At 73.2% G+C, this 47578-nt stretch carries 41 protein-coding genes and 3 tRNA genes; 19 read left to right on the forward strand and 25 right to left on the reverse strand.

All coding sequences use genetic code 11. The features are described from left to right. Window positions 1-2031: thiol reductant ABC exporter subunit CydC (gene cydC, locus ODJ79_RS42620; protein ID WP_263029430.1), on the forward strand; the 2031-nt coding region annotated here is incomplete at its 5' end. Between the two features lie 257 nt (window positions 2032-2288). On the opposite strand, the gene ODJ79_RS42625 is transcribed toward cydC, so the two are convergent. The 5 genes from ODJ79_RS42625 to ODJ79_RS42645 all read right to left on the reverse strand — a co-directional run bounded on the left by ODJ79_RS42625 (window position 2289) and on the right by ODJ79_RS42645 (window position 8103). Beyond that, window positions 2289-3749 carry a purine-cytosine permease family protein gene (locus tag ODJ79_RS42625; protein WP_263029431.1) on the reverse strand — a complete coding sequence of 487 codons (1461 nt, stop codon included), beginning with the start codon at window positions 3747-3749 and terminating at the stop codon, window positions 2289-2291. A 69-nt stretch (window positions 3750-3818) separates the two neighbouring features. Next, window positions 3819-4370: a hypothetical protein gene (locus ODJ79_RS42630; protein ID WP_263029432.1), complete on the reverse strand. Its 552-nt coding sequence runs from the start codon at window positions 4368-4370 to the stop codon at window positions 3819-3821. Beyond that, the gene (locus ODJ79_RS42635; protein WP_263029433.1) at window positions 4370-4762 is read right to left on the reverse strand and encodes a hypothetical protein; all 393 of its coding nucleotides are present in this window, start codon (window positions 4760-4762) and stop codon (window positions 4370-4372) included. Before ODJ79_RS42635 ends, ODJ79_RS42630 begins: the two co-directional genes overlap by 1 nt. A gap of 68 nt (window positions 4763-4830) precedes the next feature. Then, complete coding sequence (locus ODJ79_RS42640; RefSeq protein WP_263029434.1) at window positions 4831-6900, reverse strand: S9 family peptidase; 2070 nt, start codon at window positions 6898-6900, stop codon at window positions 4831-4833. A gap of 15 nt (window positions 6901-6915) precedes the next feature. Next, window positions 6916-8103: a thiolase family protein gene (locus ODJ79_RS42645; protein WP_263029435.1), complete on the reverse strand. Its 1188-nt coding sequence runs from the start codon at window positions 8101-8103 to the stop codon at window positions 6916-6918. 85 nt (window positions 8104-8188) lie between these two features. Between ODJ79_RS42645 and ODJ79_RS42650 the strand changes: the two genes are divergently transcribed. Then, window positions 8189-8746 (forward strand): TetR/AcrR family transcriptional regulator, encoded by a 558-nt coding sequence (locus ODJ79_RS42650; RefSeq protein ID WP_263029436.1) that lies wholly within the window; start codon window positions 8189-8191, stop codon window positions 8744-8746. Between the two features lie 14 nt (window positions 8747-8760). Here the strand turns inward: ODJ79_RS42650 and ODJ79_RS42655 are convergent, their stop codons facing one another. From ODJ79_RS42655 to ODJ79_RS42665, 3 genes are all read right to left on the reverse strand, one after another. After that, window positions 8761-10965: an ATP-binding protein gene (locus tag ODJ79_RS42655; protein ID WP_263029437.1), complete on the reverse strand. Its 2205-nt coding sequence runs from the start codon at window positions 10963-10965 to the stop codon at window positions 8761-8763. A gap of 169 nt (window positions 10966-11134) precedes the next feature. Beyond that, entirely contained in the window at window positions 11135-11908 is a 774-nt protein-coding gene (gene surE, locus ODJ79_RS42660; RefSeq protein WP_263029438.1) for a 5'/3'-nucleotidase SurE, read from the reverse strand. Beyond that, a complete protein-coding gene (locus ODJ79_RS42665) occupies window positions 11908-13581 on the reverse strand; it encodes a putative bifunctional diguanylate cyclase/phosphodiesterase (protein ID WP_263029439.1) in 1674 nt (557 codons plus the stop codon). The genes surE and ODJ79_RS42665 overlap by 1 nt, the downstream gene beginning before the upstream one ends. A 254-nt stretch (window positions 13582-13835) precedes the next feature. On the opposite strand from ODJ79_RS42665, the gene ODJ79_RS42670 reads away from it, so the two are divergent. Further along, window positions 13836-14459 carry a CG0192-related protein gene (locus ODJ79_RS42670; protein ID WP_263029440.1) on the forward strand — a complete coding sequence of 208 codons (624 nt, stop codon included), beginning with the start codon at window positions 13836-13838 and terminating at the stop codon, window positions 14457-14459. A gap of 71 nt (window positions 14460-14530) precedes the next feature. Here ODJ79_RS42670 and ODJ79_RS42675 read toward each other — a convergent pair whose 3' ends face one another. Then, complete coding sequence (locus ODJ79_RS42675) at window positions 14531-15196, reverse strand: NAD(P)-dependent oxidoreductase (RefSeq protein WP_263029441.1); 666 nt, start codon at window positions 15194-15196, stop codon at window positions 14531-14533. Between the two features lie 70 nt (window positions 15197-15266). On the opposite strand from ODJ79_RS42675, the gene ODJ79_RS42680 reads away from it, so the two are divergent. After that, on the forward strand, window positions 15267-15734 hold the full coding sequence (locus tag ODJ79_RS42680) for a MarR family transcriptional regulator (protein ID WP_263029442.1): 468 nt from the start codon (window positions 15267-15269) through the stop codon (window positions 15732-15734). Here ODJ79_RS42680 and ODJ79_RS42685 read toward each other — a convergent pair. Continuing rightward, window positions 15711-16664 carry a TIGR03557 family F420-dependent LLM class oxidoreductase gene (locus ODJ79_RS42685; protein WP_263029443.1) on the reverse strand — a complete coding sequence of 318 codons (954 nt, stop codon included), beginning with the start codon at window positions 16662-16664 and terminating at the stop codon, window positions 15711-15713. The genes ODJ79_RS42680 and ODJ79_RS42685 overlap by 24 nt on opposite strands. Before the next feature lie 67 nt (window positions 16665-16731). On the opposite strand from ODJ79_RS42685, the gene folP reads away from it, so the two are divergent. Then, window positions 16732-17598, forward strand: a complete 867-nt coding sequence (gene folP, locus ODJ79_RS42690) for a dihydropteroate synthase (RefSeq protein ID WP_263029444.1) — start codon at window positions 16732-16734, stop codon at window positions 17596-17598. On the opposite strand, the gene ODJ79_RS42695 is transcribed toward folP, so the two are convergent. Next, a complete protein-coding gene (locus tag ODJ79_RS42695; protein WP_263029445.1) occupies window positions 17595-17789 on the reverse strand; it encodes a hypothetical protein in 195 nt (64 codons plus the stop codon). The genes folP and ODJ79_RS42695 overlap by 4 nt on opposite strands. Before the next feature lie 23 nt (window positions 17790-17812). Beyond that, a complete protein-coding gene (locus tag ODJ79_RS42700; protein ID WP_263029446.1) occupies window positions 17813-18370 on the reverse strand; it encodes a TetR/AcrR family transcriptional regulator in 558 nt (185 codons plus the stop codon). 78 nt (window positions 18371-18448) lie between these two features. On the opposite strand from ODJ79_RS42700, the gene ODJ79_RS42705 reads away from it, so the two are divergent. The 3 genes from ODJ79_RS42705 (at window position 18449) to ODJ79_RS42715 (ending at window position 21632) form a co-directional block, all read left to right on the forward strand. Continuing rightward, complete coding sequence (locus ODJ79_RS42705) at window positions 18449-19858, forward strand: DHA2 family efflux MFS transporter permease subunit (protein ID WP_263029447.1); 1410 nt, start codon at window positions 18449-18451, stop codon at window positions 19856-19858. Between the two features lie 244 nt (window positions 19859-20102). Further along, the gene (locus ODJ79_RS42710) at window positions 20103-20738 is read left to right on the forward strand and encodes a DUF4360 domain-containing protein (RefSeq protein ID WP_263029448.1); all 636 of its coding nucleotides are present in this window, start codon (window positions 20103-20105) and stop codon (window positions 20736-20738) included. A 66-nt stretch (window positions 20739-20804) separates the two neighbouring features. Continuing rightward, window positions 20805-21632 (forward strand): alpha/beta fold hydrolase, encoded by an 828-nt coding sequence (locus ODJ79_RS42715; RefSeq protein WP_263029449.1) that lies wholly within the window; start codon window positions 20805-20807, stop codon window positions 21630-21632. Between the two features lie 209 nt (window positions 21633-21841). Here the strand turns inward: ODJ79_RS42715 and ODJ79_RS42720 are convergent, their stop codons facing one another. After that, the gene (locus ODJ79_RS42720) at window positions 21842-23530 is read right to left on the reverse strand and encodes a PQQ-like beta-propeller repeat protein (RefSeq protein WP_263029450.1); all 1689 of its coding nucleotides are present in this window, start codon (window positions 23528-23530) and stop codon (window positions 21842-21844) included. Between the two features lie 89 nt (window positions 23531-23619). On the opposite strand from ODJ79_RS42720, the gene ODJ79_RS42725 reads away from it, so the two are divergent. Further along, window positions 23620-26964 (forward strand): BTAD domain-containing putative transcriptional regulator, encoded by a 3345-nt coding sequence (locus ODJ79_RS42725; protein ID WP_263029451.1) that lies wholly within the window; start codon window positions 23620-23622, stop codon window positions 26962-26964. On the opposite strand, the gene ODJ79_RS42730 is transcribed toward ODJ79_RS42725, so the two are convergent. From ODJ79_RS42730 to ODJ79_RS42750, 5 genes are all read right to left on the reverse strand, one after another. Then, window positions 26917-28008 carry a hypothetical protein gene (locus ODJ79_RS42730; RefSeq protein WP_263029452.1) on the reverse strand — a complete coding sequence of 364 codons (1092 nt, stop codon included), beginning with the start codon at window positions 28006-28008 and terminating at the stop codon, window positions 26917-26919. The genes ODJ79_RS42725 and ODJ79_RS42730 overlap by 48 nt on opposite strands. Before the next feature lie 34 nt (window positions 28009-28042). Next, window positions 28043-28792, reverse strand: a complete 750-nt coding sequence (locus ODJ79_RS42735) for a sulfite exporter TauE/SafE family protein (RefSeq protein WP_263029453.1) — start codon at window positions 28790-28792, stop codon at window positions 28043-28045. A 35-nt stretch (window positions 28793-28827) separates the two neighbouring features. After that, window positions 28828-28901: transfer RNA gene (locus tag ODJ79_RS42740), tRNA-Leu, on the reverse strand. A gap of 6 nt (window positions 28902-28907) precedes the next feature. Then, window positions 28908-28981 (reverse strand) — tRNA-Thr (locus ODJ79_RS42745). A 4-nt stretch (window positions 28982-28985) separates the two neighbouring features. Beyond that, window positions 28986-29058 (reverse strand) — tRNA-Leu (locus ODJ79_RS42750). Window positions 29059-29307: 249 nt separating this feature from the next. Between ODJ79_RS42750 and ODJ79_RS42755 the strand changes: the two genes are divergently transcribed. From ODJ79_RS42755 to ODJ79_RS42770, 4 genes are read left to right on the forward strand one after another with little or no spacing between them, the layout of a single operon-like run. Continuing rightward, entirely contained in the window at window positions 29308-30012 is a 705-nt protein-coding gene (locus ODJ79_RS42755; RefSeq protein WP_263029454.1) for a maleylpyruvate isomerase family mycothiol-dependent enzyme, read from the forward strand. 10 nt (window positions 30013-30022) lie between these two features. Then, window positions 30023-30322, forward strand: coding sequence for a hypothetical protein (locus tag ODJ79_RS42760; RefSeq protein ID WP_263029455.1), 300 nt, complete (start codon window positions 30023-30025; stop codon window positions 30320-30322). Then, the gene (locus ODJ79_RS42765; protein WP_263029456.1) at window positions 30319-32394 is read left to right on the forward strand and encodes a bifunctional polysaccharide deacetylase/glycosyltransferase family 2 protein; all 2076 of its coding nucleotides are present in this window, start codon (window positions 30319-30321) and stop codon (window positions 32392-32394) included. Before ODJ79_RS42760 ends, ODJ79_RS42765 begins: the two co-directional genes overlap by 4 nt. 9 nt (window positions 32395-32403) lie before the next feature. Next, a complete protein-coding gene (locus ODJ79_RS42770; protein ID WP_263029457.1) occupies window positions 32404-33849 on the forward strand; it encodes a serine/threonine-protein kinase in 1446 nt (481 codons plus the stop codon). A 1-nt stretch (window position 33850) separates the two neighbouring features. Here ODJ79_RS42770 and ODJ79_RS42775 read toward each other — a convergent pair whose 3' ends face one another. After that, entirely contained in the window at window positions 33851-35647 is a 1797-nt protein-coding gene (locus ODJ79_RS42775; protein WP_263029458.1) for a LamG-like jellyroll fold domain-containing protein, read from the reverse strand. A gap of 199 nt (window positions 35648-35846) precedes the next feature. Between ODJ79_RS42775 and ODJ79_RS42780 the strand changes: the two genes are divergently transcribed. The 3 genes from ODJ79_RS42780 to ODJ79_RS42790 all read left to right on the forward strand — a co-directional run bounded on the left by ODJ79_RS42780 (window position 35847) and on the right by ODJ79_RS42790 (window position 37806). Further along, window positions 35847-36293 carry a hypothetical protein gene (locus tag ODJ79_RS42780; protein WP_263029459.1) on the forward strand — a complete coding sequence of 149 codons (447 nt, stop codon included), beginning with the start codon at window positions 35847-35849 and terminating at the stop codon, window positions 36291-36293. A 78-nt stretch (window positions 36294-36371) separates the two neighbouring features. Beyond that, complete coding sequence (locus ODJ79_RS42785) at window positions 36372-36935, forward strand: helix-turn-helix domain-containing protein (RefSeq protein ID WP_263029460.1); 564 nt, start codon at window positions 36372-36374, stop codon at window positions 36933-36935. Further along, on the forward strand, window positions 36922-37806 hold the full coding sequence (locus ODJ79_RS42790) for an SRPBCC domain-containing protein (RefSeq protein ID WP_263029461.1): 885 nt from the start codon (window positions 36922-36924) through the stop codon (window positions 37804-37806). Before ODJ79_RS42785 ends, ODJ79_RS42790 begins: the two co-directional genes overlap by 14 nt. Here the strand turns inward: ODJ79_RS42790 and ODJ79_RS42795 are convergent. Further along, the gene (locus tag ODJ79_RS42795; protein ID WP_263029462.1) at window positions 37758-39206 is read right to left on the reverse strand and encodes a PLP-dependent aminotransferase family protein; all 1449 of its coding nucleotides are present in this window, start codon (window positions 39204-39206) and stop codon (window positions 37758-37760) included. The two genes, ODJ79_RS42790 and ODJ79_RS42795, sit on opposite strands and share 49 nt — an antisense overlap. Here ODJ79_RS42795 and ODJ79_RS42800 point away from each other — a divergent pair. Then, complete coding sequence (locus ODJ79_RS42800) at window positions 39205-40110, forward strand: DMT family transporter (RefSeq protein ID WP_263029463.1); 906 nt, start codon at window positions 39205-39207, stop codon at window positions 40108-40110. The genes ODJ79_RS42795 and ODJ79_RS42800 overlap by 2 nt on opposite strands. Here ODJ79_RS42800 and ODJ79_RS42805 read toward each other — a convergent pair. Genes ODJ79_RS42805 through ODJ79_RS42815 form a run of 3 tightly spaced genes read right to left on the reverse strand, consistent with a single transcriptional unit; the run spans window position 40094 to window position 43743 of the window. Next, window positions 40094-41599 carry a GntP family permease gene (locus ODJ79_RS42805; protein ID WP_263029464.1) on the reverse strand — a complete coding sequence of 502 codons (1506 nt, stop codon included), beginning with the start codon at window positions 41597-41599 and terminating at the stop codon, window positions 40094-40096. The genes ODJ79_RS42800 and ODJ79_RS42805 overlap by 17 nt on opposite strands. 39 nt (window positions 41600-41638) lie before the next feature. Next, window positions 41639-42241, reverse strand: coding sequence for a TetR family transcriptional regulator (locus ODJ79_RS42810; RefSeq protein WP_263029465.1), 603 nt, complete (start codon window positions 42239-42241; stop codon window positions 41639-41641). Beyond that, window positions 42238-43743 (reverse strand): MFS transporter, encoded by a 1506-nt coding sequence (locus ODJ79_RS42815; RefSeq protein WP_263029466.1) that lies wholly within the window; start codon window positions 43741-43743, stop codon window positions 42238-42240. The genes ODJ79_RS42810 and ODJ79_RS42815 overlap by 4 nt, the downstream gene beginning before the upstream one ends. Window positions 43744-43929: 186 nt before the next feature. Here ODJ79_RS42815 and ODJ79_RS42820 point away from each other — a divergent pair, with 186 nt between their 5' ends. Further along, on the forward strand, window positions 43930-44085 hold the full coding sequence (locus ODJ79_RS42820; RefSeq protein WP_263029467.1) for a hypothetical protein: 156 nt from the start codon (window positions 43930-43932) through the stop codon (window positions 44083-44085). Continuing rightward, on the forward strand, window positions 44082-44918 hold the full coding sequence (locus ODJ79_RS42825) for a PfkB family carbohydrate kinase (protein WP_263029468.1): 837 nt from the start codon (window positions 44082-44084) through the stop codon (window positions 44916-44918). Before ODJ79_RS42820 ends, ODJ79_RS42825 begins: the two co-directional genes overlap by 4 nt. Window positions 44919-44920: 2 nt before the next feature. On the opposite strand, the gene htpG is transcribed toward ODJ79_RS42825, so the two are convergent. Together htpG and ODJ79_RS42835 are read right to left on the reverse strand one after the other, a co-directional pair. Beyond that, the gene (htpG, locus tag ODJ79_RS42830) at window positions 44921-46750 is read right to left on the reverse strand and encodes a molecular chaperone HtpG (protein WP_263029469.1); all 1830 of its coding nucleotides are present in this window, start codon (window positions 46748-46750) and stop codon (window positions 44921-44923) included. Window positions 46751-47050: 300 nt separating this feature from the next. Then, window positions 47051-47356 carry a hypothetical protein gene (locus ODJ79_RS42835; protein ID WP_263029470.1) on the reverse strand — a complete coding sequence of 102 codons (306 nt, stop codon included), beginning with the start codon at window positions 47354-47356 and terminating at the stop codon, window positions 47051-47053. Window positions 47357-47578: the final 222 nt, after the last annotated feature.

The following is a 47578-nucleotide window of genomic DNA, read 5'->3' on the forward strand; positions in this document are numbered from 1 at the left end:
GCGGGCGGCGAGCTCTCCAAGGCTGGCCACGCGGGCGGCGAGCTCTCCAAGGCTGGTCGGGCGGGTGGCGAGCCGTCGCGGACTGAGGAGTCGTCCGCGGCAACGACCGTGGGCCTCGATCCCTCCGCTCCGGCCCAGGGCGTGCGGCCCGAGGCTGAGCCTTCGCCCGCTCGGTCCGTGCGGCGCCGCGCCCTGTCGTGGCCGGTCGCGGTGGCGCTCGGGAGCGGGTCGTCGCTCGCCGGCCTGCTGCTGACCGGGGCGGCGGCGTGGCTGCTGGTGCGGGCCGCGACCCTGCCGCCGGTGCTCACCCTCTCGGCGGCCGTGGTCCTGGTACGCGGGAGTGCCGTGGCCCGCCCGCTCCTTCGCTACGCGGAACGCCTGGTCGCACACGACGTCGCCTTCGCACGCCTCGGCGCTCGGCGGGCCCGCGTCTACGCCGCCTTGATCCCCCGGGTGCCCGGTCCTCGACTCCGTCGCCGGGGCGACCTGCTCACCCGCGTGGTGGACGACGTCGACGCCCGGGTCGACGGGCTCCTGCGGGGACGCCTGCCCGCCCTTGCCGCCGCCACCACGCTGGCGATCGCGGCCGTGGCCGCCGTGGCGATGACCCGGTCGGTCGCGGTGCCGCTGGCGATCGGCCTGCTCGTGACCGTCGTCATCGCGCCCGCCGTGGCCGCCCGGCAGGCCGCCCGCGAGGACGCCGCCACCGCCGCCGCCCGAGCCCGCCTGCACGACGCGATGGTGGAAACCGTGGACGGCATCGAGGAGCTACCGGGCGGCGGCCGCGTTCCGCACGAGCGCAGCCGCGCCCTGGCCCGCCTGGAGTCCCGTGCCGCGCAGGGCGCCGGCCAGGCGACCGCGCTGGCGCACCTAGGCTGGGGAATCGCCGTGACCGGAGTCGCCTGGGCCCTGACCCACGCCGCCTCCCTGACCCACGCCGCTTCCCTGGCCCACGCCGCCTCCCTGACCCACGCCGCCACCCTCACCCACGCCGCCACCTTGATCCACGCCGCCACCCTCTCGCCCGAGTGGACGGCGGTCCTTCTCCTGACTGTCGTGGCCCTGGGTGAAACAGCGCTCACCTTCCCCGACGCCGCCATAGCCCGCGGTCGCGATGCCGGTGCGGCCGCTCGCCTGGCCGACCTGACCTCGTCACCGATCCCCGCCACTTTCCCGGCACCCATGCCGACGGCCGCGTCCCCACTTGCGGATGCCGGTGCGGCCGCTCGCCTGGCCGACCTGACCTCCTCACCGATCCCCGCCACTTTCCCCCCACCCATGCCGACGGCCGCGTCCCCACTTGCGGTCGCTGCGTGCCCCGTCGCCGACATTTCCGGATTTAGCACCCGCCGGGCGATCGGCGACATCGTGGTGCGCGGGCTGTGTGCCGGGTGGGACGCTGCTCAGGCGCCGGTGTTGCACCACCTCGACCTGGATCTCCCCGCCGGGGCGCGGGTCGCGGTGGTCGGCCGTTCCGGGTCGGGCAAGTCCACGCTCGGGGCCGTCGTCGCCCGTCTGCTCGACCCGCGAGCGGGCACGATCACCGCCGGCGGGCGGGATCTCCGCGCGCTGCCCGAAGACCAGGTCCGCGGCCGGATCGTGCTGGTCGGCGACGAGACCGGGCATGTCTTCGCCTCGACCGTGCGGGAGAACCTCCGGCTGGCCCGGCCCGGCGCCACCGACGCCGACCTGGTCGCCGTTCTGCGCCGGGTACGGCTGGACGGGTGGCTGGCCACGCTCCCCGACGGGCTCGGCACCTGGCTGGGCACCGGCGGCGCCACGATGTCCGGCGGTCAGGCGCGCCGGCTGGCGACGGCCCGGGCGCTGCTCGCCGACCCGGAGGTGCTGATTCTCGACGAGCCCACCGAGGGTCTCGACAGCGGGCTGGCCGAGTCGCTGATGGCTGACCTGCTGGACGCGGCCTCCGGACGTACCGTGCTGCTGCTGACCCACCGCCCCGAAGGCCTGGACCGGGTCGACCACGTGATCGACCTCGACAAGCGACGGTCGCCAGCCGAAGCGATCGGATGACATCCCGCCGTCGACCCGACACGACCGGACCCCTGCCCGCCAGCGCACGACACCCGCCCGCCGACCCGACACGACCCCGCCCCTGCCCACCGAGCGCACGACACCCGGCCGCCGACCCGACACGACCCCGCCCCTGCCCACCGAGCGAACGACACCCGGCCGCCGACCCGACACGATCCCGCCCTGCCCACCGAGCGAACGACGCCGGGCCACCGACCCCGACGGGACTCGGGTCGACGGGTGGCGATGGGCGGGCGCTAGTCGGCTTCCTGACGGCGGACCGCGCTCGCGCTGCCGATCAGCGTCCCGAGCAGGCCGATCACCAGGGCCGCCAGGATGCCCAGTCCCGAGTAGGCCCAGGCGCCCTCCTTGCCGCCCAGGCCGAGCGGGCCGAGCAGGTAGCCCTGCCAGGACAGCCAGTCCGCGAAGGTGTTGGTGACCAGGCCCCAGCCGATCGCCGTGCCCGCGACGACCAGCGTCAGCGGCAGCACGCGGACGTTGCCGTAGCGGCCGCGCGGATCGAACAGCTCGGCCTCGGCGTAGTCGCGGCGGCGGAGCGCCACGTCGGCCAGCATCACGCCGCACCAGGCGGCGATCGGGACGCCCAGGGTGATCAGGAAGCCCTGGAACGTGCCGATGAAGCTGGTGCCGAAGAAGACCACGTAGATGGTGCCGGCGATCATGAGGACGCCGTCGACGGCGGCGGCCACCGGGCGTGGGATGCGGATGCCGGCGGTGAGCAGGGCCAGGCCGGACGAGTAGATGTCCAGCACCGCGCCGCCGATCAGGCCGAGCACCGCGGCGATCGCGAACGGCACCAGGAACCAGGTCGGCAGCAGCGTGGTCAGCGCCCCGATCGGGTCCGCGCCGATCGCGTCCGACAGGTCCTTGGAGGAGCCGGCCAGCAGCAGGCCGAAGGTCAGCAGGACGACCGGGCCGAGCGCGCCGCCGAACGTGGTCCAGCCGAACACGCCCCAGCCGGACGCCGTCCGGGGCAGGTACCGCGAATAGTCGGCGGCCGCATTGACCCAGCCCAGGCCGAAGCCGGTCATCAGGAAGACCAGCGCGCCGATCACCTGCTGGGTGGAGCCGGCGGGCAGCGCGGTCACGGTCGACCAGTGGATGTGGTCGGCGGCCAGCACCATGTAGACGACCGTGAGTACGGCGGTGACCAGGGTGATCACCGTTTGCAGGTGCATCACCACGGCGAAGCCGGCCACCCCGGCCAGCACGGTGACGGCCGAGACGACGATCAGCGCGACCACCTTGGTGCCGGTGCCGCCGCCCCAGCCGAGCCGGGTGAAGACGGTCGCGGTGGCCAGCGTGGCCAGAATGACCAGCACCGTTTCCCAGCCCACGGTGAGCAGCCAGGACAGCGCGGCGGTGAGGCGGTTGCCGTTGACCCCGAAGGCGGCCCGGGACAGCACCATGGTCGGCGCCGAGCCCCGCTTGCCGGCCAGCGCGATCACGCCGCACAGCGCGAAGGAGACCACGATGCCGATCGTTCCGGCGATCACCGCCTGCCAGAAGGAGACCCCGAACGCCAGCGTGAAGGCGCCGTAGCTGATGCCGAGCACCGAGATGTTCGACGCGAACCAGGGCCAGAACAGCGACCTCGGCCGTCCGGCCCGCGCGCTCTCCGGGACGACCTCGATGCCGATCAGTTCGATGCCGGTGCCGGCCACCACGGCCGGCGTGACTTCCTCGGTACGGGCCATCGTCCACCGCCTCGTGCGGCCCCGGTCAGCAGGGCATCCACGCTCATCTTGCTCCGCGGCGGCCCGCGATCATAGATGTTCCCGGCTGTCTGTCGCGCCACGCCGCCAGGCGTGCGACCCGAACGGCCGCCCCCGGAGGCGGGCGGCGACCTCGTCCAGCTTGACGATCAGCTCGGCCGGCTCGGCGGCCGGCGGCACCTCCCGGGTCTCCAGCAGCCGGGCCGACCGGCTGCCGTGCGCGGCCACCGCGGCGGGCAGCGACGCCACGTCCCAGACCGCCTGGACCCGGCCGGTCCGCTCCTCGAGCCGCAGGTAGTGCTCCTGCTCGGCGGAGTCGGTCTCGCCGAGCGACCGCAGCCGGGCCACCACGATCGGCACCCGGCCCAGCCGCTGCACCAGGCGAACGGTGGCGCCGGCGTGGGTGATGACGATGTCGGCCTCGGACAGTCGCTGCCGCATCTCCGCGAGCGAGACGTATCGCTCGTGCGGGCACGGCGGGACCACCGTCGACGCGCCGGTCTGCACGAACACGTCGTGATAGGCGCAGAGCGGCGCCACCGCGGTGATCAGGCGGTCGAACGGGCGGGACCCCATGCCGACGGTGACCAGCAGGGCGGCCATCAGTAGAGCTCGCCGACGAAGATGCCGGGGCGGGACGGGCGCTGGGTGAGCACCTCGCCGGCCAGCCGGGCCGCCCGGGGCCGCGGCCCGGTCCGGGTGAGCGGCTCCACCCAGAGCGTGGGGATCCGCAGCAGGCGCGCCGCCCGGAAGAACGGGGTCGCCATCCGGCCGGCCGACACCAGCAGTTCCGGGCGCTCCCGGCGCAGCAGGCGAAGCGCCCGCCACATCCCGATCGACGCCGGCGCCCAGGTCACCGGCAATCCGTCCAGGGCGACGACCGTGTCCGCCGCGGGCATCGCGACCCACGACGTCTCGTGCCGCTCCCACCAGGGGCGCAGCGCGACCAGGTCCAGCAGCACCCCGCCGCTCCCGGTCACCAGAAGCAACCGCATGGGCCCAGACGGTAGACCGCCACCGGCTCCCTGTGGATCCACTGTGGAGACGGGCGGATGCCGACCGATCAGGCGATGGCCAACGCCTCCCGGATGAAGATCAGCTCCTGGGTCAGCAGGTCGACGCCGGGCGGCAGGTGGCTCCCGCCGGGCAGCGGCAGCACGGTGTGCGGGCGGCCGGCCGCCAGCAGGGCCGCGGACAGCCGCAGCGTGTGCGCCGGATAGACGTTGTCGTCGCGCAGACCGTGGATCAGCATCAGCGGCCGGGTCAGCCGCGGCGCGTCCGCGATCAGCGAGCAGTTCTCGTAGGGCCCGGCATCCGTCCGCGGGTCGCCGAAGAACCGCTCCTGCCAGTGCGTGTCGTAGAGCCGCATGTCGGTGAGCGGCGCGCCGGCGACCCCCGCGTGGAAGACGTCCGGCCGGCGCAGCACCGCCAGCGCCGCGAGGTAGCCGCCCGCCGACCAACCCCGGATCGCCACCCGGCCCAGATCCAGCGACGGGTACTGCCCGGCGACGCCGTGCAGCGCGGCGATCTGGTCCTCGAGCAGCAGCGCCGAGCGGTCACCGCGGATGGTCCGCTCCCAGCGCGGCCCTCGGCCGGGGGTGCCGCGCCCGTCCGAGACGATCACCGCGAACCCCTGGTCGGCGAACCACTGCGACGCGTAGTAGAGGTCCCGGTCGGCCACCGCCCGCTGCATGGCCGGGCCGCCGTAGGGATCCATCAGCACCGGCAGGCTTTCGCCCTGCCATCCGGACGGGAAGAGCACGGCCGTCCGCAACTCGCGCTCACCGATCCGGAGCAAATTCACCAGGGGTACGACCGGGGACGTCGCCGACAGGTCCTTGACCGTACGCGCTGCCGCCCGGCCGGCGTGCCCGCCCGCGGTCGTCACCGTCACCGCGTGCCCGTCCAGGGTGGCACTGCTGAGCACGGTGGTCCCGGCCGTACGGATGCCGGAATGCCGGCCCGCCGCGGCGGTGACCCGGGCCGGGCCGGCGCCGGGCGACCAGGTCCACAGGTGCCGCTCGGTCGGCTCGTCGGCGGCCGAGAACAGCACGGTCTCGTCGTCCGCCCCGTGCACCTCGAAGACCTGCAGACCGGCCGGGGTGACCGGCTTGCCGTCCACGGTCAGGTGGCGGGTGTCGCCGATGTCGGCGGTCGCGACCAGGGCGCCGGCGGCGGTGCGCACCGGCACGCCCGGGACGATCTGGGTCCAGGCCGGATCGCGGGACTCGGCGAGGGTGGTGACCCGGCCGGTGCCGGGGTCGACCGCCACCGTCCGCAGCACCGTCTGCGGGCGGTTCTGCAGGACGGCGAGCAGGCCGTGCCGGTCCCAGACGACGTCGACCAGGTATTCGTAGTCGTCCCAGCCGAAGTCGACCGCGACCCGGTCGCCGCCGACGCCGTAGACCCAGAGTGTGACCAGCGCGTTGTCGGTGCCCGCGGCCGGGTAGCGGTGCGCGGCCGGCGGGGTCTGCGGGCTGGTCGGGTCGCTCAGGTACCAGACGCCGACCGGACCGTTGTCGACCCGGGCCACGGCGAGCCGGTCGCCGGCCGGGGACCACCAGTACCCGCGGTGCCGCTCCATCGACTCGGCCGCCACGTGCTCGGCCAGCCCGTAGGTCACGGCCGGCGACTCGGGCGTGGCGAGGGCCCGGTCGTCCGCGCCGTCCGTCCCGATCAGGCGCAGTTCGCCGTCGTGGACGTAGGCGACCCGCACGCCGTCCGGGCTCATCGTGGCGTCGGTGAGCGGGGTGCGCGCCGGCACCCGGGTGACCGTGCCGGTGCGCATCCCGACCAGGTGGAGCTCCTCCCCGACCGTGCACGCTATGCCGCGTACCTCCTGATCGAAGCTGTAGGCCACGACGCCGGAACCCTGGTCGCGTGCCCGCTCCCGCCGGGCCTGTTCCTGCGCCGACGGCGCGGTCTCGGTCGTGCCGAGCGCGCGCGGATCGGCGAGCAGGCGCTCCGCCCCGGTCTCCAGATCGAGTTGCCAGAGGCAGCGGACCGGGTCCTCACCTCCCCGCGAGCGCAGGAAGAACACCCGCCGCCCGTCGGGGGTGAGGGTCAGCCGTTGCGGCCGGCCGAGCCTGAAACGCTGGGTGCGGGCGAGCAGCGTGGGGTACGACGCGGACATGTCCGCCAGTCTTCATCATTTCCCCAGTCTTTCGATGACCGTCGCGTTCGCCGTGCCACCCGCCTCGCACATGGTTTGCAGTCCATATCGTCCGCCGGTGCGCTCCAGCACGCCCAGCAAAGTGGTGGCCAGTCGTGCCCCGCTGGCCCCGAGCGGGTGTCCGATCGCGATCGCGCCGCCGTCGACGTTGACCTTCGCGGGGTCGGCGCCGGTCTCCGCCTGCCAGGCCAGCACTACCGAGGCAAAGGCCTCGTTCACCTCGTACGCGTCGATGTCCTGGATGGTCAGACCGGCCCGGCCGAGCACCTTCGCGGTGGCCGGGATGATCCCGGTGAGCATGAGGATCGGATCGTCGCCGACCGCCGTCGCGGTGTGGATGCGGGCGCGCGGGCGCCAGCCGTGCCGGCGCGCGTTCTCGCTGGTGGTGATGAGCAGGGCGGCGGCGCCGTCGTTGACCGGGCTGGAGTTGCCGGCGGTGACCTTCCAGTCGATCGGCCCGAACCGCGAGACCCAGCGCGGGTCCTCGAACGCGGTCCGCAGCCCCGCGAGGGTCTCCACGGTCGTGCCCGGCCGGATCGTCTCGTCGGTGGCCAGCTCGTTGATCGGGACGATCTGGGACTCGAAATATCCGCGCTTGGTGGCGTCGGCCGCCCGCTGGTGGCTGGTCGCCGAGAACTCGTCCAGCGCGGTACGGGAGAGGTTCCACCTGCGGGCGATCAGCTCGGCGGCGATGCCCTGCGGGATCAGGCCGCCCGGGTAACGCCGGGCGAGGGCCGGCCCGCCGACGTCGGCGCGGTTGCCGTCGACGACCGCGGAGGAGCCGATCGGCACCCGGGACATCGACTCCACCCCGGACGCGATGACCAGGTCGTAGGCGCCGGCCAGGACGCCCTGGGCGGCGAAGGCGAGCGCCTGCTGGCTGCTGCCGCACTGGCGGTCGACGGTCACCCCGGGCACCGACTCGGGCAGGCCGGCGGCGAGGGCGGCCAGCCGGGTGGTGTTCGTGGACTGCTCGCCGACCTGCCCCACCGCGCCGCCGATGACGTCGTCGATCTCGGCGGGATCGAGGCCGGGGACCCGCTCGACCAGGGCCCGGAGGGCGTGCGCGTGCAGGTCGACGGGGTGGATGTCGCGGTAGGCACCGGTGGGCTTGCCCTTGGCGACGGGGGTACGGACGGCGTCCACGATGACGGCGTCTCGCATGGCTGGCCTCCTCGAATCGTACGCGGACCGATCGGTCCGATAATAGGCGCCCGACGGACCGATCGGTCCGTTAAACTGGTCACTCATGACACGGACCGAAGACCCCGCGGGCCGCGAGCGGATCCTGTCGGCGGCGACCACGCTGTTCTACGTGCACGGCGTGCGCGCGGTCGGCCTGGCCGAGGTGATCGCCGCGGCCGGCTGCGGGAAGAACATGCTGTACCGGCATTTCCCCAGCAAGGCGGCGCTGGCCGCGGCCTACCTGCGACGGGTACGGGCCGAGCGGGACAGGTCCACGGCCCGGGCGCTCGCGGCGGGAACATCGACGGGCGCGGGCGAGCAGCTGGTCGCGCTGGTCGCCGAGGTCGCGGCCTGGGTGCAGCGCGCCGACTACCGGGGATGCGCGTTCCGGAACTACCTCACCGAGTTTCCCGCCGGCGACGACGAGCCCGCCGCGGTCGCCCGGGACTATCTGCGGGACACTCGGCGGCAGGTCGACGACCTGGTCGCCGCGCTCGGCAGACCGGAGGTCGTCGGCGACCGGATCTGGCTGCTGGTCGACGCGCTCTACGGCGGAACCGGCACGCCGGCCCAGGTCGCCGTCGACTGGGCCGGTGAACTCGTCACGTCACCGCCGAAATAGGGCCGGGCAAGCGGTCAGGCCGCCGGGACCAGCAGTTCGTACCGGGGTGACCGGGACGACCGGGTGCGCCGGCGGAGGGCGACAGCGGAAACCGGGGCGGTCTCCAGGACTTCCTGGTTCGCCCGGGCGTTCCGGGTGACGGCCGCGGGCAGGGTGAAGGTGAAGCGGGACCCGCCGCCGGGGTTGTCGTCGGCGGTGATGTAGCCGCCGTGGCGTGCCACGATGCGGTGGCAGATGGCCAGGCCGAGGCCGGTGCCGGCGTAGCCGGAGTCGCTGTGCGCGCGGTGGAAGTTGTCGAAGATCGCTTCGTGCTGCCCGGCCGGGATGCCGATGCCGTTGTCGGCGATGGTGACCTCGACGGTGCCGCCGCGGCGCCGGCTGGTGATCTTCAGGTGCGGGGTGACGCCCGGCGCCGTGTATTTGATCGAGTTGCCGATCAGGTTCTCCAGCAGCTGCCGGACGGCGCCGGCGTCGGCGTCGACCGGGTCGAGCGGGCTCACCTCGATGAGCGGGGTGGGCAGGTCCGCGGCGGCCGCGGCGTCGGCCCGCCCGGCCGCGATGTCCGCGACCATGTCGGTCAGCTCGACGCGGGTGGGCGCGAGCTCGGCGTCCCGGGCGGCGGTGTAGGCGAGCAGGTCGTTGATGAGCCCGCGCATCCGGGTGGCGGCGCGGCTGACCCGGGCAAGGCTGTCGCGGGCCCGGCCGATCGCCGGCTGGTCGGCGTCCAGGAAGTCGGCCGCGGTCTCGGTCCATCCCTCGACGGTGGTCAACGGGTTCTGCAGGTCGTGGGCGACGGCGCCGGCGAAGGTGGCGAGCTGGTCGCGGTGGCGGCGTTCGGCGGTGACGTCGTGGTAGAGCACGACGGCGCTGCGGATGCCGTGCCCGTCGGGCAGCGGGGTGGCGGTGACCTGGACGATCCGGCCGTCACGGTCGCCGGGCTTGCGGACGAGCAGGTCGTCGCCGACGACCTGGGCGCCGGCCAGGGCACGCCGGTGGGGCAGGGCCTCGGCGGCGATCGGTGTGCCGTCGAGCCGCTGCAGCCGCCGGTGGGTCTCACCGGAGTCGTCGGCGGGGCCGAGCAGCCGGACGCCGGCCCGGTTGCGCAGCACGACCCGGCCGGCGGCGTCGACGACGGACAGGCCGTCGTCCATCGAGTCGATGATCGCGCTCAGCAGCGCGGCCTGGCCGGCCAGCTCGTCCTTCTGGCCGTTCAGGTCGGCCACCAGCGCGGCCCGTTCGTCGCGGCTCAACGCCAGGGACAGCCCGATGAGGGCGATCACTCCGACGTACGCCTGGGCCAGCACGGCGCGGGTCGGCAGGTCGGCGATGACGGCCATCGGGCCGTGGCCGAGCATGGTCAGCCGGACCACCAGCGCACCGAAGACCGCCTGATGCAGGACCAGGTACCCGGTACGCAGCCGCAGGGCGGCCCACACGGTCAGGATGATCAGCGGGAACGCCAGCGACATGCCGCGGTCGAAGACGAAGCCGGCCAGGAAGGCCAGCACCGAGCAGACGGTCACGGCCACGTATTCGCCGACCCGCCAGGCGGGCATCGCCCACAGCGCCGCCCACGCGGTGCGCCGCCAGGCGGCGAGCGACCCGTGCCGGGCCCGGAAGCCGCTGACCGCGGGGCCGAACCAGAACCCGACGATGCCCAGGGCGAACATGCCGGTGACGTGCCGGGCCACCCAGGTCGCCACCAGCAGCCAGGTCACCTCGCCGCCGGCCAGCCACACGCCGGTGACACCGACCGCCGCGCTCGTGGCCGCGGCGACGACGGTGATGGCCAGGAGGCCGCCCAGCTCCCGGGGGGCGGACAGCCGGGCGGAGCCGCCACCGCCCCACAGGCCGGGCCGGCGGCGGCCGAGCAGCCACGCGAACACCAGGGCCTCGACGAGGTTGGCCACAGCCAGCACGACGCTCGGCCTGACGGCCAAGCCGGTGGCGCAGTTGCCCACCAACCCGATCAGCAGGAGGACGCCGGCGTCGAGCCACCGCAGGCGGGAGCGGCGCTGGGCGCAGAACCACACCGCCGAGGCGCCGACGGCCGGCCACACCAGGACCAGACCGTGCCCGTCGAGCGCGGTCCTTCGCCCGACCAGGAACGCCATCGCGAACGCCAGCGCGAACCCGGCCGTGCCCACCAGCGACGCCCGGACGGTCGACGGACCATCCGGCGCCCCGGTCGTCGCGGTTGCTGCACTGGTGTCCCGCACCCGATCCCCCGTTCACTCCGGCCCGCGCGGTAGCTGCGGAATCATCTTCGGAGTCACCGGGATCGCCTCCGGGGCGGCTCGGTTGCCGCCCGGGTGCAACCCATCCGTTCGGCCGAGCGGCGCTGCCCGGGACGGGCCGCGACGCGGGCTGAACAGCGCAGGAGAGCCGCTATCCGAGGCCCGGTGACCGGTCCTGGGCCGAGCCGCCGTCCCGCTGATGGGGGATGCCCGGCTCGGCCACCTCGGCCGGCGGGCGCACCAGGGTCAGCGTCGCGTGCCCCTCGGCCAGCAGCGCCAGGTCGGTTCCGGGCGCCGGCCGCTCCGCCGTCTGCAGGAAGTCGGTGCGCACGTACCCGTCCCCGGTCTCCAGGATCTGGATCTGCACCTGGCCGAACGCCGCCAGCGACGCCGCACGCACCGAGGCCACCGACGGCCGGTTGGGCACGTTCAGGTTGACCGCCACGCCCGGCGGGACGGCGGCCGCCCGGTCCAGCAGCGAGCCGGCCGTCGCCGCCGCGGTCGTCCAGTGCAGCGTCGGCCCGTCGACCGCGGCCAGGTAGTCCAGCGACACCGCCATGCCGTGCAGGCCGCGCGCCACGGCGGTCAGGGCCGCGCCCACCGTCCCCGAGTGCAGGACGGCCCGGCCCGCGTTGGCCCCCGGGTTGATGCCGGAGAGCACCAGGTCGGGGACCGGGCCGAAGACGCCCAGCGTCGCCAGGATCACGATGTACGCGGGGGCCGCCGGCACGGCGTACCCGAAACTGGTCTGCTCGATCGCGACCCGGCCCTGGGTCGTCACCGCGGCGAGGGCGGCGCTCATCCCGCTGTACTCGGTCGCGGGCGCCGCCACCACCACCTCGTGGCCGGCCTCGCGCGCAACGGCGGCCAGGGCGGCGAGGCCCGGCGACGCGATGCCGTCGTCGTTGGTGACCAGGACCCGCATCAGGCGGCTCGCCGGGTGGTCTCGACCGGCGGCGCGGGCCGGCCGAAGTGGTAGCCCTGCAGCACGTCGAAGCCGGCGTCGCGCAGGATGTCGGCGGTCTGCTGGTCCTCGACGCCCTCGGCGACCAGGGTCAGCCGCAGGCCGCGGGCCATCGCCGCGACCGCCTCGACGATCGCCCGCTCGCGCGGGTCGTGGATGCGGTGCACGAACGAGCGGTCCAGCTTGAGCTCGTCCAGCGGGAGGCGGGTGAGCAGCGCCAGCGAGGTGTAGCCGGTGCCGAAGTCGTCCATCGCGATGCGGACGCCCAGCTCGCGGATCGCCCGCAGCCGGTCGGCGCTGCGCTCGGGGCGGGTCATCACGGCGCTCTCGGTGATCTCCACCTTGAGCGCGCCGGCGGGCAGGTCGTACTCGGCGAGCAGCCCGGCGATCACGCCGACGATGCGGTCCTGGGCCAGTACCGGCGCCGGCAGGTTGACCGCCACCGGCACCCGCCAGCCGTCGCGATGCCACCGGGCGGTCTGCCGTACGGCGTCGGCCAGGATCCGGTCGGTCATCGCCGTGATCATCTCGGAGCGCTCGGCCTCGGCCAGGAACGCGGCCGGCGTGAGCAGCCCGTGCCGTGGGTGATCCCAGCGGACCAGCGCCTCGAGCGACTCCACCCGGCCGGTGCGGGCGTCGACCAGCGGCTGGTAGTAGAGCACCAGCTCGCCCCGGTCGATCGCGGTGCGCAGCTCGGCCAGCAGGCGCAGGTCGGTGGTGGACTCGGCGGCCAGCTCGGGCCGCCACACCTCGACCGCGGTGCGATGCCGCTTGGCGGCGTACATCGCGGTGTCCGCGCCGGCCAGCAGGTCGCCGAGGTCGCGCCGGCCGGGCGTGGTCCGCGCGACGCCGGCCGAGGCCTCCACGGTGATCGGCACCCCGGCGACGGTGAACGGTCCCTGGATGTCGTGCAGCAGGCGGCGGGCGAGCTTCTCCAGGTATTCGTCCGACTCATCGGCCAGGTCGTCCAGCAGCACCACGAACTCGTCGCCGCCCAGCCGATAGACCCGGTCCGGGAACGCCTCGGCGAGCACCGATGCGACCCGGCGCAGCAGGTCGTCGCCGCGCGAGTGGCCGAGCTCGTCGTTGATCTCCTTGAACCGGTCGAGGTCGATCAGCAGGAGCGCGACCGGCCGGTCGTCCCGGGCGAGGACGTCGCCGGCCACCTCGGCGAGCCGGCGGCGGTTGCCCAGGCCGGTGAGCACGTCGTCCTGGGCCAGGCTCTCGTACCGGCGGCTCAGGTGCTCGACCAGCGGGCCGACCGGGGCGATGCCGAGCCGGCCGTCGTCGAAGCTGACCACCACCGGCAGCGACTTGGCGCCGGCCGGGCGGTTGAGCACGGCGCGGGCCGCGTCGTCCCAGGCCGTCGCCGCGGGCAGGACCAGCGCCGGCTCGGGCAGGATGGAACGGGCCGGGCGGCGGAACATCAGCGCCCGGCCGTAACCGAGGCGACCGGCCAGGACGGACTCCAGGTAGGGGCGGTCGAGCACATACGTGGTGCCGTCATCGACCGCGACCAGGCCCAGCGTCTCGGGATCGGCGCGGATCAACGCCTCGATCTCGCCGACGCCGGTGTCCGCGTCGATCACGGTCACCGGGGTGGCGAGGTCGCCGAGCACAGGCGCATGCGGCATCCGCGGGCACCACCCTCCCCTGTCCGGCGCCTTCGCAGCCCCAAGATTCGGCACAGGTCAGTCGGTGGGCAAGAGTACGTCAGGTTCGCGGATGATCTGAGCCGGCACAGGAAGAATTCACGAAGCTGCGACCCGGCCGAGAAAAATCGCGTCGCCGCCGGGTCCACTGCGGACGGCTGACCAGCGGGCGACGTACGCCATGACTCGGCCGGGCCGCTACGGTGAGATCGGGTCCGATCGCCTAGAGTCCGGCCATGGCCACACTCCACCAGGCGACGCTCACTCCCACGAAGCTCGAGTTGCTCTCGGCCTGGCTCCCGGGCCGCCACTGGTACCCGCAGGAGGCGGTGGCCGGCCTCGATCGGGTGGCCGGCTGCCGGTTCGACGACCCGGCCGGCGAGGTGGGCATCGAGCTGCTGGTGGTGCGGGCCGGGAAGGACGGGCCGCTGGTGCACGTGCCGATGACCTATCGCGGCGCGCCGCTCGAGGACGCCGACTTCTACCTGATCGGCACCATGGAGCACTCGGTGCTGGGCCGCCGCTGGGTCTACGACGCGGTCGGCGACCCGGTCTTCATTGAGGTGCTGACCTCGGCCATCCGCACCGGCGGACACCAGGCCGAGGAGTTCGTGGAGACCGAGAACGGGCCGCAGCAGCGGGAGCCGTCGATGACCGTGCGGGGCACCGGCTCCGCCGAGTCGTCGGCGCCGGCCGGCCGGCTGGTGCGGGTCGAGGACGGCGACCCGGCCGTGGTGGTGGCCGAGGCGGCCCGGCTGGATGTGCGCCGGGTGCTCACCCTGGTGCCGGCCGAGGGGCCCCTCGCGCTGGTCGGGGCCTGGGCCGGGCAGACACCGACGGTGCTGGCCGACCTCTACTGAGCTGTCCCGGGGCCGGCCTCTACTGAGCTGTCCCGGGGCCGGCCTCTACTGAGCTGTCCCGGGGCCGGCCTCTACTGAGCTATCCCGACCGTGTGGCCGATCGTCTCCGCCCGGGTCACGCAGGCCAGCATCTGGTCGGCGACGTCGGCCCGGGAGACCGAGAAGCCGCCGCGGACGTTGCGATCGATGGCCGTACGGTATCGCCTGGTCAGCGGCCCGTCGGTGAGCTTGGGCGGGCGGCTGACCGTCCAGTCGAGCCCGCTGTCGCGGACCACGTCCTCCATCCGGGCCAGGTCCTCGTAGTGGGTGCGAAACATGGTCTTGGCGAACGGTGCGCCGAGATGCCGCATGAAGAAGCCGTCGCCGGGATCATGCCGGGGCGGGTGCGGGCGCCCGGGCGAGGCGAACGTGCCCATCGGGGCGGCGCTGACCACGATCAGGCGGCGGGTTCTCGTCTCCCACGCCGCCTCGACCAGCGCCGCGGTGCCCCGCCAGGCGACACCGGACTCGGCCTTGGTGCGCGCGCCCAGCGCGGACAGGATCGCGTCGGCTCCCTTGATCGCCTCGGCCAGGGCCGGTACGTCCGGGTGTGCGAGGTCGGCACCGACCGTGCGGACCGGGTCGGTGATCTTCTCCGGGCTGCGGACCAGGGCGGTCACGTCGTGACCCGCCTCGATGGCCTGTTGCAGCAGGTGGCGCCCGATGCCGCCGGTGGCGGCGACGATGGCGAGCCGCATGTCGTCCTCCCAAGTTCCGTACCTCAGATAGTATGGAAACCATAACATCTTCTTTTGGGGTTCAAAACATATGAGTTTCAAATCACCGGGGCAGCGGCGGGCCGCGAACCGCGTCAAGGACGCGCTGCGTGACACGACACTGCAGGTCGCGCTGCTCAACCACCGGGTCGGGTCGCGGCTCAAGCTGCGCGACGTCGACTTCGACTGCCTCAACCTGCTCAACCAGCACGGGCCGCTCGGGCCGGGGGCGCTCGCCAAGCTGGCCGGCCTGCATCCGGCGACGATGACCGGGGTGCTCGACCGGCTGGAGAAGGCGGGCTGGGCCACCCGCGACCGCGACCCGGACGACCGGCGAGCCGTGGTGGTCCGGGCGGCGCCGGAGCGGGGACGGGAGATCTTCGAGCTGTACGCGGGGATGAACGGCTCGATGGACGAGATCTGCGCCGGCTACACCGTCGAGCAGCTCGAGCTGATCGACGAGTTCCTGCGCCGGACCGCCACGGCCGGCCGCGACTCAACCGCGCGGCTGTCCGATTAGCTCCCGCTCGCAGAAGGCCAGGAAGCCGTCCGGGTCGGGGCCCGCGTTCATCAGGGCGACGTGGTCGTAGCCGGCCTTCTCGTAGGCCGCGATCGCGTCCCGGTACCGCTGCGGGTCGGGGCCGGTCACCATCTGCTCCCGTACGTCGTCCGGGCGCACCGTGGCCGACGCGGCCTCGAAGTTCACCGGGTTCGGCAGCTCGGACATCACCTTCCAGCCGAGGACCGACCAGCGGCTGGTCTCGTGCGCCGCCCGGACGGCCGCCTCCTCGTCCGGCGCCCAGGCCACCGACAGCTCGGCGTACTTCGGCCCGGACCCGCCGGCCGCGGTGAACGTCTCGACCAGGTCCGCGCGCGGCTCGGTGGCGAACAGGCCGCCGCCGTGCATCGCGGCAAGCCTGGCCGCGTCCTTCCCGCCGGCCGCCACCGCGATGGCCGGCAGCTTCTCCGGGAGGTCGAACACCTGCGCGTCCTCCAGCGACAGGTACGTCCCGTCGTACGACCGGTACCCGCCGCGCCAGAGCAGCTCGATGATCTCCAGGGCCTCGACCAGCAGGGCGTGGCGCTCGCGTACGCCCGGGAAGCACCCGCCCACCACGTGCTCGTTCAACCGCTCGCCGGAGCCCACGCCGAGCGTGAAGCGATCGTCGGAGATGATCGCCAGGGTCGCCGCGGCCTGCGCGATGATCGCCGGGTGGTAGCGCACGGTCGGGCAGGTCACCCCGGTCGCGAGGCCCAGCCGGGTGGTGCGCGCCGCGATCGCACCCAGCACCGACCAGGCGAACGGCGAGTGGCCCTGCACCTCGAGCCACGGGTGGAAATGGTCGCTGATCTCCACGAAGTCGAAGCCGCACTCCTCGGCGCGGACCGCCTGCCGGATCAGCTCCTTGGGCCCGAATGCCTCCGCGGCCAGTTTGTATCCCAGTCTCATGTCGTCCGGCGTTCCCCCGGCGGATCCCGCCAAACCGGCCCCCGACCGGCTGTTACGCTCGCCAACCGTGGGCCAGGAACACAGTGTGCGGACGATCGGCAACCGCAGGTTCGACTTCGCACGGCAGGTCGCGGTGATGGCGATCGTCAACCGGACACCCGACTCGTTCCACGACAAGGGCAGCACGTTCGCGCTCGACCAGGCGGTGGCCGCGGTCGAGCGGGCCGCCGCGGCCGGCGCCGACTGGATCGACATCGGCGGGGTGCCGTTCGCGCCCGGGCCGGAGGTGAGCGCGGCCGAGGAGCTCGACCGGGTGCTGCCCGTCGTGGTCAAGGCCCGCGACCTGGCGGTCGTCTCGGTCGACACGTTCCGCCCCGAGGTCGCCGCCGAGGTGATCAAGGCCGGCGCCGGGGTCATCAACGACACCTCGGGCCTGCGCGACCCGGCGATGGCCGACGCCGTGGCCGGCACCGACGCCCAGTTGGTGATCACGCACAGCCTGGCGCCGCCGCGGACGCTGTGGCCGAGCCCGCACTACGACGACGTGACCGCCGAGGTGGCGGCGTTCCTGCGGGAGCGGGTGCGGGTGGCGCTCGACCGCGGCGTCCGGCCGGACCAGATCATCATCGATCCGGGCCACGACCTGAACAAGAACACGCTGCACTCGCTGGAGCTGACCCGCCGCCTCGACGACATCGCGGCCGTCGGCTATCCGATGCTGGCCGCGGTCAGCAACAAGGACTTCATCGGCGAGACCCTGAACGCGGCCCAGCACGACCGCCTGTCCGGCACCCTGGCCACGGTGGTCTTCTGCATCCTGCACGGCGCCCGGATCGTCCGCGTGCACGACACGGCGGCCACGGTCGACGCGGTCCGGATGACCGAGGCGATGCTGGGGTGGCGGCCGCCGGCCTACACCCGGCACAACATCTAGCGGGTCTTGCGGGCCAGGTCCTCCTCGACGTCCTCGCGGTTGGCGTGCAGCTTGTTGATGCCCCGGTTGCTGCTGCCGTTCGCCGGCGTGAAGGTCGGCGGCTCGTCGGTGAGGAACGTGCCCTCCTCCTCGAGGCCGCTGATGTGCTGATCGGTGCTGCCGCCGGCGACGGTCTGCTCGTTGTTGGTCATCACCTTCCGATACCCGCTCCGGCTCATTTGATGTGGTCGAAGGTGTCCAGCAGGTCGGTCATCCACGGGTCGCGCGGCACCGGGTCGGGGCCGACCACCCGCATCGCGCCGAGGCAGGTGAGCAGCATGCCGACCGCGAAGAAGTCCCGGGCCTCCTCGGCGCCCACCCCGGTCAGCTCGCGCACCACCTCGTAGAGACGTCCGAAACAGGCCCGCACCGGGGTGCCGATCGCCGGGTCCGCGCTGGCCGTGAAGCCGTGCAGCAACAGGGTGATCAGCTCGCGCTCGGCCAGCAGATCCTCGTACGCCGCGCCCAGGCTCTCCAGCGTCGGCGCCTCGGCGGCCGCGGCCCGGAACCGCTGCTCGATTCGTGCGCCCGCCCGGTTCACCGCCGCGATGAACAGCTCCTGCTTGGTGCGGAAAATCCTGATCACGTACGGCTGGGAGACGCCGGCCAGGCGCGCGACCTGGTCGGTGGTCGTCCCGGCGTATCCGCCGAGGCTGAACGCGGTGACGGCGGCGGTCACGAGCTGCTCGTGCCGCTCCTGCGCGGTGAGGCGGGTGCGTGTGGCGCGGGTCATGGTTGACAGATTATCAGTCGATAACTACCGTCGTCGGCAGAAGTTATCAGTCGATAACAACTTTTCCGGGGGGACCCCATGACAACCGTCGCCGAGCGCCCGGCACCGCCCTCTTCGCCCCGCCGCGCCTCCCGCCCGCTGGCCGCCGTGCTGGCCGCGGTCGGCATTCCCACCTTCATGGTCACGCTGGACAACCTGGTGGTGAGCACCGCGCTGCCGGTCATCCGCACCGACCTGCACGCGTCGATCACCGAGTTGCAGTGGTTCGTGAACGCGTACACGCTGCCGTTCGCCGCTTTCCTGCTGACCGCCTCGGCGCTGGGCGACCGGATCGGCCGCCGCCGGATGTTCCTGGCCGGCATCGTCGTCTTCACGCTCGCCTCGCTCGCGGCCGGCATGGCCACCGAGTCCTGGCAGCTCACCGCGGCCCGGGCGATCCAGGGCCTGGGCGGCGCGGCGGTGGCGCCACTGGCCCTGACCCTGCTGGCACAGGCGGTCCCCGACAACTTGCGCACCATGGCGGTCGGCGTCTGGGGCGGCATCAGCGGCCTCGGCGTGGCGGTCGGCCCGGTGGTCGGCGGCGCCGTGGTCGACGGCCTCGACTGGCACTGGATCTTCTGGCTGAACGTCCCGGTCGGCGTCGTCGCGGTGATCCTGGCGGCGACCGTCCTCGACGAGTCCCGCGGCGGCGCCCGCCGGCTCGACCCGCTGGGCCTGGCCCTGTCCGCGTCCGGCATGCTGCTGCTGATCTGGGGCGTCGTCGACGGGCCCGACAAGGGCTGGACCTCGGCCCGGGTCCTGAGCATGCTGATCTCCGGCACCGTCCTGATCGCCGCGTTCATCGCCTGGCAGGCCCGCAACAAGCACCCGATGCTGCCCCTGTCGCTGTTCCGCTCCCGCGGCTTCAGCCTGGTCAACGTCGTCACGCTGACCTTCTCGGCCGGCACCTTCGGCGCGGTCTTCCTGCTGGCCCAGTTCTTCCAGGTGGTGCAGGGCCTCAGCCCGCTCGACTCCGGACTGCGCACCCTCCCCTGGACCATGGCCCCGATGGTGGTGGCCCCCCTCGCCGGCCTGTTCGGCGACCGCATCGGCCAGCGCAACCTCATCTTCGCCGGCCAGGTGCTGCTCGCCGGCGCGATCCTCTGGATGGGCCTGACCACCAGCGCGACGGTCAGCTACAGCCACCTGGTGGCCGCCTTCGCGATGGCCGGCGTGGGCATGGGCCTGACCTTCGCCCCGATCAGCACCATGGCCCTGGCCAGCGTTACCGAACAGCAGCGCGGTGTGGCCTCCGGCGCCAACAACACCATCCGCGAACTGGGCGTGGCGGTCGGCGTGGCGGCGCTGGCCTCCATCTTCAGCTCGTACGGCAGCTACCTGACGCACGACTCCTACGTGGACGGCCTGCGTCCCGCGGTGCTGGCCGGCGCCGCCATCGTCGCCGCCGGAGCGGTCGTGGCGCCCTGGCTCCCCGGCCGCAGTCGCTGACCCACTCCCCGCCTTCACCGAACCGGCCCGCCTCGGCGGGCCGGTTCTTTTGCTCCCCGGAGTGCTCCACCGAACGGCCCATGCCCGCTCGACTCCCCGGGCAAAGAACCGGCGATAGTCCTCCTTTAGTGACCGTCTACATCGAGTCGCGCATAGCGTCCTTAGCAGACAAACCGTACATTGCGGGTGCGCGGCTCAGCGCCGCCGTCCGTAAACGACGACACCCCACCGGGGAAGGAACACCATGCTGAAGACACTGACCACGGGCGCCGCCCTGATCGCCTCGCTCGCCGCGACCGGAGCATCCGCGCACGCAGCGCCGGCCGCCGGGCCGAGCACCGACATGGTCATCGACGTGGTGGCCGCCAACGGCTCCGGCTGCCCATGGGGTACCGCGGCCGTGACGGTCTCGCCGGACAGCAAGGCGTTCACCGTCACCTACAGCCAATTCATCGCGCAGGCCGGCGCCGGCACGAAGGCCACCGACTTCCGCAAGAACTGCCAGCTGGCGTTGAACGTCCACGTGCCGCAGGGCTACACGTACGCGATCGCCGGGGCCGACTACCGCGGCTACGCCCACCTCGAGTCCGGCGCCAGCGGATCGGAGAGCGCCAACTACTACTTCCAGGGCGAGCCGCAGTCCACCCGCATCCGGCACAACTTCACCGGCCCGACCAGCGCCGACTGGGTACGCACCGACACCGTCGGCATCTCCTCGCTGGCCTTCCTCCCGTGCGGCGAGCGGCGCTACCTGAACGTCAACACCGAACTGCGCGTCGACCGCGGCTGGTCCAGCCCGAAGGCCACGAGCTTCCTGACGATGGACTCCACCGACGGCCGCATCGACACCGTCTACCACGTCGCCTGGAAGAAGTGCTGACCGGACCCGGCCGCCGGTCCGGGTCGTCCACACGACCCCGGGCCCGGCGCGTGACATGATCGAATCATGCCTTTCCTGAACGCCGCGGGGGTCGACGTCCACTATGTCGAGCACGGCCCGGCGGCCGGTTCCGCCGCGTACACGGCCGTGCTGCTGCATGGATTCCCCCCGGACCATCGGATCATGACCGGTTGCTTCGAGCCGGTGTTCGCGGATCGACGAGGCTGGCGCCGGCTGTATCTCGACCTTCCGGGCATGGGCCGCACCGTCGCGCCGGCGACCGTCGGCAGCACCGACGACGTCTTCGCCGTGGTCCGGGCGGCGGTTCAGCAGCTGGTCCCGGACGGCCGCTACGCGATCTGCGGCGAATCGTACGGCGGATATCTGGCCCGCGGCCTGGTCGCCGCCGACCCCGCACGCACCACCGGCCTCGCGCTGGTGTGCCCCATGGTGATCGCCGAGCACGCGCTGCGCGACGTCGACGAGCACGTCGTGCTGGTCCGCGACGCGTTCGCGGCGGCACTGCCCGCCGGCACCGACTTCGACCAGATCGCGGTGGTGCAGACCGAGGAGACGTACGCACGCACCCAGCGTGAGGTGGTCGTCGGGCTGGACCTCGCCGACCCGTCCGCCCTGCAGCGCATCGGCGGCAGCTACGCCGGCACGTTCCCGCTGGAGACCGAGGCGCCGCCCTATCCGGGACCCGTCCTGTTCTTCCTCGGCCGGCAGGACTCGTCGACCGGCTACCGGGACGCGTGGCGCATCCTCGAGCACTACCCCCGAGCCACCTTCGCGGTGCTGGACCGCGCCGGCCACAACGCCCAGATCGAACAACCCGCACTCTTCGCCGCGCTGGTCCACGAGTGGCTCGACCGCATCGAGGAAGCCGGCTGACCGCACCGGCGGCACGCCGCGGCGACCGGCTCCGGTTGGCCGAGCCTGACTACAGTGCTCGCCGTGACGGTGGATGCCTTGCGCGCACGCAATCTGTTCGGCAAGGCCATGGAGGCCGAGCATCCGGTGTGCCGGCTGCTGGTGACCGACGAGTACGACGACGGCCGCGAACGGTCCCGGAAACTCGAGGAGCAGGGCCCGCGCGGCGATCAGCCGGTGAGCGTCACCACGTCCGGCGCCAGGCCGGCCTTGCCGGTGATTAGGCGGTGGAACAGCACGCAGCCGGCCAGGTCCGGGTCGTTGCGGCCGGCGCAGTTGGGCGCGCCGGTGTCGAGGCCGACCAGCTCGACCGTGTGGTTCGGCGGGGGCGTGTACGGGATGCGACCGGCGGTCGTGGCGGTGCACGCCGGCAGGCCGGCGCTGGACGGTATCGAGCCGCGGTCCTCCCAGGCGGGATCGGGATCGCTGTCGCCGGCGGTGAACTCGCGCGTCCACACGGTCAGCGCGGCGCCGTCGGACAGGCAGTTCGCCAACGTCAGCGAGCTGGTGGGGTTGACCCAGTGCCGGCCGGTGACGACCGGACCGGGCCCGTCCACCACCCGGATCGTGGTGGGCACGGGGAACGTGGCGCCCGTTCCGTCGTACAGCACGAGGTTGGCGGCGAAGGTCCCGGTCGCCGTCGGGGTCCCGGCGAGCATCAGCTCGCCGTGCGGATTGGTCCCGGCCGTGATGCCGGGCGGCAGGCTTCCGCTCACGATCGCGACGGCGAGCGGGCCGCTCCAGTCCGCCGCCTGGGTTTCGGTGTCCTGGTAGAGGCCGCCGGCCTCGGCGTCGCGCGGGGTGGCGACGACGCGGGCCATCCGGATCGTCGCCCAGGTCAACTCGGTCAGGGTGCCGTCCGTGCGCAGTGCCGTGGCCGCCGCGCCGGTCTCCGTCGCGATGTGCGGGGCGAGCGCGACGACCGGGCCGGCCGCCAGGTGCACCCACCCGCTGATCACGTCGACCGCGGCGAAGACGGAGCGAAGCCCGAAGATGTCGCCCGTCCCGGTCCGGTAGTAGATCTTGTCGGCGGCGGCGATCGCGCGACCGCCCGGTTCGTACGGCAGCACGACACCGGCCGGCATCGCGTACGAGTGCCAGTTGTCGGGCGTGCCGCCGTAGAGCTGCGGCTTGCCCGCCGCGTCGGTCGCCACCAGGTTGCCGTTGTCGGCGGAGATGGACGCGAACGGGCCACCGATCACGGTCCACGTCGTGCGGGTCCCGGACCACTGCCGTACCGTGCCGCCGGTCGAGTGCCCGAACAGTGTGGTGGCGCCGGCGTTGCCTCGCTCGGCCAGCGAGTCCACGTACCAGCCGGAGTCGATCGTCTCCCAGAGGCGAGTGCCGTCCTGGAGTTGCGCGTCGCCGTGCAGCCGCGAGACCCCACCGCCGGCGCCGACCGCGTACAGGTCGGGGATGAACCGCGGCGGCTGGTTGTCGGCGGTGACGGTCGAGCCCGACCGGCTCGCCACCAGGTCGATCATCCCGGTGGCCAGGTTCTCCCAGCGCCGGGTGTCCCGGTTGAAGTGGATCACCGAGCGGTCGGCGGTGAGGGCGTACACCTCGGTGCCGGAGATCGCCAGCTTGCCCACCCGCGCGCCGGGCGGCCGTCCCAGGTCCTCGACGATCCGGCCGTCGCGGGTGAGCCGGACCTTGCCGTCGCTCGCGCCGAGCACGGCCACCTTGTCGGTGTTGAAGTTGTATCCGGGCGTCGCCGCCGGCGACACGTCGGCGCTCACTGTTGCCCACCGGGCCGGGTCGGCCGCCGCCGAGCCGGCCGGGAGCAGCGCGGCCGGCAGACCGAGAGCCCCGGCGGCGATCCAGGCGCGCCGATGCCCGCTCCATCTCAGGTGCCTCATGCGGCCATCGTGGCCGGCACGCTTTGACTGGGCTGAAACAGCGCGAACGACAGCCCCTGCGGCGTGCGCCGGTCTCGTACCGTACGGGAATGTACGAGGCGAGGTCGGACGCCGTACGGCGCAGGTGCCGCATCCCCGGCCCGGGCCCGATCCACCTGCACCGGCCGGAGGTGCTGCGCCGGCTCGACGACGCGAGCACCCGGCCCGTGACGCTGGTCTGCGCGGGACCCGGGTACGGAAAGTCGACGCAGCTCGCCGACTGGGCGCGGGAGCGGGGCGCCGCCTGGTACACGGTCGACGACGGCGACCGGGAACCGGCCGCCCTCGCCGCCGGGCTGTTCCGGGCGCTCGGCCGCTCCCCCGCGGACCTGTACGCGCTGGCCTCGCCGGGAGCGGGCCCCGGTGCGGGCGCTCACCGAGGCGATCCGCAACACCCGCGGCCCGCTGCGGCCCAAGGACCGCAGGCCGACTGGGCGGCGACCACGGAGGCGGTGGCCGGCCGGCTCGCCGAGGCGCTGGACGGCGGCGGCGCCCGGATCCTCGTGCTCGACGAGGCCGATCGCCTGGCGGCCGGGAGCGCGGGCGCCAAGGTGCTGGAATCGTTGTGCCGTCAGGCGCCGCCCGGCCTGAGTCTGGTGCTCGCCGTCCGGGCCGACGCCCCGGTCGGTCTTGCCGGACTGCGTGGCCGCGGCCGGGTCGCCGACCTCGACGCCGCCCACCTCGCGTTCTCGCCCGCCGAGACCGCGGCTCTGCTGCGGCTCGTGCTCGGCTCAGAGTCCACTATCGACGTCGCGGCCGCCGTGCAGGGGCTCACCGGCGGCTGGCCCGGCGCCGTACGGATGCTCACCGAGGCGCTGGCCCGGGTGCCCGTCGCGCAGCGCCCCGCGTGGCTGGCGGCTCTCGACCGCCCCGGCGGCCGCCCGGTCGACGACCTGACCGGCGAGATCGTCGAGGCGTACGCCGAGCCACTGCGCGACTTGCTGCCGCTGGTCGCCGGGCTGCCCGGATTCACCGCGGGATTCTGCCGCGCGGGCGGCCTGGCGGTCTCGGAGGCGGCGCTGCGCCGGCTCGCCCGCCAGGGCCTGCTGCGGCCGCTGGAGGACGGGCTGTACGCGGTGCCACCGGTGCTGCGCGAGACGGCGGACCGGGCGGACGGGCCGGCCGCGGTGCTGGTGCGGCGTGCGGCGCTGGAGTGGTTCGTCGCCCGGGGCCGCCTGGCCGACGCGCTGCGGGTGGCGCGCGGGCTGGACCCGGGTGACGTGGCGGGCTTCCTGCACCGGCACGGCGCCGACGTGCTCGCCGCCGGGCACCCCGCGGAGGTGGCGGACGCGGTGGCGCACCTGCCCGCGGATCTGCGCGACGCCCGGCTGTACCGGCTGTCCGGGGAGAGCCGGCAGGTGCGCGGGGACTGGGCCGGCGCGCTCGCCGACCTGCGCCGGGCCGCGGCAGAAGCGGCGGCAGACAAGGATGGTCCGGCGCCGCGCAGCGCCGCCCTCGCCTGGCGGATCGCCGCCATCCACTACCTGCGCGGCGAGCTGACCGAGGCCCTCGCCGCGGTACGGGACGGGCAGTCCGACGCCGGGGCGCTCGACGCCGACCGGGCCCGGCTCGCGGGCTGGGCCGCGGCCGTGCACTGGCTGCGCCAGGAGCACGACGCGTGTCGTGCGGCGGCGGCGACGGCGCTGCGGTACGCCACGGCCGGCGGCGACGACGGCACGCTCGCGCTGGCACACACCTCCGCCGCGCTGGTGGCCGCGATGGACGGCGACGAACGGGCCAATCTCGCCCACTACCGGGAGGCCGAGCGGGCCGCCCGGCGGTGCGGCGACGTCCTGGCGCTGCTGCGCATCCGCAACAATCTCGCCTCCCGCGCGCTGGAGGAGGGGGAGTTCGCCGCGGCCGTCGAGGCGTGCGGTGAGGTGATCGGACTGGCCGAGGTCACCGGGTACGCGTCCCTCCTCGCGCTCGCCGTGCACAACCGCGGCCTCGGCTACCTCGGCCTGGGCCGGCTCGCCGAGGCGGCGGCCGACTTCGCCGCTGCCGCCGCGAGCTATCGCGACCTGGGCAGCCGGACCCTCACGTACCCGTTGATGCGACTGGCCGACATTCACCGGGTACGCGGCGAGCTGACCCGCGCCCGGCTGGGCTACGAGCAGGCGCTGTCCTACGCCCAGGAATCCGGGGACGTGCAGGGAGCGGTGCCCGCTCGGGCCGGGCTGGCGCTGGTGCTCGTCGACGAGGACCCGGAACGCGCCGAGGAACTGGCATCCGCGGCGCTGGAGCACGGGCCCGGACTGACCGAGGTGGAGGGCCGGCTCGCGGCCGGCTGGGTGGCGCTGATCCACGGCCGGCCGGTGGACGCCGCCCGCCACGCCCGGTCGGCCGAGGAGTCGGCGGGGAAGCGGCTGCGACGCGGCGGCCTGGCCGAGGCGCTGGAACTGCGGGCGCTCACCGAATCCTCGCCGTCCCGGCGGGACGCGCTGTTGGCGCAGGCCGCGGATGCGTGGCAGGCGACCGGCGCCGGGCTGGGCGCCCGCAGCAACGCCTACCTGCGGGCCCGCCTCGGCGGGGCGCCGGCCGGTGAGGCGGAGCGGGCGCTGCGCCGCGCCGGGATACCGCTCGACCGCGGTCCGCACGCCGCCGGGCCGTTGCGCTGGCTGGCCACGGCCGACGCGCCCCCGTCGGTGCGGCTGCTCACGCTCGGCGGCTTCACGCTGCTGCGCAACGGCAACCCGGTGAGCGTGGAGGAGTGGCGCTCGCGCAAGGCGCGTGACCTGGTGAAGCTGCTGGTCACCCAGCACGGCCGGATGGTCGCGCGGGAGAGCGTCGCCCAGCAGCTGTGGCCCGACGAGCCGCCGAGGCGCACCGCCAACCGGCTGTCCGTCGCGCTGTCCACCGTGCGTACCATCCTGGATCCCGGCCGGCGCTTCCCGCCGGACCACTTCGTCCTGGCCGACAAGGTGAGCATCGGGCTCGGCGCCCTCGACGTCGACGTGCTCGCCTTCCTCCGGGTCACCGGCGAGGCGCTGCGCAAAGAAGGCGGGCGGGAGGCGCTGCGCGAGGCGGCGACCGGGTACCGCGGCGACTTCCTGCACGAGGACCCCTACCTCGACTGGGCCGCCCCGCTGCGCGAGCAGGTCCGGGCCCGGTACCTGCACGTGCTGCGCACCCTCGCCGACCTCGCGCTGGCCGCGGCCGACGTGGACGAGGCGGTGGAGCATCTGCTGCGCCTGCTCGAACACGACCCGTACGACGAGCCCGCGCACCTGCGGTTGGTGGCCGTGCTGCGGGATGCGGGACGGCACGGCGAGGCAAGACGCGGGTACCGCCGCTACGTGTTGCGGATGACCGGCCTCGGCGTGGCGCCGGCCCCCTTCCCGGCGCGATCAGGCGGTGTACTCCACACCGACCAGGTTCACGTCGGCCGGGGCTGAGGTGACGATGTCGAAGCACTGCACGATCACCACCAGATCGGCCGCGACCGGCCCCCAGTCGGCCACCGTGCAGTAGCCGGCCGCGAAACCCATCGCCTCGGCGCGGACGTGCCCGCCCCAGGCACCGAGACCGGGAAACACGGCGCGGTACTGCCCTGCGCCCCGCCATTCGAGCACGGGCGTCAGTCCGGTGCTGCTGTCCCACAGCTCGGCCGGCTCGGTCGGCAGCAGCACGCCCGGCCGTCCCCAGTCGCCGCCGTACCCGCCCGCCGGCCGGTCCCCGAGCAGGTTGCCGCCGACCACGAAGGTGAACGTGAACGCGGCGTCGATCGGCCGGCCGCCGGCGTCGGTGCACTGGACGAGGTACCCGACGACCGGGTCGCCACCCTCGTTCGCCTCGTCCCACAGCCGGCAGTGCACGGCGGTGGTCCCGACCGCGGTCACCGTCATCTGCTTGCGCAGCTCCAGCCGGGCGGCCGCGTACGTGTCGTCGAGCACCTGGTACCGCCCGGCCGCCAGCCGCTCCACGGTGGCCGGCGCGCCGAAGGTGTCGGATCGGTACGCGGCCGGCGGGGTGTACGGCCCGACCGCGCCGGGATTGTCGGCGTACAGCGCGGAGTAGTACTCGGCGGCCACCGTGGTGCGCCGGGCGTAGTCGGCCAGGAACATCGAGTCGGCCGGCACCCCACCCGGGCCGAAGCAGGCCACGTGGACGACCTCGTCGGCGCCGGACGGCTTCCACGCCACCACGGTGCAGAAGGTGTTGCCCCAGCCGTACGCGACCACGTGCGCCACCCCGCCGGCGCCGCCCAGCCCGGCGAAGGTCACCGCGTACCGGCCGGTGCCGGCCCGGTGCAGGGTCACCGCCCGGCGCGCCGAGTTGAACCAGTACCCGCCGACCGGCGCGTAGTCCGGCACGGCCGGCTCGCTCGCCCACACGTACCCCCGTGCCTCTCCCCCGTCGGCCCGCGCCGGTTGCGCGGGCATCCCGGCCACCGACCCGGCGACGAGGGTCAGCGCCACCACCAGCCCTACGATCCGCATACCCGCGATCCAAGCCCGGAGCCTGAAACTGGGCTTAACCTGCTGCCTGCCACCACAGATAGCCGGCCAGGCCCAGGGCGGCCACGGCGATCGCCACCCGGAGGGGGCGCTCGGGGGTGCGGCGGACCAGCGCCGGGCCCAGCCAACTGCCCAGCAGGACCCCGGCGCCCAGGAGGACGGCGGCCGTCCAGTCGACCGGGGCGACCACGGCGTAGATCACCGCGGCGGTCAGGTTGGCGGCGCCCAGGGCGATGCTCTTCACCGCGTTGGTGACGGCGTGCGCCTCGGTGGCGGCGACCGAGAGGACGGCCAGCATGAGTACGCCGGCCGCGGCGCCGAAGTAGCCGCCGTAGACGCCGATCAGGAAGACGAAGCCGTCCAGGAGCAGGGGCGGCGGGGACCGGTGGCCGGCCCAGCGGCGGATCGGGTCGCGCAGCAGGAGGAGGGCGGCGCCCAGGGCGATCAGGGCGGGGACGATCAGCTCGAACGCCTTCGACGGGGTGGCGAGCAGCAGGCCGGCCCCGGCCAGACCGCCGGCCGCCGCCACGGCGCACAGGTGGACCAGGCGGCTTCGATGGCCGCGGAGCTCCTGGCGGGCGCCGGCGGCGGTGCCCGCGGTGCTCGCCAGCAGGGCGACCGTATTGGTGACATTCGCCGCGATCGGCGGGATGCCCACGGCCAGCAGCGCCGGGTAGCTGACCAGGGAGGCCAGCCCGGCCATGGATCCGGTCAGCCCGGCGCCGACCCCGCCGAGAGCGAGCAGGACGGCGTGGCCAGGCTGCACTCGACCACCGTAGCGGCGGCACATCGGACCCGCAGTGCCCGGGGCGCGATTCGAACGCGCACTGTCGCCGTCCTGAGCGGCGTGCCTCTACCCATTGGGCTACCCGGGCGGGTGAAGCCGGCGGCGGGACTCGAACCCGCAACCTGCCGATTACGAGTCGGCTGCACGGACCATTCGTGCTGCACCGGCACCGTGCCCTCGGCGCGATTTGAACGCGCACTGGCGACGCTCTCGACGTCGTGCCTCTGCCGTTGGGCTACGAGGGCGTGCGGGAAAAGAAAAACCGCCCGGCCCGGGAAATCGGGAGGGCGGCGCAACCGTGCCAACGTGAGCTAGCAGCGCCACCGATCGAGCAGTCGAAGAGCCTGCAGTGTCATCGTGTCTCTCCTGCTCCGGTGAATCGGTGGTGATTCACAAGGTACGGGCCGGCCCGCCGCCCGGCAACGCATTAACGGAGGCGTCCTCGCCGCGTACCCGAAAATTGCCGGCGGCGGACCGATGAGAATGACCCGCCCGTGTCGTACACCCTCCGGAGCGCGCCGACGTGGTGCGCGGAGGAGGAGCTCACGATGGACGAGGGGACGCTGCGGGAAGCCGTCGTGGCGGAGCGCCGGGAGTTGGCCGGCATGCTCGGCGAGTTGACCACGGAGCAGTGGGGGGCGCCGTCGTTGTGCGCCGGGTGGCGGGTGCGGGAGGTCGTGGCGCACATCACGATGCCATTCCGGATGTCGGTGGCGCAGTTCGGGCTGGAGATGGCGAAAGCGCGCGGGAACTTCGACCGGATGGCGGATCGGATGGCCCGGCGGGATACCGCGCGGCTGAGCGATGCACGGCTGCTGGCGAGCCTGCGGGACAACGTCGAGCATCCGTGGCGTCCGCCGGGTGGCGGAACGGCGGGGGCGCTTTCCCACGACGTCATTCACGGGCTGGACATCTCGGTGGCGCTCGGGCTGCCGAGGCGGCCGCCGGTGGAGCGGATCGGGTTGATTCTCGGCTCGATGCGGGACCGGAACGTGCGGTATTTCGGGACCGATCTGACCGGCGTACGGCTCGAGGCGACCGATCTGGATTGGCATCTCGGCGACGGTGAGCCGCTGCGCGGAAGCGCCCGCGACCTGCTGCTGGTGATCTGCGGGCGGCGCATTCCGGCGGAGTTGCTGGAGGGCACCCAGGCACCGCGGTACGCCGGCCGAAGTGCGGGCGGCGGCGACTTCTCCTAGCGTCGAGGACGTGCCCGACGAGCCTCCCATCGGTCGCGCTCCCCGGTCGCCCCGGGGCCGCGCGCGGGTGGGGCGCGCGGTCGGCAGGTCGGCGCTGCCGGAGCATGCGGTCACCGGGATCGTCCGGCAGGACCTGTCGTCGACGGATCCGATCTTCGTGGACCCGAGCGGGGCGCGGCGCCGGCGGGTGCGGCTGGTCGCGTACGCGATCGGGGTGGTCCTGCTGCTGGCACTGGCGGCGGTGTGGGCGAGTCAGCTGCTCGGGCCGGCCACTCCCCCGCCGTCGCCGCCCGTGGTCAGCGCGTCGTGACCGTCTACGGCGGCGCCGCGCCGGCGGCGAGCGAGCGGCGGGGCGGCCCACGGGTGCTGTTCGCGCTGGTGGCGTTGCTGCTGGTGGCGACCGTGGTGATCGTCCAGGGTTACACCGACGCGAGCTTCAGCCCGGACGGCACCGGCCAGGCCTCGGCGGCCAGCGGCGGCGTACCGCAGTCGGTGCTGAGCGGCGGCCCCATCATCGGGCCGGACGGCTCGCAGCGGCTGCCCACCATGACCGTCGCGCTGACCTTCGACGACGGGCCCGATCCGACCTGGACGCCGCGGATCCTGGACGTGCTGGCCCGGTATCACGTGCCGGCGACGTTCTTCATGATCGGGTCGGCGGTGGCGCGGCACCCGGAGCTGGCCCGGCGGGTCGTCCGGGAGGGGCACGAGGTCGGGCTGCACACGTTCACCCACCCGGATCTCTCGGTGCTGCCGGCCTGGCGGCGCGATCTGGAGAACTCGCAGGCGCAGCTCGCGGTCGCGTACGCCACCGGGCGGGAGACGTCGCTGCTGCGGCCGCCCTACTCCTCGACGGCGAGCGCGCTGACCGATCGGGATTACGCGGCGGTGCGGGCGGTCGGTGCCCAGGGATATGTGACCGTGCTCGACGATCTGGACAGTGAGGACTGGACCCGGCCGGGCGTCGACCGGATCCTGCGGAACGCCACGCCCCGCGGGAACGGCGGGGCGGTCGTGCTGTTCCACGACGCCGGCGGGGATCGCGCGCAGACCGTGGCGGCGCTCGACCGGCTGATCCCGGCACTGCGGGACCGCGGGTACCGGTTCGCCACGGTGACCGGGCAGCCGAACCCGGCGGCCGGGGCCGCGGAGGTCTGGCGGGGGCGGGCGCTGGCCTGGACGGTACGGGGATCGGACGGGGTGGTGCGGCTGCTCTGGCTGCTTCTGATCGTCGCCGGTGGCCTGATCGTGGTGCGCACCCTGATCCTGTTCGTGTTCGCGGTGGCGCATGCCCGGCGGCGGCGGGCGGCCACCTGGTCGTGGGGGCCGCCGGTCGATCAGCCCGTGACGATCGTGGTGCCCGCCTACAACGAGCGGGAGACGATCGGTCCGGCCGTGACCTCGATGGCCCGCTCAACATATCCGAATATTTCTGTTTTGGTGGTGGACGACGAGTCGACCGACGGCACCGCCGACGCGATCCCGCAATTCGGAAATGTCAGGACTGTTCGCATCCCCAGCGGTGGCAAGGCGCGAGCCCTCAACACCGGCACCGCCCTGGCGAACGACGACCTGGTCGTGATGGTCGACGCGGACACCGTGGTGACGCCGGACGCGGTGGACAATCTGGTCCAGCCGTTCGCCGACCCCCTGGTCGGCGCCGTCGCCGGCAACGTCAAGGTCGGCAACCGCAAGAGCCTGCTGGGCAAGTGGCAGCACATCGAGTACGTGATCGGCTTCAATCTGGACCGCCGCCTCTACGACACCTTCGGCTGCATCCCGACCGTCCCCGGCGCGCTCGGCGCCTTCCGGCGGTCCGCGCTGGCGGAGGTCGGCGGCCTGAGCACCGGCACCCTCGCCGAGGACACCGATCTGACCCTGGCCATCCAGCAGGCCGGCTGGCGGGTCGTCTACCAGGAGTCCGCGGTTGCCTACACCGAGGCCCCGGCCACCGCCGGGCAACTCTGGCGCCAGCGCTACCGCTGGAGCTACGGCACCATGCAGGCCCTCTGGAAGCACCGCCACGGCCGCTTCGGCCGCACCCGGATCACCTTCATCGCCCTGTTCAGCGTGCTGCTGCCGCTGCTCGCGCCGCTGATCGACCTGATGGCCGTCTACGGCCTGTTCTTCCTCGACCGGCAGATCACCATCATCGGCTGGCTGGCGATGCTGTTCGTGCAGACCGTGACCGCGATCCTCGCCTTCCGCCTCGACCGGGAGAGCCTGCGCCCGCTGTGGACGCTGCCCCTGCAACAGGTCGTCTACCGCCAGGTCATGTACGCCGTCCTGCTCGCCTCCGCCCTCGCCGCGCTGACCGGCCGCCGCCTGGGCTGGCAGAAGATACGCCGGACCGGAGATTTCAGCGCCGCGCCGAGTGGGTAGAGACCAGCTATGCCCCTCCCTGGACAGGTTCTCGGTGATCGATATCGGCTGGACGACCGCATCGCGGCCGGCGGCATGGGCGAGGTCTGGCGGGCCACCGACACGGTGCTCGGCCGGGACGTCGCGGTGAAGACCCTGCATGCCGGGCGGGCCGAGGACCCGGGCTTCCAGACCCGGTTCAAGCACGAGGCGCGCACGATGGCGGTGCTGCATCACCCGGGCGTCGCCGACGTGTACGACTACGGGCAGAGCGGGCCGGACGCGTACATCGTGATGGCCCGGGTCGAGGGCGAGGCGCTCAACCAGCGGATCGCGGCGAGCGGCCGGCTGACCCCGGCCGAGACGATGTCGATCGTGGCGCAGGCCGGACGGGCCCTCGAGGCCGCGCACCAGGCCGGGATCGTGCACCGCGACGTCAAGCCCGGCAACCTGATCATCCAGCCGGACGGGACCGTGGTCCTGGTCGACTTCGGGGTGGCGCGCTCGGCCGAGTCGGCCGCGCTGACCGGGGCGAAGGAGGTCGTGGGGACGGCGCTCTACATCGCACCGGAGCAGGTCTCCAGGGACAAAACCGGGCCTTCGGCTGATGTGTACGCGTTGGGCTGCGTCGCCTATCACTGCCTCGCCGGGCACCCGCCGTTCATGGCGGACAGCCCGATCACCGTCGCCCTGCAGCACCTGCGGGAGGAGCCGCCCCCGCTGCCGGGGGACGTGCCGCCGCCGGTGCGAACGCTGGTGGAGACGGCGATGGCGAAGGACCCGTCGCGCCGGTTCTCGTCCGCGGCGGCGATGGCCGAGGCGGCGGAGCTGGCCTCGGCGGGCGCGGCCACGACCGCGATCCTGGCGGCGACCACGACGACCCGGCCCGCCGTCCCGGTCGTCGCGGCCGGCTCGAACACCGCCGCCGTCCCGCCCGGCTCGCACACCGCCGTCCTCCCAGCCTTTTCCGACCTGCCGGACAAGCCGGGAAACCGCGGCCGCATGCTCCTGCTGACGGCCGCCGCCCTGGTGGTGCTGGGCACCCTGGCGACGGTGCTGGCCCTCGCCCACCCCGGCGGGCTCTTCCCCGGCTCGAAGACCCCACCCGCGGCCAGCACCAACGTCTCCCCGTCGGCTCCGGCCCAGCCGACGCAGCGCGGCTCGCACCGCCCGACCACCAGGGCCACCCGGCAGAACGCCGCCACCACCGGCGCGCAGACCACCGCACCCACCCCGAGCCGGGAGCCGACCACCAGGGCGACCACCACCACACCGCCGCAGACCGAGACCACCACCACGGCCGCCACCACCGCGCCGGTGCAGGACGCGACCACCGCCACCACCACCGCGGCCGCGGACGGCAACGGCTCCGGCGCTGGTTCCGGTGGCGGCGGCTCCGCCGGCGACGGCGGCGGCTCCGGTGGCCCCGGCGGCGGCTCCGGTGGCGGCGGCGATGGCCAGGGAGGTACCGGATAAATCAGCCGATGTGGATCCAGACGTCGTCGATGCTGCCGTGGAACTGGTCGTTGTCCGCGCCCGCGCCCTTGCCGCCCACGCTGAACGGCCGGGTCGACGAGACCGACAGGGTCGCCGGCACCGCCGCGCTCGCCTGCATCTGACCGTCGACCAGGATCGACAGCGTCGGCCCGGTCCGGCGGCACTCGACCGTGTGCCACTTGCCGTCCGCGATCGACTGCCGGCTGCGCGCCAGGTGCAGCGCCTTCTCACCGAGCCCGCTCATCCCGCAGCTGGGCTTGCCGGACACCCCGTCCACCTGGAGCTTGTACTGCCCGCCCCCGGTCGAGTACCCCTTCTGCAGCACGTTCTCGCCGCTCGCCGTCTCGGCCGGGGCGAGCAGCACGTTCGCCCCGTACCGCAGCGGCTTGGTCCCGGGGTTGAGGTCGGGGGTGTCCGCCGCCTGCAGGACCAGGCGCGGGCAGGCCGCCCCGGTGCACTTGGGCGGGAAGGTCAGCGCCTGCCCGGTCCCGTGCGCGGTCAGCGTGATCTTGCTGCCGTTGCGCAGCATGGCCCGCAGCAGGTGCCCGTGACCCGACCCGTCGTCGAAGGTGCCGTCCGCGATCGTGGTGTCGAAGTTGTACGAGGCCACGTAGTCCCCGGTGAGCGTGTCCTTCTCCAGGAACGTGGTGGCGCCGTCGAACTGCGCGTATCGCTTGCGGATCAGCCCGCCGACCGTGGTGAAGTCGCCGACCGCGCTGACCGCGCCCAGGGCCGGGCTGACCGCGAGCTGCCGGGTGCCGGCCACGCCGTTGGCCTTGGGCGACCAGTCGAGCAGGTTGCCCTGGCTGTCGACCGCGGCGAGCTTGCCGCGCGGCACCGAGCCGTCGGTGCAGGTGCCCTTGATTCCGTTGTTCGAGGTGGTGCAGGCCCGGTCGAAGTGCCCGCCGACGTAGGTGACGCCGCCCAGCTCGGCGATCGCCTGCGCGTCGCCGTCGAAGACCCGGGTCCAGCGGGTGGCGCCGCCCTTGGTGTAGGCGATCGCCCGGCCGCCCTGGCCGCCGAGGGCGGCATAGACCCCGGAGTCGTCCGCGGCCAGCGCGAACACCTGCGACACCGGCTTCGGCAGAAAACCCTTGTCGAGTACGCCGTCGACCGGGTCGACGGCGCTGAGCCGCAGGCTCGACCGCATCCCGTCGATCTGGTGGAAGGAGCCGCCGAGGTAGACCCGGTCGCTGGTGAACGCCAGCGCGTTGACCCGGTCGTCCGCGCTCGGCGCCCAGTCCCAGTCGAGAGCGCCGGTGGCCAGGGAGAACGCGGCCAGGTTGTCGCGCGGCACGCCGTCGACCGAGACGATCCGGCCGGCCAGGTAGAGGCGGCCGGCGCCGGTGACGAGCGCGTCGGGCTGGCCGAGGACGGCGTGCCGCATCCGGGTGGTCTGGCCGCTGATCGCGTCGACGCCGGCCAGCGCGTCCCGGATGTCTCCGTTGATCGTGTGGAAGTCGCCGGCCGCGTAGACGGTGCGGCCGTCCACGGCGAGGGCCCGGACGTTCGCGTCGGCGCTCGGCGCCCACGGCAGCAACGCGCCGGTCCTGGCGTCGAACGCGGCCAGCCGCGACCGTGCCACGTTCTTGCCGTTGACGTTGGCGTTGGTGAAGCTGCCGCCGACGTAGACGGTGCCACCGCGGTAGGCGACCGCGTAGATCGGGCCGTTGAACGACGGCGAGGTGGCCGGGTTCGGCGAGACCACCTCGGCGACAGCGACGCCACCGGCCGCGACCAGCATCGTGGACACGCCCGCGATCAGCGCCCGCCGCACGACCGGTTTACCGCTTATTGGCAACTTGAGCACATTGCACGCAACGGCGTTCCCGCCGCGGAAGATGTGTCGCCTATCGAGTGGCAAATCGGACTGAACGGGCCAACCCCGGGACAAATCATCGGAGAGGTTCAATATCGCGGGCGCCGGGAAACTATGCTTGCCGAACGCGTACGCCGGAAGCAGAGGGAGAAACGCCGTGCCGCATCGCCGCCTCGCCGCCCTGCCGCTCGTCCTGCTGGCGACGGCGACGCTCGCCGCCGGTTGCGCGATCGAGATCTCGCCGGACTCGAAGATTCCGACGCCCTTCAGCGTGGCGCCGACCCCGTCGGCCTCGGCCGGCGTGCCGAAATATGTGTGCACGGCGGCATACAAGATCCTCACCGACGGCGCGGTGAGTCTGGCGGAGGGACTGACCGCCTCCGGCGACAGGCAGCGGCAGCGCCTGCACGACTCGCTGACCGACATGGCCACCAAGCTGACCGCCGAGGCCGCCCGCACCCCCGACGTGCCGCTGCAGGAGGCGCTGACCGCGGTGGCCGCCGACCTGACCGCGGGCGCGCAGCAGGCCGACCCGAAGGCGTACGTGAACGGCGGTTTCCAGGTGGTCGGGCAGAAGCTCGACCCCGCCTGCGACAAGGTCTGAGACAACCGGCATCGGAGCCTGATCCTCGTCCGCGGCCCATTGACAAAGAATTCTTTTACGTAAAGACTGATTTTCGCTATGAGAGATGTCGTCTACCTCGACCGGCTCGAGCAGGCCGAGGCATTGCTCAAGCCGCAGCGGATCGAGGTGCTGCGGCAGCTCGCCGAGCCCCGCTCGTGCACCGAGGTGGCCGTCGAGCTCGACCAGACCCCGCAGCGGGTCTATTACCACGTGAAGCGCCTGCTGGAGGCCGGCCTGCTCCGGCAGGTGGCCGAGCGCCGGGTGCGCGGCATCCACGAGGGGATCTACCAGGCCGCCGGCCGGTCCTACTGGCTGTCCCCGAGCCTGGTGGGCCGGATCGGGCTGCGTCAGACCCGCGACCGGCTCAGCCTGGGCTACCTCGTCGACCTGATGGAGGACGTGCAGGCCGAGGTCGCCGCGCTCGACCGCACCCGGCCCAGCCTGCCGTCGATCGGCGTGTCCGGCGAGATCCGGGTGCGCCCCGAGCAGCGCAAGGCGTTCCTCGACGAGTTGCAGCAGACATTGCAGGACCTGTTCACCCGCTACGGCGGCGCCGAGGGCGACGCGTTCCGCCTGGCCGTCGCCTGCTACCCGAAGGGAGATCCCGATGACCGAGCCTGACCTGCGCCTGCGCGCGGTGGTTCCGGCCTCGCCGCAGGTCGCCTACGAGGCACTGACCGACCCGGCCGCGCTGCGCGTCTGGCTGGCCGAGCACGCCGAGGTGGACCTGCCCGGCAGGTACGAGTTCTGGGGCCGGTTCACGCCGGACGGCGCCGAGCCGCACCAGCGCGTGCTGCACGTGGACGAGCGCACCATCCGGTTCGCCTGGACCGTCGACGGTGTCGAGTCCACGGTGCAGTTCGAGCTGGCCGAGGACGAGGACGGCACGCTGGTCACGCTGACCCAGAGCGACCTGCCGAGCTTCGAGGAGGTGCTGGCCGACAAGGCCGGGGCCCGCGGCGCGCTGCACACGTTCTGGTCGCTGGCGATCGCGAACCTGGCCGACTATCTGGCCGGCCGGGAGCTGACGCCCCGCTGCGACTTCACCTCGGCGCAGCTGCGCGCCTCGGTGGTGATCGACGCGACGCCGGAGCGGGTGTTCGACTCGATGACCCAGGCCGAGCAGTTCCACCAGTGGTTCGGCGCCAACGTGGACATCGAGCCGTACGTGGGCGGCCGGTTCGCGATGGGCGGGTTCGATCTGGACCCGGGCGGCGCCAAGTTCGTCGAGTTCGAGCCGGGCCGCAAGGCGACGCTGCGGTACGCCGACGGCATGCTGGACAGCTGGGAGCTGGCCGGCTCGGACGGCAAGACCCGGCTCACCGTGGTGCAGAGCGGGTTCGACCCGGCCAACCCGCCGTACCCGGGCTGGGCCGGCTGGCTGGGCGGCCTCGCCGCGCTGCGGCGTTACCACGAGCTGCCGGGGCGGCGCACGATCTGGCGTCAGATCCAGGTGGCCGGCGTCCCGGAGGGCATGTTCGCCATCGAATGACCGGCGCAGCGGTCGAGGGCCCGGGCGAGGCGGCGGACCGCCTCGTCCATCACCTCGGGCGGGGCCGCCGCGTAGGTGAGCCGGAGGTAGGCGCCCGGGGGCTCGGCCGCATGCCACGGGCGGCCCGGGAAGACGACGACGCCTTCGGCGGCGGCCGCGGCGGTGACCTCGACGTCGTCCAGGCCCGCCGGCAACGGCGCCCACAGGTGCAGGCCGCCGCGGGGCACGATCGCCGGCACCAGGGCGGGCAGGTGTCGTCGCAGGGCCGTCAGAAGGGCCGATCGGCGCTCGCGGAGGGCGGTGCGCAGCGCTCGGCGGTGCCGGGCCCAGGCGGGCGCGGTCAGGACCTCGAGGGCGGCCTGCTGCAGCGGGCCGGCCACGAAGAAGTCGTCGAGCAGGCGGGCCGCCCGCAGCCGGGCGCCGGCCGGTCCGCGGGCGCCGATCGCGGCGATGCGCAGGCCGGGGGCGGCCGACTTGGTCAGCGAACGCAGGTGGACGACGTGGCCGTCCGGGTCGTCGGCGGCCAGCGGGGGCGGGGCGTCGCCGTCGATGGTCAGGTCGCGGGCGTAGTCGTCCTCGATCAGGAACGCGTCGGCCGAGCGTACGGCGGAAAGGACCGCGGCCCGGCGGCCGATCGCCAGGCTGGCGCCGGTCGGGTTGTGGTACAGCGGCTGGCAGTAGAACAGACGCGCCCCGGTGCGGGCGAAGGCCGCCGCCAGCTGCGCGGGCAGCACCCCGTCGGCGTCGGCCGGCACCGGCACGACCCGCAGGCCGGCGGCCCGGGCGGCGGCGAGCGCCCCCAGATAGGTGGGCGACTCGACCAGCAGCGTGTCGCCGGGCGCGGCCAGCGAGCGCAGCGCCGACGAGAGCGCCGCCTGGCCGCCCGGACAGATCACCATGTCGTCCGCGCGCAGGCCGCCGCCCGCCGCGCGGGCGAACCAGGCGCGCAGATCGGCCCGGCCCTCGACCGGCCCGCGCTCCCAGGACGCGGGCTGCCGGGCCGCCCGGGCCAGCGCGGCGCCGAGCGCGGCGGTCGGCTGAAGGTCGGGGTGCAGGTAGCCACCCGACAGCGGGATGGCCCCGGCCGGCGGTAACGCCAGTAGCGCCTGCATGTCGGCCGAGCCGCCGGGCTGGGCGCCGAGCGCCACCGTCTGCCAGGACAGGTCGGGTGCCGGGCTCGGCCCGCTCGCCCGGGGCGCGACGAAGGTGCCGATCCCGGACCGCGTCTCGAGCACGCCCGACGCGGCGAGCTGCCGCACCGCGGCCGCGACGGTAACCGGTGACGCGTGGTGCCGGGTGCACAACGACCGCACCGACGGCAGCCGCGCGCCGGGCGCCAGGCCGTCGGCCAGCGTACGCAGATCTTGGATAACACGAGCGACTGCGTTACTGTCATCCATGACGGCACAGAGTAGCGCTACCGCGCCACGAACGGTAACAGTCAGTGGGCTCGCCCTCGGCGCGCTGGGCGTTCTCGCGTTCAGCATGTCCCTGCCGGCCACCCGGGTCGCCGTGCACGAGCTGGACCCGTGGTTCGTCGCCTTCGGCCGCGCGGTCGGCGCCGCGCTGCTCGCCTGGGGCTATCTCCGGCTCACCGGCGCGCCCCGGCCGGCCGCGACGACCTGGCGGCGGCTGTCCGTCGTCGCGCTCGGCGTGGTGGTCGGCTTCCCGCTGTTCACCTCGCTCGCGCTGACCAGCGAGACGGCGGCCCACGGCGCGGTGGTCGTCACCGTGCTCCCGGCGCTGACGGCGATCTTCGCGGTGCTGCGCGCCGGCGAACGTCCACGCCCGGCGTTCTGGGCGGCCAGCGCCGGCGGCGTGCTCGCGGTGCTGACCTTCCTGATCACCAGCGGGGCCGTGCACGGCAGACTGAGCGCGGCGGACCTCTACCTGCTGGCCGCCGTCGTGCTCTGCGGGCTGGGCTACGCCGAAGGGGGCGCGCTGGCCCGGGAGCTGGGCGGCGCCCGTACCATCTGCTGGTCTTTGATCTTGGCGCTTCCGGCCACGCTGCCGATCGCGCTGGTTGCGGCGTTCCGGCACCCGCCCGCCGCGGGCGGCGAGGCCTGGGCCGGGTTCGGCTACGTCACCGTGGTCTCGATGTTCCTCGGCTTCTTCGCCTGGTACGCGGGCCTCGCGCGGGGCGGCATCGCCCAGGTCGGGCAGATCCAGCTGGCTCAGCCGCTGCTCACCCTAATCTGGTCGGCGCTGCTGCTCGGCGAGGCGGTGACCCCGGCGTCGATCGTCGCGGCGCTGGCGGTGCTGGCCTGCGTGGCGTTGCTGCAGCGGGTCAAACCACGAGGCTGAGCAGGAACACGCAGATCCCGCCGACCACCGAGATGATCGTCTCCATCACCGACCAGCTCTTGATGGTCTGGCCGACGGTCATCCCGAAATACTCCTTGACCAGCCAGAACCCCGCGTCGTTCACGTGCGAGAAGAACAGCGACCCGCACCCGATCGCCAGCGCCAGCAACGACACCGTCGGCTTGTCGAGGGTGGTCGCCAGCGGCGCCACGATGCCCGCCGCGGTGATCGTGGCGACGGTCGCCGAGCCGGTCGCCAGCCGGATGCCGACCGCGACGAGCCAGCCCAGCAGCAGCGCATTGAGGTGCGCGTCCTTGGCCGCCTCGGCGACCACGTTGCCCACCCCGGCGTCGACCAGCACCTGCTTGAAGCCGCCGCCCGCGGCCACGATCAGCAGGATGCCGGCGATCGGCGGCAGCGACCCGCCGAGCACCGCGTTGGTCTCCCGGCGGTCCATGCCCGCCCGCTTGCCGAGCGTCCACATGGCCACCAGCACGCCGAACAGCAGCGCCACCGGCGGGTTGCCGAGCACGTCGAGCGCGGTGCGCAGGTGGTTGCCCTTCGCCAGGGTCAGCTCGCCGACGGCCCGGGCCAGCATCAGCACGATCGGCAGCAGCACGGTCAGCACGGCCGGCCAGAAGCCGGGAGTCACCCGGCGGCCGGACTCCTCGGGCCGAGCGACCGGGTCGAGCCGGTCGGGCCGGTCGAGCCGCTCGGGCCGGTCGAGCCGCTCGGGCCGGTCGAGCCGCTCAGGCGGTCCCGGCCGGTCGTAGTCCTCGGAGCCGGGAACCGTAGCGGCGGAGACGGCCGCCCCTTCCAACAGCGCCGGCACCTCGACCGGCACCCGCTTCGCGATGAAGTTCCCGAAGATCGGACCGGCCACGATCACCGTCGGGATCGCGCAGACCAGGCCGAACAGGAGCGTCAGGCCGAGATCCGCGTTCAGGCTGGAGATCGCGACCAGCGGCCCCGGGTGCGGCGGCACCAGCCCGTGCAGGACCGAGAGGCCGGCCAGCGCCGGGATCCCGATCCGCAACAGCCCGATGTCGGTACGCCGGGCCACCAGCAGCACGATCGGCACCAGCAGCACCACGCCCACCTCGAAGAACAGCGGCAGCCCGACCAGCGCCGCCACGCCCGCCATCGCCCACGGCAGGGCCGACCCGGAGACCCGCGTGACGATCCGGTTGACGATCCCGTCGGCGCCGCCGGACTGGGCCAGCAGCGCGCCGATCATCGAGCCGAGGGCGATCAGCAGGCCGACGCTTCCGGTCGTGCTCCCCAGGCCGTTGGTGAACGAGGTGACCGTGTCGCCCGGCGACGCGCCGGCGACCAGCCCGAGCACCCCGGAGCCGATGATGAGCGCGAGGAACGGATGGAACTTCGCCCAGGCGATGAGCACGACGACGGCCGCGATGGCGAGCACCGCGGCGAGCACGAGTTGAGTCTTCCCGGCGTGCGTGATGGCCTCGGCGGCGAGGGGAATCATGCGTGCGCGGATACCCCTCGCGCGTGACTTTCAATCTGATCAGCGGAGCTTGACCTCGTGCTCCAGCATCTCCAGCGCGGCCTCGACCTCGGCGAAGTCGGCCGGATCGAAGTCGCCGTCCCGGCCGCCCGGCGGGACGATGGCCAGCACCACGCCGATCAGCGCCCCCGCGACCACCCGGGATTTCCGGTCGTCGGGCGGCAGACCCTCGCGCTCGGCGAGCGCCGCCGCCAGCATGTCGATCGCGCTGACCGTCTGGTGCATCGCCCGCGCCCGCAGCTCCGGGACGGTCTGGTAGATCTTCTGCCGGCGACGCTCGCTCTCCCACTCGTCGGGGCCGAGGTTGAGAAAGACCTCCCGCATGGCGTTGACCAGCGCCCGGACCGGGGGCGTGCCGGGCGGCTGCGCCTTGATCGCCGCGACGATCAGCGGGTCGTAGTCGTCGATGAGGATCACGTCTTCCTTGGTGGGGAAGTACCGGAAGAACGTGCTCTGCGAGACCTCGGCCGCCTCCGCGATCTGGTCCACGGTGGTCGCCGCGTACCCCTGCTCCTCGAACAGGCGCATCGCGTGGTCGCGGATGGCGGCCCGGGTCTTCGCCTTCTTGCGCTCGCGCAACCCGGCCGGCAGGGACGAGGTCATAGGCTCGATTCTGCCAGCACCCGGCGTTCTCCCTCCATCGGCGCGGCCGGGCTGTGGCCCGGCAGCAGGACCAGCGCGAGGATTGCCCCGGCCCCGGCGACAGCGGCCGCGACCAGCAGGGAGACGTCCATGCCGTGGGTGAAGGCGGTCTGTACCGCGTGCAGCAGGCCCGGGTCGTGCGCGGTCGCCTCGACGCCGGCCGCCGCGCTCTGCCGCGCCACCGGCGGCGCGGCCGGGGGCAGGTGGTCCCGGTACGCGCCGGCCAGCACCGTACCCAGGATCGCGACGCCGATCGCGCCGCCGACCTGGCGCATCGCCTGGAGCAGCCCGTTGCCGACGCCGCTGCGCTGCGGGGTCAGCGCGCCGAGCGCCACGTCCATCGACGGCGGCATGGTGAAGCCGAGCCCGATGCCGGCCACCGTGATCCAGGCGGCGACGAAGCCGTAGCCGCTGCCCGCGCCGGTCCGGCTGCCGACCACCATCGCCGCGGTGATCAGGGCGAGGCCGAAGGCCACCACCAGGCGATGACCGGCGCGGGCGGCGAGCTTCTCGGCCGTACGGGCGCCGACCAGCAGGCCGCCGATCACCGGGAGCAGGCGCAGGCCCGAGCCGAACGCGTCCTGGCCGCCGACCGCGGAGAAATACTGCGGCAGGGCGAACAGCAGGCCGAGCATGGCGAAGCTGGCCAGGGTTGCGAGCACGGCGCCACCGGTGAACGCCCGCGACCGGAACAGATCGAGGTCGACCAGGGCGGCCCTGGCCTTGCGCTGCCACCCCGCGAACGCGGCCAGCAGCACCGCGCCGCCGATCATCGTGCTCAGCGAGCGGGCGTCGCCCCAGCCGCGGTCGCCGGCCTCGATGATCCCGTAGGTCAGCGCGACCAGGCCGGCCGCGGAGAGCAGCACGCCGAGCGGGTCGAAGCGGCGGGTCCGGTCACCGTGCGACTCGGGAACCCAGAGGGCGACCGCGATCAGGGCGAGGGCGACCAGCGGGACGTTGATCAGGAATACCGAGCCCCACCAGAAGTTGTCCAGCAGCCAGCCGCCCAGCAGCGGGCCGAGCGGGATGCCCAGCGCGCTCGCGGTGAGCCAGACCGAGAGCGCCTTCGACCGGTCCCGTTCGTCGAACAGCACGGTGAGCACGGCGCCGGAGAGCGGCATGAGCACGGCCGCGCCCAGCCCGAGGATCGAGCGGGCGGCGATCAGCTGGCCGGCGCTCGCCGCCCAGGCGCACGCGGCCGACGCCGCGCCGAACACGAACAGGGCGCCGAGCAGCAGCTTCTTGCGACCGAAGCGGTCGCCGAGCATGCCGGCCGGGAGCAGCACGGCCGCCAGGACCAGCAGGTAGGCGTTCGTGAACCACTGCAGATCGCCGGTGGAGGCGTGCAGGTCACGGCTCAGCGTGGGCAGGGCGACGCTGAGGATCGTGGTGTCGAGCCCGATGGCGAGGGTGCTCAGGGCCAGGGCGGCCAGCGCGTACCAGCGCATTGTGGAAGTAGCCATATTTTGAGAGTAGCTCTCACTTCATAGCTGCTGTCAAGTTGTGGCGGCGCGAGGCTATGCTGCTGGTACCGGAAGGCTCGTGACCCGTTCGGTATCACGCCGCGCGGGTGAAGGTCCGGGAATCACGTGCCCCGGCATGACACGATCATGTAGGCAGACGTGACCTGGTCGCGGAAGGGGGCCGGCATGAAGAAGGTAATCGGCTGGATCCTGCTCATCCTCGTGATCTTCTACATCGGCACCAGCCCAGGGCCGGCGGCGGACATCGCCCACAGCATCGGGGACTTCATCGCGGAGGCGTTCCGGGGAATCGGGTCGTTCTTCCATCAGCTCGTGACGTGACCCGGATCCTCTGCGCGGGGCTGGCCACGGTGGACCTGGTCTACCGGGTCGACCGGGTGCCCGGCGTGGACGAGAAGGCGCAGGCGACCGCCTTCGCCGTGGCGGCGGGCGGGCCGGCGGCCAACGCCGCGGTGACGGCCGCCGCGCTGGGCGCGGAGGTCACTTTGGTCACCGCGGTCGGCACCCATCCGCTGGGCTCGCTGATCCGGGCCGATCTGACCTCCTTCGGCGTACGGATCATCGACGCGTCCCCGGATTCGTGCGCACCGCCACCGGTCTCGGCGATCACGGTGCTGGCGGGCACCGGCGAGCGCACCATCGTCAGTCGCAACGCCGGCGACGTGGCGGTGGCCGTACCCGATGGGGGTTTGCCCGATGCGGACCTGACCCTGGTCGACGGGCATCATCCGGCGCTGGCGGTGGCGGCGGCCCGCGGCGCGCGCCGGCTGCTGGTCGATGCGGGCAGCTGGCGTCCGGTGTTCGCGGAGATCCTGCCGTACGCCGAGGTGGTCGCGGCCTCGGCGGCGTTCCGGCATCCGGCGGCGACGGCACCGACCGACGCGGCACTGGCCGCGGCGATCGACGCGCCGCACGTGCTCGTCACGCACGGGCCGGACCCGGTGCGGTGGTTCAGCGGCGACCGGTCCGGCGAGGTACCGGTGCCGCCGGTCACGGCGGTCGACACGGCCGGTGCGGGCGACGTGTTCCACGGGGCGCTGGCGGTCGCGCTGGCCGGCTCCGCAGATCTACCGGACTGCATCGCGTTCGCCGCGAAGGTGGCCGGTGTGCGCGTCACCCATGAAGGGCCGCGAGACTGGCTCGCGGCCCTCTGACCTCAGACCGTGCGAGCCAGCCGATCCGCCAGCAGCTTCGCGAACCGGGCCGGGTCGTCCAGGTCGCCGCCCTCGGCCAGCAGCGCCGTCCCGTACAGCAGCTCCGCGGTCTCCGGCAGCGCCGGGTCGTCCGCGTCCCGCTCGTGCGCCGCCCGCAGCCCGCCGACCAGCGGATGGTGCGGGTTGAGCTCGAGGATCCGCTTGACCCGCGGCCCCTCCTGGCCCATCGCCCGGTACATCTTCTCCAGCGTCGGCGTGATGTCGTCGGCGTCGCTGACCAGGCAGGCCGCGCTGGTGGTGAGCCGGTGCGAGAGCCGGACCTCCTTGACGTTCTCCTCGAGCGAGCCCTTGAGGAAAGTCAGCAGCGAAGCGAAGTCACCCTCCGGCTCCGGCTCGTCGGCGTCCTTCGGCAGGTCCACCGACCCGCGCGCGACCGACTGCAGCTTCTTGCCGTCGTAGTCGGGCACCGCCTCGACCCAGATCTCGTCCACCGGGTCGGTGAGGATCAGCACCTCGTACCCCTGGGCCTGGAACGCCTCCATGTGCGGCGAGTTCTCGACCTGCGACCGCGACTCCCCGGTCAGGTAGTAGATCTCCTCCTGACCCTCCTTCATCCGCTCGATGTAGGCGGCCAGCGTGGTCGGTTCCGTGCCGCCGGTGGACGAGAAGGTCGCCACGTCCAGGATCGCCTTCTGGTTGTCCGGGTCGTTGAGCAGGCCCTCCTTGAGCGCGCGGCCGAACTCGCGCCAGAACGTCGCGTACTTCTCCGGGCTGTTGTTGAGCAGGTCCTTGATGGTCGAGAGGACCTTCTTGACCAGCCGCCGCCGGATCATCTGGATGTGCCGGTCCTGCTGCAGGATCTCGCGGGAGATGTTCAGCGACAGGTCGGCCGCGTCCACCACGCCCTTGACGAAGCGCAGGTAGTCCGGGATCAGCTCCTTGCTGTCGTCCATGATGAAGACGCGCTTGACGTACAGCTGGAGCCCGCGCCGCGCGTCCCGCTGGAACAGGTCGTGCGGCGCCCGGGACGGCAGGAAGAGCAGCGCCTCGTACTCGAACGTGCCCTCCGCCCGCATGTTGATGATCTCGAGCGGGTCACTCCAGTCGTGGCTGATGTGCCGGTAGAACTGGTGGTACTCGTCGTCGGACACCTCCGAGCGCGGCCGCGCCCAGAGCGCCTTCATCGAGTTCAGCGTCTCCTCGCCCATCCTGATCGGGAAGGAGATGAAGTCCGAGTACCGCTTGACGATCTCTTTGATCTTCCAGGCGTCCGCGTAGTCGAAGAGCGCGTCCTCCTCGTCCTTCGGCCGCAGGTGCACGGTCACGCTGGTGCCGACCGGCGCGTCCGGGGCGTCGTCGATCGTGAACGTGCCCTCCCCCGCCGACTCCCACCGCGTGCCGTGCCCCTCGGTGCCGGCCTTGCGGGTCACCAGGTCGACCTTGTCCGCAACCATGAACGTCGAGTAGAACCCCACACCGAACTGCCCGATCAGCTCCGGCGACTCCTTGGCCTCCTTGATCTTGGCCAGCAGCTCGGCCGTCCCCGACTTGGCGATCGTCCCGATGAGCTCGACGACCTCCTCACGCGTCATCCCGATGCCGTTGTCCCGCACCGTCAGCGTCCGCGCCTCGGTGTCCGCCTCGAGCTCGATGTGCAGGTCGGAGGTGTCCGCCTCAAGCCCGTCCTGAAGCACCGCAAGCCGCAGCTTGTCCAGCGCGTCAGAGGCGTTCGAGATCAGCTCCCGCAGGAAGATGTCCTTGTTCGAATAGATCGAATGGACCATCAACTGCAGCAGCTGCCGCGCCTCAGCCTGAAACTCCAACGTCTCCATTCCGCACTCCCGTTCGCCGCCTACATTCGCCTTCGCATGCTATGACCCCAGGGTCACCGCCCGATCACCCACCTCACCCCCAAAACCACGAAGACGTACGCGCGAGCACCAGTCCCCGGTGAGCCGGACCGGCCAGGCGTTCCGGCCGGGCCGTCGCCTGCTGCCGGGTTGTCCTGCAGCCTTCCGCTTACCCCCGGGCACGACGGCTCGCTCACTCGCCCGCTCACGCCCGCTCACGCCCACTCGCGCACGAAGGGGCCGCGCGCGGTGCTCCGCGCGCGGCCACAAGGAAGAGATCGATCAGGCCCCGCGGTATCCGGGGATCTGACGCCGCTGGCTGGCGCTGGCCACCCAGTGCCCGATGTCGAGCAGCCCGGCGATGACCACCCAGAACCAGCCCCACCCGGTGAGCCCGATCCCCGGCGTGTAGAGCACCACGTAGATCAGCGTCGCGAACGGCAGGAAGATGATGCCGATCAGCGGCATGATCCAGGTGCTGAAGGCGGCGTCGACCAGCACCGGCCGAGCGACCCAGATGATGAAGAGCGCCAGCCGGGGAAAGACCCCCGCGAACAGCGCGAACAGACAGCCCACGTCGCCACCCACCCTCCGATTCGAATGGCGTGATCGTCGCGCCGAACCGTCCACCCAGTCGTCACCCCGCCGGGATGATTGCCGCCCCCGGTTTCCCGGCGTCGCCGTCGTCCGCCCCCGCACTCCCCGCCTCAGCCACCCCCGCGCTCCCGGCCTCCGCCGCCCCCGCACTCCCCCCCCCCCCCCCCCCCCCCCCCCCCCCCCCCCCCCCCCCCCCCCCCCCCCCCCCCCCCC

This window comes from Actinoplanes sp. KI2, from assembly GCF_025630775.1.
Taxonomy (GTDB): domain Bacteria; phylum Actinomycetota; class Actinomycetes; order Mycobacteriales; family Micromonosporaceae; genus Actinoplanes.

Coding starts and splice junctions, on each gene's coding strand:
- ODJ79_RS42625 (WP_263029431.1), bottom strand. CDS start 3,749: ATGGCCCGTACCGAGGAAGTCACGCCGGCCGTGGTGGCCGGCACCGGC.
- ODJ79_RS42630 (WP_263029432.1), bottom strand. CDS start 4,370: ATGGCCGCCCTGCTGGTCACCGTCGGCATGGGGTCCCGCCCGTTCGAC.
- ODJ79_RS42635 (WP_263029433.1), bottom strand. CDS start 4,762: ATGCGGTTGCTTCTGGTGACCGGGAGCGGCGGGGTGCTGCTGGACCTG.
- ODJ79_RS42640 (WP_263029434.1), bottom strand. CDS start 6,900: ATGTCCGCGTCGTACCCCACGCTGCTCGCCCGCACCCAGCGTTTCAGG.
- ODJ79_RS42645 (WP_263029435.1), bottom strand. CDS start 8,103: ATGCGAGACGCCGTCATCGTGGACGCCGTCCGTACCCCCGTCGCCAAG.
- ODJ79_RS42650 (WP_263029436.1), top strand. CDS start 8,189: ATGACACGGACCGAAGACCCCGCGGGCCGCGAGCGGATCCTGTCGGCG.
- surE (WP_263029438.1), bottom strand. CDS start 11,908: ATGCGGGTCCTGGTCACCAACGACGACGGCATCGCGTCGCCGGGCCTC.
- ODJ79_RS42665 (WP_263029439.1), bottom strand. CDS start 13,581: ATGCCGCATGCGCCTGTGCTCGGCGACCTCGCCACCCCGGTGACCGTG.
- ODJ79_RS42670 (WP_263029440.1), top strand. CDS start 13,836: ATGGCCACACTCCACCAGGCGACGCTCACTCCCACGAAGCTCGAGTTG.
- ODJ79_RS42675 (WP_263029441.1), bottom strand. CDS start 15,196: ATGCGGCTCGCCATCGTCGCCGCCACCGGCGGCATCGGGCGCCACCTG.
- ODJ79_RS42680 (WP_263029442.1), top strand. CDS start 15,267: ATGAGTTTCAAATCACCGGGGCAGCGGCGGGCCGCGAACCGCGTCAAG.
- ODJ79_RS42685 (WP_263029443.1), bottom strand. CDS start 16,664: ATGAGACTGGGATACAAACTGGCCGCGGAGGCATTCGGGCCCAAGGAG.
- ODJ79_RS42695 (WP_263029445.1), bottom strand. CDS start 17,789: ATGACCAACAACGAGCAGACCGTCGCCGGCGGCAGCACCGATCAGCAC.
- ODJ79_RS42700 (WP_263029446.1), bottom strand. CDS start 18,370: ATGACCCGCGCCACACGCACCCGCCTCACCGCGCAGGAGCGGCACGAG.
- ODJ79_RS42705 (WP_263029447.1), top strand. CDS start 18,449: ATGACAACCGTCGCCGAGCGCCCGGCACCGCCCTCTTCGCCCCGCCGC.
- ODJ79_RS42710 (WP_263029448.1), top strand. CDS start 20,103: ATGCTGAAGACACTGACCACGGGCGCCGCCCTGATCGCCTCGCTCGCC.
- ODJ79_RS42715 (WP_263029449.1), top strand. CDS start 20,805: ATGCCTTTCCTGAACGCCGCGGGGGTCGACGTCCACTATGTCGAGCAC.
- ODJ79_RS42720 (WP_263029450.1), bottom strand. CDS start 23,530: ATGAGGCACCTGAGATGGAGCGGGCATCGGCGCGCCTGGATCGCCGCC.
- ODJ79_RS42725 (WP_263029451.1), top strand. CDS start 23,620: ATGTACGAGGCGAGGTCGGACGCCGTACGGCGCAGGTGCCGCATCCCC.
- ODJ79_RS42730 (WP_263029452.1), bottom strand. CDS start 28,008: ATGCGGATCGTAGGGCTGGTGGTGGCGCTGACCCTCGTCGCCGGGTCG.
- ODJ79_RS42770 (WP_263029457.1), top strand. CDS start 32,404: ATGCCCCTCCCTGGACAGGTTCTCGGTGATCGATATCGGCTGGACGAC.
- ODJ79_RS42785 (WP_263029460.1), top strand. CDS start 36,372: ATGAGAGATGTCGTCTACCTCGACCGGCTCGAGCAGGCCGAGGCATTG.
- ODJ79_RS42790 (WP_263029461.1), top strand. CDS start 36,922: ATGACCGAGCCTGACCTGCGCCTGCGCGCGGTGGTTCCGGCCTCGCCG.
- ODJ79_RS42800 (WP_263029463.1), top strand. CDS start 39,205: ATGACGGCACAGAGTAGCGCTACCGCGCCACGAACGGTAACAGTCAGT.
- ODJ79_RS42795 (WP_263029462.1), bottom strand. CDS start 39,206: ATGGATGACAGTAACGCAGTCGCTCGTGTTATCCAAGATCTGCGTACG.
- ODJ79_RS42805 (WP_263029464.1), bottom strand. CDS start 41,599: ATGATTCCCCTCGCCGCCGAGGCCATCACGCACGCCGGGAAGACTCAA.
- ODJ79_RS42810 (WP_263029465.1), bottom strand. CDS start 42,241: ATGACCTCGTCCCTGCCGGCCGGGTTGCGCGAGCGCAAGAAGGCGAAG.
- ODJ79_RS42815 (WP_263029466.1), bottom strand. CDS start 43,743: ATGGCTACTTCCACAATGCGCTGGTACGCGCTGGCCGCCCTGGCCCTG.
- ODJ79_RS42820 (WP_263029467.1), top strand. CDS start 43,930: ATGAAGAAGGTAATCGGCTGGATCCTGCTCATCCTCGTGATCTTCTAC.
- htpG (WP_263029469.1), bottom strand. CDS start 46,750: ATGGAGACGTTGGAGTTTCAGGCTGAGGCGCGGCAGCTGCTGCAGTTG.